Raw genomic sequence first — 53,512 nt, 5'->3', positions numbered from 1 at the left:
TCCAATCAACGTCCAAATTGTACAAGCCATAAAAATAGACAAACTCGATTTTCATCGAGTTTGTCTACAGTCTGAAACGAGCCTCTTGGAGGCTCGTTTCACTGATTAATAGTTTCTCTTTGTGCAAGTTTCTCTATTTCATCTGAATTATAAAAATGATATCCTTTTGCCGTCGTTTGGGCCGCAGCGTACATTGCAGCAGCCACTTTGTTTGCTTCTATTGCACGATATGGGCGTATAGGGCCCACAAAGACATATTTAGCAAAAGTACTTATCAGCCCAGAAATCTTTTCACCCTTCCTTACTTCCTGGCGTTCTCCAAGAAGTAAGGAAGGGCGGAATATATGTACAGTATTCAATTCCAGCTGTTGTAGTGTTCCTTCTACATCGCCCTTAACACGACTGTAGAAAAAGCTTGATTTGGAATTGGCTCCCATTGCCGTTATAACGAGTAATTTTTCAACATTGGCTGTCTTTGCCATTATAGCTGCTTCGATAACATAGTCATAATCAACTTTGCGAAATGCTTCCTTCGATTTAGCCTTTTTGATTGTAGTACCCAAACAAATGAAAACATCGCTGACTTTGAACAAATCGGCATACTTGGATAAATTATCGAAATCCACCACATGCCCTTTGCACTTGGTATCAGTGATTTTCATTTCGTTTCTTGTCAGTAAATGGATTTCACTATATATTTTGCTGTTGCTTAGCTCTTTAACCAACTGGGTGCCGACCAAACCTGTAGCCCCTAAAATCAATGCCGTCTTATTATTCATGATTCCCTTCTTTCTATGATTAGCACCTTACTATCAACCATATCCTTTTTAACTATAACCAAGCTTAATAGGACTAAGATAAATGATTTACTTGATTGAAATCATCAATTATCCAAGAGTCGACTTCAAATCTAATCGTACTCAAACATGCATTGAACAATCGCATTTCGTTGGATACGATTGACTCGTTTGACATCAAGCGTAAAATAAAATGAATGACGGCTCCATGTGCAACAAGTATGACTTTCTTCTTAGGATACTCCTTCTGAATTTCCTGTAGTCCATTCATCAGCCTGTTTCGTAAAGATTCCTGATTTTCTTGACCAGGATATTCTTTATTCACGAATGCTGACTCCCTTTCAGCTGCTGTCATTCCTTCAGCGACGCCAAAATTCTTTTCAATGAATTCCATTTTTTCAATAACCGGGACTTCAATATAATGCGAAATGATATCTGCCGTTTCCCTTGCCCTTTTTAGAGGGCTTGAAATAATTACATCCCAATCATCTTTTGACAAAAATTCACCACATTGCTGTGCCTGTATCTTTCCGAGTTCATTTAAAGGAATATCAGTCTGCCCTTGCAGTTTCCCTAGTGCATTCCAATCTGTTTGACCATGCCGCACTAAACAAATAGTAGTAATTGTCCTCAAACCCCTCTAAGTAAATTGTTATTTTTTCACTTCTTCAATGATGGAATGTCCTTCAGTCTGTTCGAGATCTGACCATTTCCATTTTTCATGCAAGCGTATCCTTCCATCAGGCAACATTTCAGGGGTGGAAAGACAGCTGCCTCCTCTAATTTCCCCTTTTTCATTGATATGATTATACCTGAATTCCAGAGTTCCATCCAGATTGACAAGCCCTATTAAAGTCCCTTTAACAATCTCTCCGCCCTGATAACTTGCTGAAAGAATTGAGCCTTCTTGTGAATAGTGGAAGGAAGTATTTCCTGACACTTCTCCATTTTCAGAATTGACTTTAGCTTTGAATATCCGACCATCATAATTAAACATCATCATTCCCCCATATGAATTAATAAGGATAATGATACCAAATTAATTAAAAAAAGAATATTGAAAAATCTTATGGAATTTTAATTCTGTGTCGATGGAAATGACATGAAAAATACATAATATTCCCCATTGAATTCCACTATTATATTGTGGTTAGATTATGAAAGATGTTACTTATGGAATGAACAATCCACAAGTTGAAACATCTAATTAAACTGGAAGATTTTGGTGAGGTGCTCAAGTGAAAGAAATACTTCTGATTCTACTATTACAACTTATTTATGTTCCGATTTACACGTTGCGAACCATTTTCTTAGTAAAAAATATTACCATACTTGCCTCGATACTTGGTATAGCAGAAATGTTAATATACGTTTTTGGTTTATCCCTAGTATTTGGCGGTGACCAAAGCATACTCGCCATGGTTGTATATGCAGTCGGTTTTGGAATCGGAATAATTTTTGGTACGAAAATTGAGCAAAAACTTGCCATCGGTTTTATTAATGTAACCGTTAATACTCAAACCAAAAATGAACATTTGGTAGATACACTGAGGAACAACGGATTTGGTGTAACTCTTTATACGGGCGAGGGCAGGGATAGCAACCGTTATCGTATGGAAATTTTGACAAAACGCAATCGGGAACAAGAATTGATAGCAACCGTTGAAAAGTTTGAACCTAAAGCTTTCATCATTTCATATGAACCACGTTATTTTAAAGGTGGGTTTTTATTGGACCGGTTGAAAAATAAAGCAAGCTGAATGAAATGCAAAAGCCCATCTTTTCAAGATGGGCTTTTGCATTATTTCGTTTTTGATTTTCTGATCTTCACTACCCTCGTTACCGGTTGTTTTTTAATCCACTTTAAGTATTTTTTTAATGCTTCATCATCTTTCATCAATAGCACAGTATACAGCCGGATGGCCAGCTCTCGGTTTGAATACAGGGCGTGAACCTGTTTATGACATGATTTACAGAGATAGGCAATCGGTAAAAGGCTGCCGCCTAATTCTCTAGGTGTTAAATGATGGATTGTCAGTTCTATCCCGTTCCTGTCACAAAGCTCACAAGTACCTTCCATTTCATTACTCGTCCATTATGGCTTTACGGATTTTCCTTCTTCAACAATATGAAACATCAAATGGGCTAGATGGTGGATAGGTCCATACTCTTCATTGTCATCATCTTCTTCATCTTCCACTTCCACTTCATCCATCCCTTGTAAATAAAGTGCCATGAACTCATAAAAATCATTTTTAGTAAAGGAGTAACAATCACTTGGATCCTGATTATCTTCTTCATACTGTAAAACTAGATGAGATAAATCACCCTCATCATCTTCAGCATCAAAAAAAACGAAATACCCGATATTTGTATCCAGTTCAAATAATCTGCGAAAGCCGCGTGATGTTGATTTTTCAAACTCAGCCGACGTCAATTTTTGCACTTGCATGCTGTCTACATTATCTTCCTGATGAAAGCCCACGATAAATGTGTTCATAATTTAACCTCCTGTTGAATATGGATAACCATTAGTATCCCCATTTAACCGGATTTATTCGATTTAGAGGTTTGTTTCCAAGACTACAGGGCAATGATCACTGCCCATGACGTCGCAGTGAATGTTAGCCTCTATTAAAGAATCCGCCATACGTTTTGAAACAATGAAATAATCGATTCTCCACCCGATATTCCGCTCTCTCACTTTAGCCATATATGACCACCAACTATAGGCACCTTCCCGGTCCGGATAAAAATGGCGAAAAGTATCGATAAACCCTGCATCAAGTAATTCAGTCATCTTTCCACGCTCTTCATAAGTAAAACCGGAATTCCCAATATTGGTTTTTGGGTTTTTTAAATCGAGTTCAGAATGCGCGACATTAAGGTCCCCACAAAAGATAACCGGCTTCAGCAAGTCCAGTTCCTTAAGATAATTTATCATCTCATCTTCCCATTCGAGACGGTAATTCAGCCTGGATAAATCCCTTTTTGCATTGGGTGTATAAACATTCACCATATAAAATTTCTCGAATTCCAGTGTTATGATCCTGCCTTCTGGCTCCTCGTCCAGCTCCCCTACACCATATTTCACGGAAAGTGGTTTTTCCTTCGTGAAAATGGCTGTACCGGAATATCCTTTTTTCAAAGCATAATTCCAATATTGATGGTACCCTTCCAACTCAAGTGAAATCTGCCCTTCTTGTAGCTTAGTTTCTTGAAGGCAAAAAATATCTGCATCCACATCTTTAAAGTAATCTAAAAATCCTTTTTTTACACAAGCCCTTATTCCATTCACATTCCAGGAAACCAATTTCATATTTTCTTTAATTCTCCTTATGGCCAATTAATTTCTTTACATTTCAACTATACTATTTATCTGCTTTTTTTCCCATTAGAGTACATTCGAAAACAATCTGGCAAATGATTCTTTTGAACGTTCCAGTAAACCACGCTTGTTATACCCGATAGGATCTAGTTTGTCACTATCCATCATATCCTCTTTGTAATGAATGATGAGATCTTCAATGGAACGGCTGCCCATAAGAAAGACATTGACTTCAAAATTCAGATGAAAACTTCTCATATCCATATTTGCCGTTCCTATGGAAGCCATATCACCATCAACGATAATAATTTTCTGATGTAGAAAACCCTTTTTATACAAGTATACCTCTACACCGAATTGTAGCAGCTCCCCGAAATAGGAGCGACTCCCATATTGGGTTAAAAACCCATCATTTACTGCCGGAACCATAAGCCTAACTTGTATCCCCTTAATTGCGGCATGTTTAATGGCTGCCTTAATCGCTTGATTGGGTACGAAGTATGGACTTGCAATCCAGATTGATTCAGTCGCGTTTGTGATAAGTGAATAGTAAAAATCACTCATGATTCCCTGTTGTGTATCAGGTCCGCTTGCTACCACCTGAACAGCTCCATCTCCTTGTTCCACTTTATTCTTGAATTCTGGACGTTCTTGCAGTACATCTTCCCCGCTGACATATTCCCAATCCAAAAGGAAAACAGTATGAAGCATAAATACCGCTTCACCTTTGAGTACCATATGTGTATCTCTCCAAAAACCAATGTTTTTATTTCGGCCTAAATATTCCTCTCCTACGTTTAAACCTCCAACAAAGCCAACTTCCCCATCTATGATGATGATTTTTCGGTGATTCCTAAAATTAAACTTTTGATTGAAAAATCCGTGTTTCAATGGCGAAAATGGATATGCTTTTATCCCCGCATTTTTCATCCGTTTAACTTCATTATTTGAAAGGCTTAAACTTCCGGCCGCATCAAAAATGAATAAAACTTCCACACCATTTTTTGCTTTTTCAATAAGGATATCTATAATTTCCGTACCAAGCCTGTCGGAACGAAAAATATAATATTCAATATGGATGAATTTCTCAGCTTTTTTTAACTGTTTTATGATTTCTGTAAACGTTTCGTTACCATTTTTCAATACTTCCGTTTGCGATGATGTACTAATGATGGTCTCAGAAGCATTTTTGGCAAAAGCTGCGAATGATTGCTGATGATTATTCAAGAACGTTAAATCTGGAGATGATACCTGTGTGACAAGACTCTTCCATTCTTCACGATCTTTTTTCCTTTTACTTCGAAATAAATACCCCTTTAAATAGAGTTGACCTGAGAATAGATAAAATACATATCCAAATACCGGGAAAAACAAAAGCACATACATCCACAAAAGAGTCTCGTGGGCAAATCTATTTTCAAGCATGAGTGAAAATATGGTAATAAACATGACCAAAATATATAATCCAATAAAAAATAGCTTCACGTCGAAGCTAACTTGAGTGAACAGGATCATATAGACTGAAGCAATTAAAATAAATAAAAATACAAATTCCATTCTTCTTCTTTTCATCTTTTCATTCTCCTACACAGCAATATTATATATATATCTAAACATATACCCATATTTGATGGTAAAAGAAACAAAACACTTACGAAAACAATATTCGCAAGTGCTTTGTGTATTACCTATCCAATTATCACTTCATGACAGGAATCAAACTTTCATACAGCTTAATATACTTTAAGGAAGATGATGTCCAACTGAAGTCTAACTTCATTGCACTTTCGGCCATTTTCCTCCATCTTTTCGGCTGGAATTTGTACAGACCAACAGATTGCTCAATTGTATGAAGCATATCGTGTGCATTATAATTCGTAAAACTGAAGCCATTACCTTCACCAGTAAATTGATTATACGGTATGACTGTATCCCGAAGTCCTCCAGTTTCCCTCACTAAAGGCAGAGTACCATAACGCAACGCCAAAAGCTGGCCGATACCACATGGTTCGAATTGTGACGGCATCAGGAATAAATCAGAACCTGCATATATCCGTCTTGCTAAACCCTCATCAAAATATGTATTGACTGAAACCTGATTTGGATATTGGTCAGCTAAATGGCTAAATGCCAATTCATATTGCTCATCACCCGTACCTAAAAGAATGAATTGAACTCCTTGGTTCATCATTTCATGAAAAACATGGAGAATAAGATCAATTCCTTTTTGATCAACAAGCCTGGTTACCATGGATATAACCGGAACCCGATCATTTACAGGAAGATCCAGCGATTCCTGTAGCTGACGTTTATTCTCCATCTTACCCTCATAGGAATCGAATGGAACAGCAAGATGTTCATCTGCCGCCGGATTATATTCCTCATAATCGATTCCATTGATAATCCCTTTAAGGTCACCATTTCTCTTGCGTAAAAACCCATCCAGATTTTCCCCGAAATAAGGACTTTGAATTTCTTCCGCATAACTTGGGCTTACAGTTGTGACAATGTTAGAAAAAGCTAGGCCGGCTTTCAAATAACTTACATTTCCATGAAATTCAAGACCATCGATATTAAAATATAACTCACTCAAATCGAGTAATTCAGCTAAAACAGCTTTAGGATAAACTCCTTGATAGCGTAAATTATGTATAGTAAATATCGTTTTAATATCCTGATAGAATGGATGGTTACTATAATGAGCTTTCAGCAATACGCTGACAAGGCCCGTTTGCCAATCATGACAGTGTATGACATCCGGCTTCTCTTCTAAATACGGTAAAGCCTCTAAAATTGCACGGGAAAAGAAGGCGAACCTTTCGCCATCATCAAAGAAACCATAACTACCATGTCTTTTGAAATAATATTCATTATCCAGAAAATAATATGTAATTCCATTAGCAACAAGTTTTTCGATGCCACAGAATTGCTGGCGCCAACCAACAGGAACTTCAATACTCGTCATATGTTCCAATTCCTGTTTGAATTGGTTAGGAAGATCCCCATATTTAGGAAGGATGACACTTACATGGACTCCCTGTTTTTTCAGCGCTTTCGGGAGCGCCCCTATAACGTCTCCGAGCCCTCCCGTTTTTATAAAAGGGGCGCATTCTGAAGCAGCAAATACAACATTCATTGCCGCACCTCCTCTATTAAATTACTTCCGCTTTTTTTATTACTGTAGGCTGTTTTAAACCAATAACTGATTTATCACTAGTAATTCTCACTTCTTTATCAGTTATGATATTTTCAACGATGGCTCCTTCTTCAATCACGCCTTTTTGCATGATGATGCTATTTTTTATAACCGCACCCTTTTTCACCTTTACTCCACGGAATAGGATACTGTTTTCGACAGTCCCTTCAATATCACAACCGTTGGCTATCAATGAATTGGTAACCTTCGAAGAACTTGAATATTTGGTCGGTGCCTCATGTTTGATTTTTGTATAAACATCCCAAGTGTCCCCGAAGAAAGAACGGATTACCGAAGGGTTCAGGAAATTCATATTACTGGAATGAAAGCTTTCTATGGAATGGATGAATGGCATATCTCCAGTAAAATTATAGCCTTTGACTGTAAAACGATGAAGATTTGCTTTCACAGCGTCTTTCAAAAAGTCATATTCCCCACTGGCAACACAGCTTTTGATCAAGTTCACCAATAGCGTTTTGCTTATGATGAAGGTTTCTAAACAAACATGGTCACCAGGTCTAGGGATGGTATAAAAGCTAATGTCAGTAATGTCTTCATCCGAATCTACCGAGCAAGTGTGATAGATTGGTTTTTCAATCAATTCCCCTTCATAATCCTTATATACGACCGTGATATCCGCTTTTTGTTTTTTGTGATAATCAAGCACTTCATTAAAGTCCAATTTGCATACATGACTTCCAGGGGAAATGATGACAGTATCTGCCTCTGCACGTTCGAAAAATCTGAGATGATCGTAAAATTGTTTCATATCACCCGTTACCGTTTCATCAGGATGGATAGGGGGCAAGATGTATAAGCCTCCTGAACGTCGGGCCAAGTTCCATTCTTTACCTGAGCCAAGATGATCCATAACTGAAAGATACTTTTCTTTTGGAAAAACGGCTACTTTTGATACATCTGCATTAATGAGATTCGACATCGTAAAGTCAATCAAACGGTAGCGTCCACCAAATGGCACAGATGCTACATTTCGGTGAGCAGTCAGATCTTTTAAATGTTGTCTTTCATTGATTAAGTTAATAATACCCAACACATTTTCCATAGCATCTTCCCCTTTTTCTAGTTAAGAGTGATCTTTTTTTTGTTTGGATTGATAATGGTCTGATTTTCACCAATTAAGGTAATATCGGATGTAATCGCTGAATTGCCAACTATGGCACCATCTTCTATAACACAATTGCTGGCTATGATGCTTCTTTCTATATGAACGTTTTTACCAATCGTGACATTAGGCATGATGACTGAATCTTTTATGGTTGACCCATAGCCAACCTGTACATTATAAGATAAAACCGAATGTTCAATGTTCCCATGTATCATGCACCCTTCATTGATAAGCGACTGACTGACCTCTGCATCCGGTGATATATATTGCGGCGGATGATTTGCATTGCGGGCAAAAATTTTCCATTGCTGATCATCCAACTGGAAATTTGGCGTATCCTCCAATAAGTCCATATGTGCCTGCCAAAGGCTTTCGACAGTTCCGACATCTTTCCAATAATCATTAAAACGATAGGCATATAGCTTTTTTCGGTCTTCAAGCATCTTTGGAATGATGTTGCTGCCGAAATCATTGGAAGAATTTTCATCCTTTTCATCATTTATTAAATACCTTCTTAGGGTTTTCCACTTGAAAAGGTAAACTCCCATTGAAGCGAGATTACTCTTTGGATACTTTGGTTTTTCATCGAACTGAGTGACTTTATCATCATCATTGGTATTCATGATCCCGAAACGACTTGCTTCCTGCCACGGCACTTGAATGACAGCTATGGTTGCCTCAGCATTTTTTTCGATGTGATAATCCAGCATCTTACTGTAATCCATCTTATAAATATGGTCACCCGAGAGAATCAGTACATGTTCCGGATCATAGTTATCAATATATTGGATATTTTGATAAACAGCGTTTGCCGTCCCTTTATACCATTCACCGCCTTCTTTCCCTTGATAAGGGGGAAGGACGGAAACTCCGCCAACATCCAGATCAAGGTCCCAAGCTTTGCCATTACCAACATAATCATTTAGAATCAATGGCTGGTATTGGGTCAGTACCCCAACCGTATCAATACCAGAATGAGTGCAGTTACTTAATGGAAAATCGATGATTCTATATTTACCGCCAAAGGGAACAGCTGGTTTTGCCAAACCGATTGTCAATTCACCTAACCTTGAACCCTGGCCTCCTGCCAATAACATTGCTATCCATTTTTTCGCTCCCATTATTCGTTCACTCTCCCCCGTCTTTTTTTTGTTTGCTTCATAAAAATAGAAATGCCTAATGGAGGTACTGTTATTTCCATGCTGAATGGTTGATTATGGTATGGTTCCTTTTTGACATTAATGGGTTCTTCATTGATCTGACCCGATCCTCCGAAAGCTGCTGAATCACTGCTGAAAACCTCTATATATTTACCCTGGGATGGAACGCCTATTTGATATCGAGCATGAGCCTGCGCAGAAAAGTTACAGACAACAATGCAATAATCGCCTTTGCGTTTACCTTTTCTTATAAAGGTAATGATACTCTGTTCACTATTGTTCGGATCTATCCACTCAAATCCCTCCTGGACATGATCCAGTCTCCAAAGGGAGGATGATTGCCTATAAAAATCCTGAAGGGTACGGAAGTAATAGGCCAGCTTTTCGTGTGATTCATATTCCAAAAGAAGCCAATCCAATTGTTCCTCATCTTTCCATTCTATGAACTGGCCAAATTCACCGCCCATAAATAGAAGCTTCTTTCCTGGATGTGTCATGAAATACCCAAAGAGTAACCGTAAATTAGCGAATTTCTGCCAATAGTCGCCTGGCATCTTATTCAATAAAGACTTCTTGCCATGAACCACTTCATCATGTGAAAAGGGCAAGACGAAATTTTCTGAAAAAGCATAGAAAAATGAAAATGTTAAGAGACTATGATGATTTGGCCTTTCCCCCGTTTCAAGTTTCATATAACGAAGGATATCGTTAGTCCATCCCATATTCCATTTGTAATTAAAGCCCAGGCCGCCTATATCGGTAGGAGAAGTTATAAGTGGCCGGTCTGTTGCTTCTTCAGCCATCATTAATGCATTGGGATATTTCTTGAAAACCACTTCGTTAAGTTTTTGCAAAAATTGTATGGCTTCCAAGTTTTCCTCACCGCCAAACTGGTTTTTCAGCTTGATCGGCAATGGATTATCATGATTTAAGTAAACCATTGACGATACCGCATCGACACGGATCCCATCAATATGGTATACATCCATCCAAAACATTACATTTGATATAAGGAAACTGATTACTTCCGGTTTGGTAAAATCAAAGTTGTATGTCCCCCATAACGGGCGATCTGCTCTAGTATAATCAATTGGTTCATAGAGAGGCGTACCATCGAAACGGGAAAGTCCATGCGCGTCTTTGCAAAAATGGGCGGGAACCCAGTCAAGAATTACACCAATGCCCTTTTGGTGGCAAAGGTTAATTAAATATTTAAAATCTTCCGGTGAGCCGTAACGACTGGTTACAGAATAATAGCCCGTGACCTGGTATCCCCACGATTTATCAAATGGGTGTTCCATTATGGCCATGATTTCAATATGTGTAAAACTATTATCAATCACATAATCAATCAATCTATCAGCCAATTCACGGTACGAATAAAATTCGCCATCTTCTTTCTGTTTCCATGTTCCTGGGTGCACTTCATAAATGGACATGGGTTTATGATAAATATTTTCCTTTTTCCTATCGGCTATCCACTTCGAATCTTGCCATTCAAAATTATCCAGCCTTTTAATGACCGAGGCTGTATTTGGTCTGACTTCCGAATAAAAGGCATATGGATCGGCTTTTAGGATTCGTTTATTTCCAGGTGTATGTATTTCGTATTTATAGATTTCCCCTTCTTGTAGTCCTGGTACGAACAACACCCAGATACCTGATCGCTCGATCCGTTTCATCGCATGTTCTTTTCCGTCCCAATTATTAAAATTACCGACTACTGAAACTTGCTTGGCATGGGGGGCCCAAACGGCGAAGCGTACTCCTTCTTTACCTAATGATGTTACAATGTGTGCCCCAAGCATTTTATAGCTTTCATAAAGGGTGCCTTCATGAAACAAAAACAAATCGAAATCGCTTGGATAAATCTCTTGCAGCTGGTCAATAATTGTACTCAATAAAACCCCTCCATCAGTATTAACTCGATAGTATTTTACCCATCCTTCCCCAGTTATTATATATATTCGATGAAAATGATATAAATCCTTCAAATGGAGGTGAAGTTATTGTTATAAATAGCCGTTTTTTTGCAAATTAAAACATTTTTTTAAGAAAATTATACATTTATTGTAAAAATATTATTATACCAATAAAAGCCCTCCCCATTTTTTGGAAAGAGCTTTAAGGTATCATGTAGGAATGCTTCATGTTATTTGTTCAGTTCGAATCACGGAAGTCTTCGTCAAAAATAAATAGGATAAGGAGACTGACCATGCCAGAGGAGTATTCTTGTTTGGAATATTACTGCCTCCTATATATAATTCGGGTACTTCCCAATTTTCCGGTATGATCATTTTCGTTTTATCTATATATTCCTTAACTTTGTTCATCATTCCAAGTTCAAGGTAGCATAAGCCCAACCACGGAAGCCCGAAACACCATTCGGCTTCTTGACCGTCATTATAATAAAGGTCCTTTTCATATCTTATACAACCATTTGTTCTTTCAAGGCGCTCTGTGACATTCTTCAATATTTTAAGTGCTATTTCACGGTCTACCAGCCGATAAGGATAAATTAAGGATAATAGGGCTAAATCTGTCTCTTTTGAATAACTTTCCCTTGGAAGCAAGAAACGAAGAGTTTCTTCTCCCTTTTTAATCAGTTCTTCCTTGACGTTGACCAGCATTTTGACTGAATTCAAACCAGCAATACATGCACCTATGCTTGAAGCGTGGATTTCTATATTTTCTTCCCACATCCCGTTATCTTCCGACTGCCAATATTGCAGGCATTCCAAGTAATTGACCAACTTTTGAACAATTTGTAAATCACGTTGATTTCTCATCACCTTTTTACCATGCCTATATCCTTCACCGACACCCCATAAAAAGGCACCTATCGCATCATTTTGGGCATGGCCCCACTCATCGGGCAGTTCTTTAAGCTCAGTGGAATATCTTGCATGGATATGTTCAAATAAAAACTGGGGTTTCTGTTCCGTATGAATATCTATCTTCCACTCATAGGATTGAAATAAGTCGAATAAAGCATGATATGCTTTCTCATAACGATTGGATGGATCATTTATAAAAGGCATTACTGTATAAACGACATCCCTTATCCAGACATAATTATAATCATCGGAAACGCTTGCAGTATATGCGCCATTAGGAAGCCGCATGCGATCAAGAACCTCTAGTGCACCATTCACATTCATTAATTGAGCACCTCCATAGTAATTTGCTTATTCCCATTGTTGACAGACTCCCATTTTCTATACGTTTGTTGTTTCATTTTCAATTAGAAGCGCTTTCAATTCAGCTAACCAAAACGAATTTTCAGAAGTACATTCACCTTAGTTTATGTAATCACTGCCCTTTTTGATAATCAAGCTTCCAATGTTCATTAAAAAGCGTCATTTGCCTAACTGAAACCAACTCAAAAAGCTGCCGGTCATGACATAGGTTATTTGGAAAATAAAAACCCAGTAATGGGAATCCATTACTGGTTATATCGGACTAACATTTAAATGTTTAGTACTTATTAAAAGAAAACTCGTAATATCATTAAGGAAAGCACGCCAATCATAACCGTACCCAATAGACTTCTCGTAAAAATGGCAACCAGGAAAGCTGGTAAAGCTGCGGCCAAATTCAACACATTATCCTTAATTGAAAAGACCTGTTCCGATAATAGAAGTACTTGAGCCAACAACGCCGCCATTACAGCCACTGGGACATGCTTTAGCCAATCGATGCCCCACTTTGGAATCTCCATTTTACTAAGCAGCATCAAAGGAACGACTCTAGGTATGAAAGTCACAATCGAAATCCCTACAATGACAGCAAGGATATATCCGCTTATTTCCACCTGCCAATCACCATCCCTATCGTTGAAGCTACAACAGTTGCCACTATGACGCCAGTACTGCCAGGAAAGAAGAAACTTACTGCAACAACGATTAATATGCTGCTTAAAGCGACTGCAAGATCTATAAAAAAGTCCTTTTTACTTAATATTTGCAAAACTAAAAGGCCGATAAACATCGCTGGCAGGGCGAAGTCCATCCCATATTTTTCGGGATCTGGAATCCATTGGCCAAAGAAACCGCCGGCCATTTTTGCAATGAACCAATTTAAATAGGCTGCAAGATTCAAGCCAAGCATCCATTGAAAATCAAGTTGTTTTCTCTTCTGTGCCGTTGAGACGGCCACCCCAAACGTTTCGTCAGTTAATAAGGCTCAGGTTATCAGGTTTTCTTTCAAACTTTGCTGCCTGAAATATGGTGCCAATGCAGCACTAAGTAATAGATGACGACTGTTAACAAAAAAAATCGTAAAAATTATGGCCGATACTGGATGAATTGCAGCTATCATCCCCGCAGCTATGAATTGACCAGAACCTGCATAGAGTAAAAGCGACATAAGTGCCACTTCAATCATACTTAATCCTGACGTTTTTTCGACGACCCCTGCAGCAAAACCGATACTTAAGTATCCCAATAATGTAGGAATGCAATCCTTTACTCCTTGCCAAAAGCCTTCCCCATCATTGACCTCGGAAAATCCATCGCTTTTCCATTCAGCACTATCCAGACTCATATAATTCCACCCTTGTTTTAATAAGTTCCTTCAATTGCTTTTCAGCTTGCCAAGCAGAATTGGCAACTCACTATATATTTCGATGATCTCTTCTATCGGCATTCTAACTAAACCGCTGGAAGAAGGGGCAACGAATTCAATGGTCTCATTCAATGAAGGGTCTTCTTGCAGCCCCCAAGAGATTTTTCGTAATTGACGATATTCCTGATAGACACCTTTGCCTACAAAACAAACGAGTTTAGGTTTATACTTTTCAATTTTCTTTTTTAATTGCTTCCTTCCTTGTATGTACTCTTCCTTAGTGATTTCGTCCGCACCTTTTGTAGGCCTGGAAACGATATTGGTAAAACCATAACCTAAATCCAGTAATGACGAGTCTTCAGTTGGTTCATATTTCCTTGGTGTCAACCCGGACTCGAAGAGGATTTTCCAAAAGCGATTGTTTGGATTCGCATAATGATGGCCAGTCTCGCCTGAACGAATGCTTGGATTGAAACCTACGAACAAAATATCCAAATCTTCCTTTAAATGATCAGAGATGCCTTCCATATTAAAACTCCTTTTAAAATTTGCTATTTAACCATTGTACAAAACTGAAAAATATTTAACTACCTTTTCCGCCATTTTCACAACTTATATTCAAAAACTTAAAACGTTTTGAAAAGAATGAACGATGATAGCTAAATAATATGGGTGAAAACCTGACAAATTGAATATTAAAAGACCTATTGCTCCTAAAAAATTCCGTTCATTACTCCTTACGGGACACACTTCCAGAAATTATTTATAAAAGTTTTTTTACAATTACAAATGCCGCGGTTGCAGTTAGTGAACCGGTAAAAAAACATATACAACCATTTTCCCCAAAGAATATTTCTGTAAATGCAATGGAATTGATAACCGCTCTCTCCCCATTCCCCTTCATTGGAATTATGAAGAAAATGAATCCACTGAATGCCAAAATCTATACTGCATCAGACAACCCGGCATAAAGCAAAAGCCTGCATGCCTTTAATCGCTTGCAGGGATTCAAAATTAAAGGATATCCGCAATCTTCATGTAATCACCGTCGGAAATGACAGCAAGCTAATGGACATTAAGCATGTAGCTGCTAGCATCCCAATTTTCATGTAAGAAAGAGTTCATTCATTTCACTGGGGAACAAGAGAATGTGAAAGTGCACTTGCAGACCAATTGTAGGTACGGACATGGTTACTTTGGAAGCAATGGCATGCGAAAGACCCGTTATTTTTTGTGGAAATCTCTGATATTTTGGGACGGTGAATAAACCTCCATAAACCAAATGCCGGTGTTCAAAAAGGCATGTATTTAAAATCGATAGTAAAAAAAATATAATACCGCTTATTATATTATATGAAAGTACAATTCAATCATTTGAACTTAAATCAGGCTATAAATCAATGGTTCTGCTGCTGTTCTATAATTATTCAAATCTCTCACGATGGCTGAAATTATTAAAGGGGATACTATTGATACTTTGTTAGGAGAATAGACTGAGGGCTTAAATCTCAAGATAATTAAGACAGTTAAAAAATGGTTCCAGAAAATAAATGATTCTATTAAATAGGATCAAGAACCTTTATTAAAACAGCAACAACTTTCAATTTGGCAAATGACTTTACTCGTAGGTATTCATGTACCTACGAGTTTTTAAGTTACGTTTCTGAATATGCTTTTGTGTATAAGCTCGGGAATCAGGAAACATTCCGCCGTTGTTCGATATGATCATGGTTTCTCGCATTGGACATCTTATTGATGGTAAGAAGAATTCCAGAAAGCCATATAATCACGATGCCTGAATAGATATATATATGGGCTTCAATCGGAATCCATGTAGCTAATAATGTTCTTACATTGATTAAGATAATGAAACCACCCACTAAAACACCCATTAATTGGGCAGGAAGCATCCTGACGAGCCATGCTGCAATTGGTGCCGCAACCACTCCACCAATTATCAACGCTACGACCCAAAGCCAATTGACAGCTTCCCATCCCAGTGAAATGATAAAACCAAGACTTCCGAAGAAAGCAATGGCAAATTCACTCGTATCTACAGTCCCTACGGCTTTTCTCGCCGTCATTCCTTTTTTTGACAACAAAACGGGCGTTGCAATCGGTCCCCAACCGCCTCCGCCTGTTGCATCACAAAAGCCTGCAAAAAGGCCTAACGGAATGGATTGTTTTGCGGTCAATGGCTTTACGGCTTCATTTTCCATTGACGGTTTAAAAATAAATAAAAAACGGAATAAAACGTATACGCCAAGGCCAAATAAAAATATGGCAATATACGGTTTAGCTAATTCGGCTGGCAGGTTGCTCAGGAAACATGCACCTACAAATGCACCAACTGAACCTGGAATGATCAAACGATAGACCATATTTTTATCCACGTTCCCAAACTTTATATGTGAAGCTCCGGATACTGCTGTGGTCACTACTTCCGATAAATGAACGGATGCTGATGCTACTGCAGGGGCAATCCCGAATGTCAGCAATAAGGACGTGGAACTCACTCCATACCCCATTCCAAGCGAACCATCGATTAATTGGGCTAAAAACCCGATAAAGGCCAAAACGATTAACTTTTTCATGACATTCCCCTTTTTTCATTAAAATAGAACCTATATAACATCGACCCGATGGAACCGATTGCTTGTATAAATCATTTAGATTTCCATTTAGACACAAAGAGGCACCTAACCAAAATGAAATGACATGTTGGTTAGGTGCCTTCAGTTTTTCTGATCAGCCCAATGATATATTTTCTTCGGTTTCTACTGGTAAAAGCCTAGCTAAAAAACGATATCTTTCTTTTAGGGAATATTTATAAATATCCTCTATTGAATCTTTCAGTAACTTAGATTTTTCCTCTTTTGAAAATGAACCATTTTTTATAATCATCCTTGCTTCAAAAAGGAATTCAAGATATTCTTCATATGATTCATCATATACTTTCCCTAGGTCATTCCGAATTTTTTTTGCGAGTGTTGGGCTTGCTCCATTGGTAGATACACTTATGGAAAGCATGCCTCTATTCAATGTAGCCGGAATATGAAAATTACCCAACTCATGATTACTAATAACGTTCACCAACTGACTTTTGGATGCATTCTCGTACACTCGTTCATTAACTTCAGTCGAATTTGTTGCAACGATGATTAAAAACGCATCTTTATAATCAGTTTCTTCCACTTCTTTAAGTAAAACTTGAATCTTACCTTCTTTCTCCAACAGTTGAAAACCTGTGCAAATCTCGGGGCTTACGACAGTCACTTCAGCACCAGCTTCCAATAAGGGACCCGCTTTAAAGTAACCTATTTTACCACCGCCGATGATGATACACTTTCTGTTCTCAATATTAAGCGTAATTGGATACATAAGCTCCCCCCCACTCACTTCATGAATTCGTTCCGATATCGCTTTTTCAATCTTTGGGTGATAACCTAGATATCGGCAAAGTATGAATTTCTGCTTCCCCTTTTTTTGAATCTTTTTTATACCATTTTCGATGGACTGCATTAAGAGACCGGTAAACAATAGGTAAGGAATGATAAATACTTGGTTTGTTCGAGATTCCTCTGCGAATTCCAATGCTTCTCCAAAGCTTGGTGTGGCAGCTGTCAAATAACACTCTTGCACACGGATTTTTGGAAGCCTGTTCCTTAGCAAATCGGCCAATCGAGACAAATCCCTTTTCACGTCGGGATCACTGCTGCCCCTTCCAACCAATAAAACCAAGGAATCCTCCGTAACCCTTACATTTGTTTCCTCCAACCGTTCCACTAAAATGTCAACCATTTTATCACTGACGCCAATCGGCCTTCCGTATTTCAAGTCAACGGCAGGATACCGTTCTTTCATTTTGTTCAATATGACTGGAATATCATGTTTTGCATGTACAGCTGTTAGCAATAGAACTGGAATGGCAATGATTCTCGTCGCACCTTTTTGTACGCATCGTTCGTAGGCCTCTTCAATCGTAGGAGTTTCCAATTCTAAGAAGCAATATTCCTGAATGGAATTTGGCTGTGCTTGCATACAAACTTTAATAAAATCAATGGCTTGGGCAGAAGCTTCTTTAACACGGCTGCCATGGCAAATATATAAAATGGCTTCCATTAAAATGCCTCATTCGCCAACAAATTTTCGGTTTGTTTTCCTTCAAACCATTTGATTTTTTCTCGTAAATTAACGACATCGCCCACGACTATCATGCAAGGATTCGAAATCTGTTCGTTATTGGCGGTTTCCACTACATTAGCCAAAGTACTGACAGCTGTTTTTTGCGTTTTTAATGTCCCCCAATGAATAAGGGCTACAGGAGTCTCTGGACTTTTCCCATGCTCCAAAAGTTTTCCTTGAATATATGGCAGATTTTTAACACCCATGTAAATGGCTAATGTATCGATTCCTTTTGCAAGGGATTCCCACTTGATATTATCCTCTTCATCCTTTTTCCGATGACCGGTAACAATTGCAAAAGATGAAGCATGGTCCCTATGTGTAACTGGAATTCCCGCATAAGCTGTAGCGGCGATTCCAGCCGTAATTCCTGGTACGATTTCAAAGCTCACGCCACTTTTGGCAAGGGCTTCCGCTTCCTCCCCGCCTCTCCCAAAGACGAATGGATCGCCGCCTTTCAAACGGGTGACTATTTTTCCCTTTTTTGCATATTTGACCAGGAACCGATTGATGGTATCCTGCTGCAATAAATGATAATCCGGCAGTTTACCGCAATTAATCAGCTCTACACCGTCTTTTGCATGATTCAATAGTTCTTTATTGACAAGTCGATCATATAAAATGACATCAGCTTCTTGAATGCATTTTAATCCTTTTAATGTAATTAAATCTGGATCTCCGGGACCGGCTCCTACTAGATATACTTTCCCCATTTATGCAACCTGCCTTCCCTTAGAGAATCGTTTCGAATTCCGATAAAACGAAACCTGCTCCATTTTTAATTTTCCTTTTTTCATATAATGAGATGTCATCCACTTCAGGCATTTTCAAATAATGCTTTTCCAGCTCGATATCAACAAGTTCAAACGCCTTTTCATCTGAATCGGCAACAATGATGACATGGATTGGTTTTTCCTTGATAGTGACTTCAAAACGGTATAGATTCATGGAATGCTTACCTTCCCCTATTAAACGGCCACTTCCGTTAATATATCATCAAGCTTACTTTGTAACTGCGATATCCCTACTCTTTCCACAAAATCTAGAAAGGTTTCTGATAGAAGTTTTGTTTCTTTGAAAAATAAGATCAGTTCTTTCAGAACATGATAGAGCTGTTCAGCTTCCACTTTTCCTTTTAGTTTTTCATTGAACTTACCGCCTTCATTCAGCGTTCCTCCGACGTATATCTCAAAAGCTTCGACCATCTTTTTGTCCTGGTTTTTCATTTTTATGCCTTGAAGCCCAATTTCGGCGATGGCTCTTTGACCGCAATTATTCGGACAACCGACCATATGCATCCTTACAGGTACATCGAGATCTATTTCCTTGTCCAATGATTCAGATATGGTCCTCATTCTTTTTTTTGTTTCAACGAGTGCCAGGTTGCAATACTCGATGCCTGTACAAGAAACGGAATAACCAATGAACTTTTTTGGTTGATATGGAAATCTTTCAAAGATTGATTCCTGTTTTAATTCCTCAAGTTTTGCATCCGGCACATTTGGAATGATAAGATTTTGAGAATTACAGTTTCGGATTTCACCATTTCCATATCTCTTTGCAAGTTCGGCAAACTCAATCACTTCGTCAGGATTTAGACGACCAACTGGTATATTGACTCCAACATAGTTCAGACCATCTTGTTTTTGTTTATGGATGCCGTAAAAATAGCCTGCATTCCATCCCTTCACCGCACTTTCACCCTTTTCAGGAAGCGGACCGGTGTACTCCAGCAATTTTTCCTTGAATTGTTCAGGACCCCAATCAGCGACAAGGAATTTCAAACGCGAGCGATGACGTTTTTCACGGTACCCAAAGTCACGGAATATCGTCGTGATTGCGGCCGCTACTTCGACTGTTTTTTCAGGTGAAATGAATAAGTCAAGTTCTTCTGCCAGCATCGGAACGGAGGATAGCCCACCGCCTACTTTCACGTGAAAACCAACTTCCGTTACTCCATCAATTACTTTAGTAGCTGGATTGAATGAAACACAGTTGATTTCAGCATTTGAAGCATTATGGATATTAGCACTTATGGACATTTTATATTTCCTAGGAAGGTTCGAATAGTCTTCGTTAAGGCGGAAATACTCAAATACATCATAAAGTACTTCGCGAGTATCAAAAAGTTCGTCAGGATCGATGCCTGCCAATGCATTACCGATGATATTACGTGTGATATCACCACATGCACCGGCCGTAGTCAGTCCAACCCTTTCCAAACGGTTTAAGATATCCGGGACTTGTTCGATGGTCAGCCAGTGGAATTGAATGGCTTGACGGGTTGTAATGTCATATACATCCCTCCCATAATCTTTAGCGATGTTAGCTAGAGTTATCTGTTGATCATAAGTCAGGATACCTCCGGGAATAACGACACGCATCATCCAGTAACCTGCTTCTTTTGGCCGTTGCAGGTATAGACCTGCCCACTTGAACATATCCCAATTCTCTTTAGGGATGGAATCAAAACCATTTGCAGCGTAATGTGGAATATCATCAAATATCTTCAATCCGTCTTTTTCCAATTTCCAGATCTCCGTTTTATTTTTAGCGATTAGTGGATTTTCCGACCAAAATTTCTCGTAAACCATTACATTTCCTCCTTGATTAGATCGCTTTCTTTGCTGTCAAATAGCCGATTACCTGTTCAACGCACTCTTCAATGCTGTATTGGTCGGATTCTAAAATGATTTCCGGTTGTTCAGGTTCTTCGTATGGAGAGTCGATTCCAGTAAAATCTTTAATGATTCCTTTACGCGCCTTGTCATAAAGACCTTTTGGATCACGCACTTCGCACTCTTCGATCGGACACTTTATGTATACTTCAATAAACTCCCCTTCATCGAGTAAATCACGTACAATCTGCCGATCTGCCCTGAAAGGTGATATGAAGGCGGTCAATACGAACTGCCCACTATCCACGAATAACTTGGAAACCTCACCGATTCGCCTAATATTCTCGGTTCGATCCTCTTCAGAAAAACCTAAATCTTTATTTAATCCATGGCGGATATTATCACCATCCAAAACATAACTTCGAATATTCCGATTATATAACTCTTTAGCGACCGCGTTCGCAATCGTAGATTTTCCGGAACCCGAGAGTCCTGTAAACCAAAGAACTGTGCTTTCATGCCCGTTCTGCTTCCGGCGGAGCTCCTTGGTCAATGACGTTTCATGCCAAGTGACATTCGTACTTTTACTCATATAATAATCCCCCTCTTCATGTGATCCTTCAATTTATGTCCAATCAGTTATAAACTTCATTCTTTTTTAGACCTTCGATCAACACCTCGATGACTTCTTTACGGCTAAAGGTAGCTGGAGGAATTTCTCCATTGCGCAACATTTCCCTTACCTTCGTTCCAGACAGGATGACATGGTCTTCCTTGCCATGCGGACAAGTTTTAGCGGAAGCCATATTGCCACATGCTTTACAGTAAAAACTATGTTCAAAGAATAATAGAGTGATCCCTAACTCATCTGCGTTAAAATTCCCAAATATTTTTTGGGCATCATATGTGCCATAATAATCGCCCACACCCGCATGATCACGTCCGACGATAAAATGGGTGCAACCATAATTTTTACGGACCATCGCATGGAAAATGGCTTCTCTTGGTCCTGCATAACGCATGGCAGCAGGGAAAACTGCAAGAGAGACGCGATCCTTAGGATAATATTTTTCAAGCAGCACTTTATAACTTTCCATTCTTACATCTGCCGGAATGTCATCGGATTTAGTGGCACCTACGAGAGGATTTAAGAATAAGCCGTCGACAATCTCCAATGCTGTCTTTTGAATGTATTCATGCGCACGGTGAACAGGGTTCCTCGTTTGGAATCCGACAACCGTTTCCCAGCCTTTTTCAGCAAAAGCTTTCCTTGTGTCGACCGGGTCCAAATAATGAGCTTGAAATAGCGGACGCTCTATTCTCTTGATTAACTTTATTTCCCCGCCGACATATACATCGCCGCGGTTATATAAATTTTTTACTCCAGGATGCTTCTCATCATCCGTTTGATATACTAATGTCGCTTCCAATTGCTTATCTGGAGTGTAAATATCGGAAACGGATAGAACCCCGTATGTTTCACCTTCATGAGTCAACGATACTTCTTCACCTATAGTAAGGGTTTTTGCAGTTTCTTCGGTCAAAGGCAGCGTAATCGGGATGCTCCATACATGCCCGCTGCTAAGCCTCATATCCTTGACCACTGTCTCATAGTCACTTTTTGTAAAGAATCCTTTAATCGGACTGTAGGCACCAGTGCCTATCAATTCAAGATCACTTAAAGCAATTTCATCGATTTCGATTGACTTTGTTATTTTACTAAAATCATATTTTGGTTCCCAAAGATCGATTAATGTTCCTCCGTGCGGTAGACTGATTGTCATGCTAATTTCCCCCTATGGTTTCTATTTATTTAAGATAAATGCAATCCGCATTCCGTTTTTTGAGCTCCTTGCCAACGGCCTGAGCGTAAATCATCTGCATTGAAGGCAGGTGCTGTACACGTTTTACATCCAATGCTCGGATATCCATTATCATGCAGGATATTATATGGAAGTCCATTTTTGTGGGCGTAGCGCCAAACATCTTTCCATGTCCAATGTATGAGTGGACATATTTTAACTGACTTGAACTTATTATCCTTATTGATATACTCGGTTTGAGCCCTTGTTTCGGATTGCTCCCTCCGCAGTCCCGAAAGCCAGGCTGTTGCCGTTGAAAGCACATCGGTAAGCGGAATGATTTTACGGATGTTACAGCACTTATTGGAATCACTAAGCCATAATTCATCCCCATATTCCGCTGCTTGTTCCTCAAGCGTCAAGGCAGGTTTCTTCATTTCGATCAAAAGCTTTGGATAGCGCTTTTTCACTTGCTCGATCAATTGGTAAGTCTCCTCAAAATGAACATCTGTATCAAGGAAAACAATTTTTGCCGAAGGGTTGACCTTCGCCAATAAATCCGTAAGCACGATGCCTTCAATACCAAAACTGCAAGCATAAATCAGTTTGTTTCCATAATGGTCATTCGCCCATTGCAGAACTTCCAAAGCACCTTTTGTTTCACTGTCTTCAGGAAATACAGGGAATTCCCCTGAATTGAAATTTTCATAGTTTATTAATCCAGCCAACTTTGTAGCCCCCTCTAAAAACTTGCTGTATCAGGTTAGAATAACTATTGATCAATACCCGTTTTAATCTTCCCCAGTTTATTTGATTCTAGGAAAAAGAGACGAATCCAACCAATACTCTCTTTATATCAGTTAAACCCGCCTCTAGTTTTTCTAGTCAGCAGATACCTTATTTAATTCTTAATTTTTCATTTCTTTCCATCTGAATGATTTTACCATCCTGGACAATAAGTGTAATGGATCCATATTTCATTGAATTAAGCATTTCTTGAAGTCTTTCAAATATTTCTTCAAGCTGATTCTCTTTTTCCAAACCAGTTCCTCCTTTAAGAAAATCCGCGAATATTTTATTTTCAACCTGATTAAAAAAATTTCTTAGATTTATATAATTCCATACAACCTTACATTGTTATGGTTGGCCTGAAATTTTTCCAAAAACAAAAATCTTCCCATGATGGAAAGATTCCAAGGTAAATATCATTACCTTATCTTCCAAAATGATCAACATTTTGTTGGAGGTAGCACCTTGCATCCATCATGCAGGTTGCTGGACTTCAAAGGGCCAATTCCCTCCGTCGCTCTGGATAAGTTTTATTATTTTAAATATTAACATATATTTAATCCTTGTCAATGGAGTTTTCTTATAAAATAACTTGGTTTAATATTATGGATGAACTGTTATTTTTATACACACTATTCAATTTATGATTTTATGTTCATATAAATACGAAAATAGACTCGTCTTTTTAGATAAAGTCTCCAAAAAAATGAGTCCATTTTCATTAATAAACCTATTATTGACGCCTGTAATTACTTGAAAAAATATTTAATTTCTTAACTGGATCGCTTCTACAAATTCTTGAACTTGACTCTGGACGCGATCAATTAAATGTGAATCATTAATCGGATTTTCTGAATTCTGTTTATCTATTTCCTTATCAACAAAATATATGCCCTGCAGCGGCTCGCCTTTTAATATTGAGATTAATGGTTTAAGCGCATAGTCAATCGCCAATAGATGCCTGTTACTTCCACCAATCATGATTGGCAGAACTGGCTTACCCTTAAAAGCACCTTCTGGCAGCAAATCAATCAAGGCTTTCAATACACCTGTATAAGAAGCCTTATAAACCGGTGAACCAATAATGATTCCTCTAGCTGCTTGAATTCTCTCTGAAAGTTTTAAGATATCTTCGCTATTATATTTCCCTTGAAATAAATCATCTGCTGAGAAATCCGTAATTGAGAAATAAGCTGTGGTAAATCCTTCTTGTTCGACTAATGATTGAATATGTTTTAGTGAAATGTCCGTTCTTGATGGAATAGCCGGACTTCCTGATAAAATTACGATATCGCTCATTTAATACCCCTCCAATGTTACATGATTTAAAGATGAAATCTTCGTAAAGCAATTCGTGCAGTATGCATTTATCGTAATAGTCTGAAAAATATAAGTCAAATCTTACACTCGGGTTTAATGAATCACCAGTTGACTTCATCGACTATGAATGAAATTAAAACGGTCATATTTACGGCTTGATGCTCATGCCCTTAAATATGACCGTTTCATTATGTATGAATTTGTTTACCATGAATACCATATACCAAAAGTTGTGCAATGCTCTTAATTCGTTCAGAAGTAAAATATGGCTCCTTTTTTTGTTGATGGATCTCATAATGTGTAGATAAAGCCAATGTGAAAGAAATGATCCCTACATTAAATAAAATAATATCAGAGATATATTGTATCTCTCCGCTATCTATTCTCTTCTGTATTTCAATATGCCTGGCATTTGGCTTGAAAATCTGATCTACATATTGCTTTGAAATATCTTGATCGAATTGTGTTTCCCTAAATAATATCGAAAACTGTTCTTTATTTTCAAGAATTTTTTTTATCATGGTAGTAACATGATTCTCCACTAGATCATCCGTGGATAGATGGCTAGTCCCATCTTCAGATTCCTCTTTTTCATTAGGGGTAATTGTAGCCAAAAGCAAATCTTTTTTGCTGTCAAAGTATTTGTAAATAGTAGCTTCGGAAACATTGCATGCAGAGGCAATTTCATTCGTTCTTGTCATGTCAAAACCTTTAGTGGCAAAAAGAGTCCGGGCTACATTTATGATTCGTTCTTTGGTTTGCTGCCCTTTTTTCAAAAATATCAACCTTCTTTTATAAAGATAAGACCGGTTTCACCCATCTATTTCCCATGATATATCCCTGGTATCAATCGGTCAATATTACCTTTGATCTATTAGAATTCAATATTCCCATATATCATAAATAGAAAACATCATCTGGTTGGGACGATGTTTTCTATTTATGAAAATCACTTAAAAGATGCATAGCCATCATCGACCATGACTACACTTCCATTGATCGCATCCGCTTCCTCTAACGATAATAGATAGACGGCATTTGCAATGGCTTCTGGCTTAATCAATTCACCGCGCATTTGACTTGCATTCAATTTATCGATGATTCCCATGTCTTTATAACCTTGTATGATTGGAGTGTCGACCCCGCCCGGCGCAATGCCCACAACGCGTATGCCATGAGCACCCAATTCCAAAGCTGCTGTCTGTGTCATCATTCTTACAGCACCTTTAGTCGCCTGATAGGCAAAAGTCCCATGGGAAGCTAAGTAGCCAAACACAGAAGCGGTATTTATAATGACTCCCTTGTTACCCAGCTCCTTCATTTTCCGTCCTGCTGCCATGATTCCAAATGCCACTCCGTGCTGGTTCACCCCAATCGTTTTGTAGTAACCCTCCATATCTTGTTCTAGGATCATACCGCCCGCACCAATGCCGGCATTATTAAACATGATATCGAGCCTTCCGTATGTTTCCACTGCTTTATTGATTAACGATTCAACATCTTCCTGCTTAGAAACATCCGATTTAACATAAATGGCCACTCCACCATTAGCTGTTATCTGATCAACGGTTTCCCGACCCATTTCTTCATTAAAATCCGCAACAACGACCTTGTCCCCTTTTGCTGCGAATTTCAAGCATGTGGCTCGGCCTATACCGCTTGCTCCCCCTGTGATAACTGCAACTCTTGCTGTCATATACATTCCCCTTCCAACTAAGTAAGTGATTACTTACTTTTTATTATAAAAGTAAAGAATAGTAAATTCAAGCAATATGTATTTTTATAGAGTTCTGAGCTTTCAAAAGTAAAGCTGTCCTATTAATAGGACAGCTTCATTTGTTTAGCAGGTTTTCAATTCGACCATACTTACGGAGGTCTTCACCATTTCAATGAAAAGTTGAAGGAAGCGATCATCACCTGTCAATTCTGGATGAAATGCACTTACGAGGACATGGTCTTGTCTCGCAGCCACTACATTCTCTTCATAAACAGCCAATACTTCTACACCTTCTCCAACTTCATCAGCAAATGGCGCCCGGATGAATACTGCCTTATAAGGGGCTTCCATTCCTTTGATGGATAGGTCAGCCTCGAAACTTTCCCGTTGACGTCCAAATCCGTTCCTTTTCACGGAAATGTCCATTAGTCCGAGATAGGCCACCTCATCGCCAGTCAATTCATTTGCCGCCAATACCATCCCAGCACATGTACCGAAAATTGGTTTTTTATCTTCGAAGAAAGTTTTGATCGGTTCCATAAATCCATAACGATCCATTAGCTTCCTCATCGTCGTGCTTTCTCCGCCTGGAATGATCAAGCCATCGATTTCCCGCAACTGTTCCGGTTTTTTTACTATAATCGCTTGTTCGCCGGCAGCTTTGATTTGGTTCAAGTGTTCTTCAACCGCTCCCTGTAATCCCAAAACACCGATCGTTATCATATTACCATCCACGTTCCTGCATCCGTTCTGCCGGAGCTAGTTTGGAAATATCAATGCCCTTCATTGCACTGCCCAATTCTTTTGACAACTTGCCAATCAATTCATAATCGGTGAAATATGTAGTCGCTTGAACGATTGCGGATGCGAATTTTTCTGGAGTTTCAGATTTAAAAATACCAGACCCAACGAAAACGCCATCTGCTCCCAATTCCATCATCAATGCAGCATCTGCTGGAGTGGCAATTCCGCCCGCTGCAAAGTTAACTACAGGCAATTTACCTGTGCGTTTGATTTCTCTTAAAATTTCAAAAGGGGCTCCAAGATTTTTTGCCTCTGTCATTAATTCATCATCACTCATGATGCTCACTTTGCGAATTTGTGACTGTACCTTTCTCATATGACGCACAGCTTCCACAATATTACCTGTTCCTGGTTCTCCTTTTGTACGAAGCATGGATGCTCCTTCACCAATACGGCGCGCAGCTTCGCCTAAATCACGGCAGCCACAAACGAAAGGTACTGTGAAATCACTTTTTAGAATATGGTATTCTTCATCCGCAGGAGTCAGCACTTCACTTTCATCGATATAATCCACTCCCATGGATTCCAGGACCCTTGATTCAACGATATGGCCAATCCTTGCTTTAGCCATGACCGGGATTGAGACTGCATTCATTACTTCCTCGACAATTCGCGGATCTGCCATTCTTGCTACGCCGCCAGCCGCACGGATGTCGGAAGGTACCCTTTCCAATGCCATGACAGCGACCGCACCGGATGCTTCTGCGATTTTTGCTTGTTCTGCGTTAATGACGTCCATAATTACGCCACCCTTTTGCATTTGTGCCATTCCTCTTTTTACTGTGTCAGTTCCTAATAATTTTTCCATTTTTTTCTTCCCCCTAATATTTTCATTTTTTAGATTTGTTAGGCTTAGTATAAAAAAGAGTTGACCACATTGAAAGTGTCAGTTTTAATAAATTTAATGGGGTCAGTAAAAATTTATCAAAAAGGTGGCAACAAAATGAATATGCTTACTTGTGATTTAAATCGGTTAAGTGAAATACCTTTGTACGAACAATTATATTCACATATAAAAAAAGAAATCATTGATGGCCGTCTTCTTTACGGCACAAAGTTGCCCTCCAAACGGAAATTGGCTGAGTTCCTTCAAATAAGTCAAAATACTGTCGAGACTGCATATGAACAATTGACTGCTGAAGGATACGTTGAAGTCATACCAAGAAAAGGGTACTATATTCAAACATTCGAGGATTTAGAGTATACACAAACTAACCAAGTATCCTTGGAAAAAAACAATCATAAAGAAGGGGAATTGCTGTATCATTTTCATCCCAGCCAAATTGATACGGAACACTTCCCATTTGAAAAATGGAGAAAATACACGAAAGGCAAGATCGATGAATCACATCAAGATCTTCTTTTACTGGGGGATTCTCAAGGGGAATATGAATTACGATGTGAAATTGCCCATTATTTGTATCATGCACGTGGTGTACAATGTGTTCCCGAACAAATCATCATTGGTGCAGGAATGGAAATTTTATTGCAGCAGCTTGTCCTTCTATTCGATAAAAATGCCATCTATGGTGTTGAAGATCCTGGGTATCACTTGATTCACCGGATTTTACGCAGCTACCCAAATGAAGTCCATCCCCTGCAAATTGATGAAGAAGGCGTAAAGGTTAACCAAATTGAAGATTCAAAAATCGACGTCGTGTATGTCACTCCCTCACATCACTTCCCCAATGGGACGATCCTATCCGTTAACAGGCGGACGCGATTGTTGAACTGGTCCCAAGGGGCAACAAACCGCTATATTATCGAAGACGATTATGATAGTGAATTTCGTTATAGTGGAAAAACAATTCCTTCCTTACAAAGTATGGATGCCGGTGATAAGGTGATTTATTTAGGGTCGTTTTCCAAATCATTGATGCCATCGATTCGGATCAGTTATATGGTTCTTCCCGCTCCATTGTTACAATTGCATCAACAGGAATTATCTTTTTACCATTCCACCGTTTCTCGGATTGATCAGCATGTGTTGACACAGTTCATGAAGGAAGGGGATTTCGAAAAGCATTTGAATCGAATGAGGAAAGTTTACCGTCGCAAGTTGGATAAAGTGATCGATCTGTTTAAACCACATCAGCAAATAAAGATCATTGGTGAACGGTCAGGATTGCATATCGTCCTCATCGTTAAGAACGGCATGGATGAAGAGACACTTATTCAAAAGGCAAATGAAAATCATATTAAAATTTATGGACTATCGACATATTCTATTGAAAAAATTGATGAAAACCCTCCTAAAATCATATTGGGCTTTGCAGGGATCCCTGAATCCGAATTGGAAAAGGCCATCCACCTCTTATTGACCTCATGGGGTTTATAAATAATAAAGAAGTTCACTGTCGTGAACTTCTTTAAGTTTGTCGAACAAAATGAGGTTAGGAATTGTCTCCTCCCGATTCCCTTTCATGATTTTAATACAAGACTTTTATTTTTGATGAAACCACATTAGGCTGAAGAAATTTGTGACACTCCTGGCGAATGTCTGGAGCTGAATATTATTCCAATACTCATTCCTAAATTGCCGGTTGAATCGACAGCAATCGAATATTTTTTTAAAAAAACTCCTTGTATTCATCACTCGCAAGCATTCCATAAACTGCAATAAAGATTTTTATTTTCACTTTTTACGAATAATCAGCTTAGAAAGTTAAATTCACTTTTAATTTCCCTCGAACGCTATTAATAAACCAAATTTCCTCAGCGTTATTTAGGTCATCCTTTGAAATGGGTTTTTCTTTGATTTCCTTCTTCCTGATCAAGTCTTGACGAAATGTTCCAGCAAGGAGACCTGCGTCCACAGGAGGGGTATAGAGGTCACCATTTATCTTCACCACTACATTTCCGTTCGTGAATTCGGTGATGAATCCTTCTTCATTCCAAAGCAGAACATCCTGGAAGTCGGGATTATTCATTTGAAAGCCTTCATATACATCACGATTGGTGGTCTTATGAAATAGAAATGGATTTGCACTTGATATTGGAGTTTCAGCCAAGATGGCCGTAAATTCTGAATCAAGGGGCTTGATTGCTTGTCCGGAGACTTCAATTTCACCATTTTCATTAAGTAGTACCCTTACCTTTTGCAACGTCCCTTGGTTTAATTCCGCATACTTTTGGAGTCGATCTCTTAAATACAATTCAGGGAATCGATAATCGAAGTAATCAGCGGATTGTTTCATCCGATCTATATGATCATTCAACAAATAATATTCGCCATCCTTGAGTTTCATCGATTCCAATAGTTTGTATGCAGGCTTTTCCACCGTCAATAATTTGGCTTTTAAAAAGGCTTCGTCATATTCTTCCGATAACTCGGAATCCCAAGTGATTCCCCCGCCTACCCCATACTCAGCTTTCCCTGTTGCCTTATCGATCACGACTGTACGAATCGGCACATTAAAAACGGCTTCGGATTCAGGGGTGATAAACCCGATTGCACCGCAATAAACTTCACGTGGTGAATTCTCGATATCAGCGATAATCTCCATCGTTTTTATTTTAGGTGCACCTGTTATCGATCCACATGGAAAAAGGGCCTTGAATATATCAATGATTGTTGTTTCGGGATTCGTATCGGCTGTAATCGTGGATGTCATTTGCCAAACGGTCGGATATTTTTCAATTGCCTTAAGCTGTGGAACCTTGACGCTTCCAGGTTCTGCAATCATTCCCAAATCATTTCTGAGCAAATCCACAATCATGTAATTTTCAGCTTGATTCTTTTCCGAGGCTGCTAACCAGTCTGCATTGAGCTGATCCATTTTCAGTGTCGTTCCCCGTTTTACCGTTCCTTTCATTGGGCGAGTAATCAGCTGACCATCTTCCCAACGGAAAAACAACTCGGGTGAAGCCGATAGGATTGAATGTGTCCCCACATTCAAATATGCACTATAGTTCGAGCGTTGGGCTCTCTTCAAGCGATCAAAGAAAGCGAAGTCATCTCCTTCGAACTGGGATTGCAAACGCATCGTATAATTAACTTGATACGTATTGCCATTCTCGATTTCGGATTTAATTCTTTGAAACCCGGAATGATAGGTATTTGAATCCGTTTCTGATTGCCATTCAGCTAAATTAAAAGCCCCGGTCATTTTTTCAGGTAATTCTTCTTCCGGTTTATCAAAAATCCCGAACCATAATAACGGCATTTTGGCTCCATCTTTTACTTTAAAAGATTTTTCAAAAGCAGGTGCCGCTTCATAGGAAACATATCCCGCTGCATAATGCCCCTGATGAATCGCTTCCTGGACTTTTTGGAATTGAGGAAGGACATCCCCAATTGAATGGGCGGTGAACACTTTTTTCGGGTTCGTAAAATAAAGAGGCCGGCTGTCACCTTGTTTATCTGTGAAGTGAAATATTAAGGATAAAGGATCTTCTCGTTTCATTCTTCTCTCCTAACTTTGTTTATGAAGACAATCGGTATGTATTTTATAAAAAAGCTTGCAGACACGTAATCTGCAAGCTCATTCTTTGACACTTATTTCATTCCAGTAACTTCTGCAATGATTTCATAAGAACGAAGGCGTGCATCCTGATCATAAATGGCAGAGTTTATAATCATTTCATCCGCCTGTGTTTCATTTAAAAATGCCTGCAACTGCTCTTTAACCTCTTTTGGATTTCCTATAACGGAAGCGTTCAACTGCTTCATGACGATGGCCTTTTCATATTCTGTCCAAAGGCCTTCCATCGTATCAACTGGAGGTGCAAGTTGACCAGGCGTGTTCCGTATCAAATTCAAGAACTGCTGTTGATAAGATGTAGCAATCCTTTGCGCTTCTTCCGTAGTATCAGCTGCAAATACATTGATACCAACCATGACATAAGGTTTATCGAGAACGTCGGATGGTTGGAAATTATTGCGGTAACGAGCTAAAGCTGGTTGAGTATTTTCAGGGGAAAAATGGCTTGCAAATGAAAATGGCAAGCCCAGCTGTGCTGATAATGCTGCACTGAAGCCGCTTGAACCAAGCAGCCAAATCGGGATATCCTGTCCTTCTCCAGGGATGGCGCGAACACGATTATGTTTAGAATCCGGATCTAAATAGCTACGGAGCTGTGCCAATTGTTCAGGAAAATCCTGACCGTTATTACGTACATCACCCCGGAGTGCCATGGCAGTAAATTGATCGCTTCCCGGCGCACGCCCCAGTCCTAAATCTATTCTACCGGGATACATTGCTTCCAATGTTCCAAATTGTTCTGCGATAACCAGCGGTGCATGATTCGGTAGCATTATGCCTCCAGAACCCACACGAATTCTTTCCGTCCTACCTGCAACATAGCCTATAAGCACTGACGTTGCAGAGCTTGCAATCCCAGGCATGCTATGGTGTTCTGCAACCCAGAAACGGTTGTAATTCCATTGCTCCGCATGTTTAGCTAATTCTACTGTATTTTTAAAAGCTCCCGAAACTGTACCACCCTCAACGATAGAAGCCAGATCCAGAACGGAAAAAGAAATGTCGCTAAGTTTTTTTGCATGTTGATCAGCATTCATATCTTCATCTTCTTTCTTTCAATTATGATAATTGGACGCAAAGCCATCATATAGAAAATGCACACAAAATGCACATAAAATGCTCGTAGGGATTAACTGTTAAGAATTTCCCTGGCAATCAAACGAAACGAATTAAGCCGATCCTCCAACTTATGAGTTATGGTTATCAGCATGATTTCATCTGCTTGATATTTCTCCTGAATCTCGAAAAGTCGATACTTCACTTGTGAAGGGGTACCAAAAATCAGTTTTTTATCCATGGTTTCCATCAGTGCTTTTTCTTTTTCAGTCCAAACATGGTTCCTTACCTCTTCTATACTTGGAACCTGCTTTCTTTCCCCTTGACCACTTTGAATTTTCCATAGAATGTTGCTAAGAGCGATTTCTTTCGCACGTTCCTCCGTTTCTGCGCATATGGCCGAAACCGTAACGATCGTTTTAGGTGCTTTAAGTATCCCTTTTGTTTGAAAGTTCTCACGGTACTTGTGAAAACACTGCACGCCATCACTTTCACTCATGAATTCACCAAACGCGTATGCAGTGCCATTCTCAGCGGCAAGTTTTGCACTTTTCCCGCTTGTTCCCAATATCCATGGTTCAGGCGGCACCATTGGGATAGGAGCAGCAGAGACATTTGAAAAAGTATGTTCTTTCGGAAATTCATCTCTTAGAAAATACAACAGTTCTTGAACAAGTTCTGGCATTTTGTAAACATTCTGAAGAAAATTATCGGATAATGCCATCGTTGCTTCGGCAGATCCACCAGGAGCACGCCCCAGTCCAATATCAATCCGTCCTGGAAAAAGTGTTGCAAGCATATTATAAGTCTCTGCTATCCTATATGGCTTATAATGCGGAAGCAGCACTGCCCCTGATCCAATCCGGATATTTTTTGTTTGTGCACCAATGTAGCTTATCAAAACCTCTGGAACAGAACAGGCCAATCCCGGCAGATCATGATGTTCAGTTAACCAGATTCTGCTATAACCAAGTCTATCCCCTTCTTGTGCTAGTTGTAGTGATGCCTGCAATGCTTCTTGTGCTGACTGCCCGGATGCAATTGGGGATTGATCCAAAATGCTCAGTTTCATTTTGTTACCGCCTTTCTTGGCTTTCGTAACTTAATGGTAAATCATAACTAGTCGAAAGTCGCATGAAACGCTTGCTTTGTTATTTTAGTTTGCAGCCTTTAACGGAAAATATAAGGAGTTGAACTAAATTGGAGAGTAGAAGTAAATAATATATTCTAGAGAGGTGTTTGGTTTAATACATTAATTGCACAGGTGACTTAAGGAGTCATCTCATTACTTATTCTAGCGAGGTTTTTTTTGGAATAAATGTAAATGAAGAAAAGCCCTTTTTAAGGGCCTTCCCGATGCTATTCACTCTTTTTAAATTGAGATAGTAATTCATCCGCCATTATTTGCGAATCCAAACGAGCCGCTATAAATGGAGGCTGGACCCGATTATTGGACTCTACGGGCAAACCTAGCCAGACAACTCTTTTATCGAAGATGATAAAGGAAAAGGAAACAGGTGAACAAATAAAATGATCAGAGTTGATATCAGGGTTTCTTTTTGCTGAAATGATCGTCAATTTCACTGCAGGGTTTCGTTTCATTAAATATTGCTGCCACTCTTCTGACAAACTATTCAAATCCGGAACAGCGATAACCATCTCTTGTTTTGTTGATTCAATATCCTCCTGAAAGTCCTCCAATTTACGGGCATGCATCCATTGCAATCTCGGGTGCTGGTGTTTAACCCATTTTCCAATGTCTTTCTTTGATACAATCTGATCATTTTGAATTTGATGATCGACAAGCTGACGAAGTGTTTTGCTGCGGTAAACGTGTTTGTTAACAAATGAAGTGTCACATACATGTACGAACTTACCCTTAGTCCTTGTTATGGCCACATTAATGAGCCTTTCACTTTCTCTTCCTGTCAATAACATTCCAGCCCTGTTTTGCGGATAACTATCAACTGTGTCAAAGATCATCATCTCACGTTCACTTCCCTGGAAACGATGTACAGTTGCAGCGATGATATCCGCCGTTTGCCGTTCTTTCTCATATAAGTCATCCAATAGTTTTTCCATCAAGTCTGCCTGAGCACGATAAGGGGCAACATAACCAATTGACCTTGATCCGCCCACATAAGCTTCATGAATCAGTTGAAAAGATAAAAGCAATTGCCATAAATTCATTCTCGAGTGGGATGTCCGTTCTGTGATGCAATATTCCCCTGCTAAGCTAGTATCGAGAAGTGCTGCTGCCTTATTGGCAAACGGTTCCGACAGCATTATGCCCTCTCTGCTAGTCGCTACACTTTTATGATCGCCTACAAAATTGTTATAGACGACACGATTAGTGAATGCTGAAATATCCGGATGCATGCGGCGCTGTTCCTTTAATAGGAATAAATGAGGATGGAGTTCTCCATCTTCAACAGACTGGGCGACACCGGCCCGATGAAATATGTCTTCCTTCAGCCAAAGTTTCACGAGGGAATCACGAGCCGAAGCTATAGGTGGCAATTGTTTGAAATCACCACAAACGATAATATGCTTGGCTAACGCTGCAGCAAAAGCTACCTGAGGTACGTAAGCCATACTCGCTTCGTCCAAAATAACCAGATCATACTCTTTTTGATAAACCGTTTCATCATTTGCGGCTTTAGCTAAGGTCGTCCCGATGACTTTTGCTTCTTTTACGAATTGAATCTCTTTTTGGCGGATTTTCTCCAAGACTTTGGCCAGCTTTTTTTCTATCTCAATTAATTGATCTGTATCCCTTTTACTGAATGACCCTGCCAGGTCATGCTTTAATAGACGTTTCTCTTCGCCAAGCTCTTCTTTTTCTTTAACTAATTTCGGTTCATGTTTACCTAATAATTGCCCTGTAACAATATCATCATGGATGGCTAGTGATTCACCGATTTGAGATCCATAGCGAAGCACATCGCCTTCTTTGAAACGATCTTTCTTTTTAATGAATGATGAAATTTCAGCCATCAAAACATCGACAGCCTGGTTGCTATGGGACAAAACCAGAACTTTTTTATCTTGTAAATAATGATTGGCTACTGTACGAGCCAATGTAAAGGTTTTTCCTGTACCAGGGGGTCCCCAAACAAAAGTGACAGGATTGAACTTCGAGCGTGCATATAATTCTTTCACACTGCTTTGTTTTTCATTTAAAGGATGTTTTTGCGGCATGGACGGATCCATCAGGCGTTTGATCCGAAGCCTTTTCCTTTTGCTTCTTTTGATTTCATCCAAGCGGACAATCAATTGTTCCAGCAATTCCCAAGGATCATGGTATAAAAAGGCTTCACCGATCATATCGCCTAACGAACGATCAAAAACAATGATTATACTTTTCCCCTCTGATGAAAGGATTCTTCCATCCTGTTTAATCCCTCCCCATTCCAGTCGAACGAGGGAGCCGACAGGGATTTTTATCGATGAACCTGTTTCAAAATAATAATTGAAAGATCCGTCACTTGTAAGCAGATGGCCGTTTGAAACCAGGTATTTTGTGCTGCCATACTTTTTCAAATGCAGGATCTCAAGTTGAATTGCCTGCTGCCATTCTTTTATATAATTTACTGTCGAATTCATTTTTCACTTTCCTCACAAAATATGCCATTGAAGTACAAAGAAACTGGCCCATTGGCTAGGCTCCGATGTTTAAAATAACGCTGTCACCATGACTTTTTTCGCGAATTACCTGTTTCTTCAGCATATAAAATAAGGCCCAATCTATTGATTGGGCCTTTCTTACGCCAATGTTTTAACTATAGCATTTTTTATAACATCATACCATGGGCTCTTTTGGAAGAAATGGTTTAGATTAGCCTTCAGTCAAATCAGTGAATTGGTCGACCAGATCGCTGAAAATCTTCATTGCATTTTCGATTGGATCAGGTTTAGTTAAATCTACCCCTGTTTTCTTAAGCAGCTCCAATGGGAAATCAGAACTCCCGCTTTTCAAGAAAGTCAAATAACTTTCAAGTGTTTTTTTGTCCCCAGAAAGGATCTTATCAGCGATAGTAATGGCTGATACGTAACCAGTAGCATATTTGTAGACATAAAACGGACGATAAAAGTGTGGGATGCGTGACCAGCCATACTTCACTTCTTCATCGAAAATTATTTCATCTCCATTATAAGCGCGAAATATCGATTCATAGGCTGTATTAAAAACCTCGGCATTTAGAGGTTCTTCATTTTCAGCTTTTTCATGTACGATCTTTTCGAACTCCGCAAACATCACCTGTGTGAAGAATGTTCCTTTAAAACTATCTATGAAATGGTTAAGTAAGTGTTTTTTCTTCTGTACATCTTTTGTAGTCTTAATTAAATGGCGAATCAAAAGGATTTCATTCACAGTGGAAGCAACTTCAGCGACAAAAATGGAATACCCAGCACTTATTTGCGGTTGGTATTTTGAGCTATAGTATGAATGCATGCCATGTCCAGATTCATGTGCAAGTGTAAATACACTGTCTAAATCATCACGGTGATTTAATAGGATGAATGGGTGAACACCATAAAGTCCTAAATTGTAAGCACCTGAACGTTTTCCAGGTGTTTCCCTGACGTCGATATATCTTTTTTCCTTAAAGGTTTTCAGGATTGTGATATACTCTTCGCCAAGCGGTTTCAGCGCCTCCACCATCAAAGAAAAACCATCATCGTAAGAAATCTCCTCTTTAGCGCCTTCGACTAATGGTACACTTAAATCATAGGCACGCAATTCTTCTACACCCAGCAATTTTTTTCTTAAATGAATGTATTTATGCATGGGTCCGATATTTTGCTTAGTAGACATAATTAAATTATCATAAACCTCTTTTGGAACTTGATCTCCAAATAATGATTTTTCCAAGGCAGATGGATAATTTCTTAGTTTTGACAGATTCACATTATTCTTGATTGCTGTGGAAAGAGTGGAAGCTATCGTATTCTTCAATTGTACATATGGCTGATAATAGGCGAAATAGGCCTCTTTTCTTTTATCGCGATCATCGTCCTCAATCAATTTGGAATACATTCCTCGCGTCAGCTCCACCCTCTCGCCGTCTTCATTCGTAACTTCCCCAAATTTAATATCAGCATTGTTGATCATCCCGAACGTTTTTTGAGGTGCTGAAAAGGCTTCGCCTATTTGGGAAAGCACCTCTTCTTGTTCTTTCGTTAACACATGGGCTTTATAGCGGAAGGAATCCAGTAGATCCTCCTCAAAATATTTTAAACCCTCGATTTCATTTATGTACCCTTTTAATGTGTGTTCTTCCAGACTCAAAAGAAACGGCATGAAAAATGCAGAAGCATTACTTATTTTCTGCCCTAACTTACCAGCCCGATCCAGCAATGCTTGTGATGAGGTTACCCGTGTATCCAAATCCGCTTGCAGCATGGCAAAAACATATAGCTTGTTATAAATGTACCCAAGTTCCTCACTTAATCGTAAATACTCGAACAAATTTTGAGCCGACTGAATATGTCCATCGTAAGTTTTTAATTTTTCTGTCATCTTCAGGACTTCTTGATAATCTTTTTCCCAATTAGACTGATCATCGTAAATATCCTTTAAGTTCCATGTTTCTTCTATTTTTATTTCGTCACGTGATTTAAACGTTTGCATTTGTCTGCACTTCCTTTCATGCTTATAGGCTTACCCTTTATTATAATCGACTTTCAGAAAAATCTGCATAGAAAAACCAGTATGCTAAAAAAACATACTGGTTTCCGCTTTTATAATTAGAATTTTGCTGCAGTTTCAGCAACTTTCGCCAATCCTTCTGCAACGATATCCTGTGAGCGATCTGGGTATTGATTATGTCCCTCGATTACGACTGTTTCTGGGTTTGTTATGCCCCATAGGTTTAAATTCATCTTTACGTATTTCTCTGCCATTTCGCCAGCATCCATTCCAGGCAATGCATAATCGGATCCGCGTGCATTAAGTAAAGCCACTTTTTTACCTCCAGCTAAGCCGACTGGGCCTTCAGCTGTATATTTGAATGTTGTTCCCGCTTGAGCAAGATAAGAAATATAAGTTACCAATGGTGCAGGAACCGTTGCGTTCCATAGCGGGAAGGCAAATACTACTTTATCGGCAGCAAGGAATTGATTCAAGTATTGTTGCACGATATCAGCAATCTCCACTTCTTCTTCAGTCAATTCCATGCCTTGGCTGCGTTTATATAGGGCAGTAATTGCTGTATTTCCGTAGTAAGGTAAGTTCAGTTTAAATAAATCCAATTCAGTTATTTCATCATTACTATTTGCTTCCTTATATGTGTTCAAAAACGTTTCATACATTTTGACACTAATAGCTTGATCCGCTGGGCGGTCATTTGATTTAACAAATAATACTTTAGACATTTTTATTCCCCCAATAGTTAATTTTGTATGTTATTAAAAAAATAGCATTTAATCCAAATATCTCGAATTAACTGCAATTTCTACTTTCACATTATAAAACTGAAAATCCAATAAGGCAAGAGATATGTTTTTTATTTTCAAATGTCCATTTCATGAGGTTTTCACGCCTTGATTTTATTATCCCCGATGCCTTCTAAGTAAGATGCGAAAAAACCGAGAGCAATTTGCCCTCGGTTAAGTTAACTCTTTATGATGGAAGGGACACTTACCTTTTATCGGTTCTATATCATCCCCAATGAAAAATTGTTTCCATTCATTATGATTTACATCTCCAAAGTGACTGATATCAGGATGTTTAGGAAGATTATCCCATTTCTCCACTCGTTCCCGAACCTTTTCACGCGACATGATTCCGCCTTTTTCCGTTCCTTCCAAGCCTTCAAAGATCATCCGGGGTTGAAATCCAAGTACAAGGCTATTTCCTAAATCGCGGGTTTTACGCTGTTTATAAGCAGGTGCATTACCAAAGACAAAGATTGGTTCCCCTGCAAAATGATAGTCCCATAAATAATGCTCGGGATCTTTCGGCTTTTCAATTGGCCAAGGTTTTTTATCCGCTTTATGCAGGTATTGCAGGATATCCCAAAACCTTTTACGGTAAAATTCTATATCACCCTCTATCGATTCAGGCTCCATAAAGACAAAAAGGCCATGCCTGATATATGGTGGTTCCTGAAATAAATCAAGAAAGCTTTCCACTGCTTTTGGGAGATTGGACCAATCCCCCTGTGTGATATAAGCATAGCGAAGTTCCCCTTTATTTTCAGCTTTCATACCAAAATAACATGGAAAGGTTTTATCGGTCACTGTATTATGGAATGTTTGATATTCCTTAATTAGCCATTGCGGCACTCGATCGGGATTTGTCATATCTTCTTTTGTTAACAAACTTGAATTAGCAGTCAGCATCATTTTTCTCCTTAAATCATTTTATTATATGTTACCCGCTTTAAATAAACTAAAACTTCTTCAGGCTGCAAATAAACTCAATCAATCGCATCCTATATAATTACTTCTTTATTTAAGAGATTATGACTGCCTCCCGATTCATCGGATTCCAATTAAAAAACTTTCGATCTGCATATTAATCATTTTCTTTACATTAGGATAACCTAAGAAAAAAATAGGAGTGATGCAAATTGGCAAGGAGAAGGAAAATTCTAGTATCTGAAGCGCGAAAAGGACTCGATGATTTAAAAGCCAAAGTTGCTGGTACAAAGAATCCCGAAGAAGCAAAGTTTGAAGTAGCAAAAGAAATGGGCGTACCCCTGAAAAAAGATTATAACGGTGAACTGACATCCAAGCAGAATGGAAAAATAGGCGGAAAGTTAGGCGGAGGCATGGTCAAGGAACTTATAAAGATGGCACAGGAGAATTTAGGAAAAAAACATTAACAAGCGTCGATTCCTGTTGGGGTTGCTCCTTCAAATATATCGAAACGAACTGACTGAACGAAAAATTTTGGGACTTAACATATGGCACCCAACGCAAATAAGCCAACCTTCATGGGCTGGCTTTTTTTTAGTTTAATTAATTCCCACGGGTGAAACTCTTGAAACTACTGACATTATTAATTCCTCTGACATCGGGTAATTAGTGGCAGCTGGATCCGTCATTACTGCTTTAAGAATTCTTTTCATATCTGACTGGTTAATTCCATAGGCGCTGAAATCGGAGGGCAGCCCAAGATCAGATAGGAAAACGCGGAGCTTTTCTACCACTTTCGCTAATATCCCTTTTGAATCTTCATCATGTATTTTCACACTAAAGGCTTCGGCTATCAAATGGGCCTTTGGAAGATATAAATCCGAGGTTGATTCCATGACGACCGGTAATAACACGGCATTGGCCAATCCGTGCGGAATACCGAATAACGCCCCATATGCATGGGCAAAGTTATGAACCGGAATCACATTCAGTGCACTACAAAATGCAGTGATTCCCATCATGCTTCCATGCAACATTTCCATTCTGGCCTCAATGTTCGTTCCGTCCTTTACGGCCCTCGGTAAGTTTCTTTCAATAACTCGAATGGCCTGATTTGCATATGCATCAGTTATTGATGTCGCTGCAGGTGAAACGATCGCTTCAATTGCATGTGTCAATGCATCGGCACCAGTAAACGCCGTAATGTCAGACGGCAGTCCGACTGTTAATTCGGGATCTAGAATGGCAACATCCGAACTTAAAAAAACATTGTATATATTCATTTTGACTTTTTTATGTTCATTATATATGACTGCGATCGGGGATACTTCAGAACCGGTTCCTGCTGTTGTGGCTACGGAAATATGCGGGATATTCATCGATTGGGCTTTTGGAAAACCCTCATAAAGATAACCGCTTGGTATCGAATCATTTATATCCGTAATCCCTTTATATAATCCGAATTTCAATGCTTTTGCTGTATCAATGACACTCCCTCCACCAATGGCAAGTATGGCATCGGCATTCACTTCGCGTGCATATTTCAATGCTTCGTTAACACATTCACTAGCTGCGTCTTGTGTAACACCCAGAAACTGTCCAACTACTTCAGCTCTGGCACCTAATTTCTGCTGCTCAAAAGTTTCGGCAACTTTTTTAACGACACCTGCATTTTCCAAGCCGGCATCACTCACGAGTAGAATCCTTTTGGCCCCGAGACCATTGAATAGGTCCGGAATGAGTGAACGAGTGTTAGTGCCACTGTAAATTGAAGACCTTAACCAAAAATTCGAATGAGCGTTTACCATCAAAAAATTTCACCTCAGATATATTAGTCTATATTCGCAATTAAGAATTGTTCATGCCCTGCTACCAAGTTTCTGATGGCCAGTCATTAGCAAATGTAAAATGGACACTAAGCTTGTCTCTTATCGGCTTTACAAAACCCCATATTCCTTTTCGTTACTTTGATAGATCTCTTCAATCCCCTTTCCTTTTGCCCTGGCTAAAATCTCCATCCGCACTGATAATTGTTTCATGGTAAAATTCAATATAGCTTGTTGGTCATTATCAAATGGATTTCCTAACCGATCATATCCCTCCGTATTTAACGCGATGGCCAGTGGCGAAAGTTCCTCCATTCTCTTTTCAACCTGTTTAAAGATATGTGGGTGTTCACTGATGATTCTCTGCAGCAGGAAGGTCCCATAAGCAATATGGCGTGATTCATCCTTCTTCAACAGACCCACGCCTTTTAATAAACCTGGCATCATTTTATTAGCTTCGAGAGTCTGATAAAACCCGAAATATCCAGTTTCTGCAAGTACACCCTCGGTAAACATATTATAAACAGTGGCTGCTTCCGCCAATGCTTCAGGGGATTGATCGGATAAAAGTCTCTCCATCGCTTCAGGCAATATTTCATAAAAAATCGATTTATAAATGTCTGAATGATAAACCGTCAAATCACCCGTTTCACCTATTTGATCTAACGTATAACGAAAGAACTCCATATGCTTCGCTTCCTCGAAAAGGAATGTCGTTAAGTACATTTCTTCTTCGATCCTTCCCTCCTTGGCTATCGTCATAATTAGCGGCAGCAAATCTAGAGTAACGGCTTCTTCTCCGCCCTGAAAAAGGGAAATGATCCGTAACAACACCTCCCTTTCAATATCAGTAAAAGACCTCCAATCTTCTTTATCCTGGCTGAAATCGATGTCGCGAGGGTTCCATATACCGAACTTCTTTGCTTTTTGATAAAGTTTAAAGGGGAGGGTATCTTCTCTAAAACTCCGGCTGGTTGTCGTTAAATTCTTTCTTTTCATTGTAATGCCTCCTTGAAATTATGAACTTTAAAGTTTTGAATCTCTAAGACTTTATTTAATTTGTAAGAGTTTTCATTATATTGTAAGATATTAGTAGCAGTTATCCTAGCACTGAAAATGTAGGGAGGAATAAAGTCGAATGCTTGAGGAAACCCTGATGAATCATGTAAAAAAGATTTCCCATCAAAAAGATATGGCAAATAAATCACATATGATCGTAAAGGGCTGTGTGGATTTTTTTTCATTTCAACGAGCATCTTTATTCAGTTACTCATATTTAACAGGAATGGGTGAAGGAATATGTGCATGTACAAGTGAAGATACCTTTTCATTACATAATGTAAAAGAAAATATTCATGATATATACCCCCTCCACCAAGCAGTCATCCATAATAAGCCCATATACTTAACCATCCAGCATGCGCAATCTTCCATACCTGCAAAATACGTTAAAAGATTTTCCATCTCTTCATTGGCGATCATTCCGATAATCGTGAATGACATGGCCATCGGTCTAGTGTTGGTTGACCCCATTCATGCCACCGAGCCTGTTACCAAGAATGATTTAATGAAGCTTTCCCATTATTTAAAATTGGCTGTCGGTTCAACATTGAATTCCGCCCCTCCCACTTACCTTCTAAGCAAACGTGAAGTTGAGGTCCTTCAATATTTAGCCAATGGAATGGGATTAAAGCAAATGGCACCAAAAATGAGCGTTAGTGAATTTACCGTCAGAGATCATATTTCTTCTGCAATCAGGAAATTGGGAGTGAATCATCGGACAGAGGCCGTCGCGGTTGCCATTAGACACAAAATGATTATGTGAAAACAAAAAAACCTTCAAAGAAGGTTTTTTTTGTTTAAGTATCATTGAGTCACTTTTTCTTCAACTTTCGTAGTCCAGTTCAACTCGTCTGCGACTTTACCTGTTTGGACACCTGTCAGTGTATCATAAAGCTTTCTAGAAAGTTCGCCAGTTTCCCCGCTTTGAACAATCATTTCTTCACCATTCCACAAAAATTCACCAATTGGTGATATGACCGCGGCTGTACCCGTTCCAAAGGCCTCTTCCAATTGACCTAATTTATAGGCTTCATGGACTTCCTCCATCGAAATGCGCCTTTCCGACACGGGAAGACCCCAATGTTTCAGCAATTCGATAATGGAATCACGAGTAATACCCGGAAGGATACTTCCATTTAAAGCAGGAGTGATGATTTCACCATTAATTTTGAAGAAAACATTCATGCTTCCAACTTCTTCGATATACTTTTTCTCCACCCCGTCTAACCAAAGAACTTGGGCATAACCCATCTTTTCGGATACTTCCTGGGCTTTTAGGCTCGATGCATAATTACCGCCCGTTTTGGCTTCACCCGTACCTCCATTAACCGCTCTTGTGAAAGCTGACTCCACCGCTATTTTAACTGGATGAATGCCTTCTTTATAATACGAACCTACAGGTGACATGATGATGATGAACTGATATTTATCCGATGGAGAAACTCCAAGATAAGGCTCAGTAGCTATAATGAATGGCCTGATATATAAGGATGTCCCTTCTGCTTGGGGAATCCAATCCTTATCAACGCTAATTAAAGTCTTTAAAGCCTTCAACGCAAAATCAACGTCGATATCCGGTATGCATAATCGGCTATTTGAACTATTTAAGCGTTGGAAATTCTTTTCCGGACGGAATAAGATAATTTCATCCTCTGATGTTGCATATGCCTTCAATCCTTCAAAAACGGATTGACCATAGTGAAAAATCATAGCTGACGGCTCTAATGAGAGCGGTTGATAAGGAACAATTCTTGGATCATGCCACCCTTGCCCTTGTGTGTAATCCATAATAAACATATGATCGGTAAACTGCTTACCGAACTCAAGCTGGTCCGCCTGTGGTTTTTCTTTCTTTGTTGTACTAAGCGTGATTTGCATGTCATGTTCCTTCATTACCAAAACCCCTTGTTGATTAAATTTACAAGATTTCACTTCCATAAAATCTATCTTTAATTAGTTTACTCCTATCAGGAATCATAGTTCAAGCCTTTAAGACGAAATTTTCGGAATTTTTTTAAAATAAATGGAATTTTTTTGATTTCCAGACTATGATTCCTGAAAAAAGAATGATTTATTCCTGAAACCTCTCAAAAAATATCAATTCCGATTGTTTGCTAAGGTAACTTGAACTCGTAAATATTAGTTTATTTTAACAAAATAATTACAATAAAGCCAATGAGAATATTTCTAGGTATTCCATCATGGCACCTTAAGTAAATTCAATCATTTCCCTTTTATAACCAAAAAATATTGATAAAAAGGATGTGCAGCAAGTTCTAGATTACAAGTGATCTAAAAACACTTAGAGCTGATACCTACAAACTTATATGTATATTATAAAACCTAAGAAAATATAACATTTTTTATTCTGATTCATAAAGTGGTTTTTTCATGCCATTCCCAATTTTAATCCAATGGAATAAAGAGGAAAATTTTTCATGAAATTCAATTTAGTAGTTTACTACTAAATAATAATCTTATATACTTATCCCACAAGATAGATAAAACGCATGCAAAACGAGTTATTATAGATAAAAGGCATGCAACTTTCTTATTTTTGACGAAAAGGGGTAACAACATGACAAAAAACAGATGGTTAATCGCTTTATCAGCTATCGCCATTCACCTTTCCATTGGTGGTGCATACGCCTATAGCGTATACAAAAAACCGTTAGTTGAGACTATGGGGTGGTCAGAAACTGAAGTAACGTTAGCATTCACAATAATGATGGCGCTTGCAGGAACTTCTGCAGCCTTCTTTGGTAAATTCGTGGAAAAAAATGGTCCAAGAAAGTCAGCTATGGTCGCAGCTGTATTATTCGGTTTAGGACAAGCCGGTTCCGGTTTAGCAGTAATGGTCGATTCACTTCCGCTTTACCTATTGACATATGGGGTTTTAAGTGGACTTGGCATGGGGATCGGGTACATTTCACCAGTATCCACTTTAGTCAAATGGTTCCCAGATCGCCGGGGATTGGCAACAGGAATGGCAGTATTAGGATTCGGTGCCGGAGCTCTCATTACAGCCCCAGTAGCTGCAAGCCTTATGGAATCCGTTGGCATTTATACTACATATTATATTTTAGGAGCAGGCTATTTCATACTGATGTTCTTAGGTGCATCCTATATTGCACCTCCAAAGGCCAACTGGCTACCTGAAGGAATGAAAAAAGATATTGAGTCCGGTAAGAAAGAACTGAAGAAAGACCTAAGGCAATTAACTGCAAAAGAAGCGGTTAAAACTAAACACTTCTGGATGCTATGGTCCATGAAATTGATAAATACAAGTGCAGGGATCATGATGATTTCGGTAGCTTCACCGATGGCTCAAGACGTTGTTGGTCTGTCTGTAGCAGGTGCAGCAACATTAGTCGGCATTATGGGAATCTTTAATGGCGGAGGAAGACTTGGCTGGGCAGCAGCATCTGATTATATTGGACGTCCAAATGTTTTCGTCATTTTCTTCATCATTCAAATCGGAGCGTTCCTTTTACTTCCAACTACTACAAATACTCTATTATTCCAAGGTCTCATCTTGCTGGTCGTAAGTTGTTATGGAGGAGGATTTTCAAATCTACCTGCATTTGCCGGGGATTTATTTGGAACTAAGGAAATTGGTGCCATCCACGGTTATCTTTTAACTACGTGGTCTCTAGGTGGGGTTTGCGGACCAATGTTGGTTACTGGAATCAGGGAAAGTACGAACAGCTACATCCCGGTATTCTACGTTTTCGCAGCATTAATTGCGATAGCATTCGCCATCTCCATCTGGTTGCGACTCGACATTAAAAAAATGCAAAGAGAACAGAACCAAGGAGTAACGAACACCATAAGTAAAATATCTTAAAACCTTTCAAAAAGGCATTATCCAAGTAAACTTCCCTAAACGGAATTCACCTTTGATGATGCCTTTTTTAGTTTGTTTATGGCCATAACGGTGTATCTTTTGGAACTGTGGCACATCCGAAGATTTTATGGATTACGTCATCCCCCCGGAATCTTTGCTCGTGCAGTTGTGCTCATATCTAATGCTTAATCGCAGTAGTCTTGGGAAATGCAGTTAGCCGTGCAATCCTTGTAGGCGGACTTTATTGTGGACTTATGCACGTAAAGGCAGGAAAACGTTATAGTGATCGATAATTTTTTTAAAAATTGACCATCATTTCACAGTGAAAGTCTTGTATTCGTTTCCCATGATAACAACTTCAATAAACAGATTGTATTCCCATTTCCTTGTTGCTGGTAAGCTAGCATTCCTTTTATCAAAATTGAAACAGCACAATCGAATTTAAGTTGAAAGATAAACGTTCATTATAACATGTTTTCACCAAACATTTTGAACAAGTTAAATAGTTTAACATTAAGCTAAATCAGGGAATCAAGTAAGAGATGGAATTGGGGGGGATTGTCTTGTGGATCAATAAACCGTTTTTCAAATATGCATGCGGAACCATTTTGATCATTTTAATTATTTTTTTACTAGGTAAGATCGATTATGTTCTGCAGCCGGTACAAAAAATCATTGCAGCCATGTTTTTCCCTATTATTGTGGCTGGGCTTTTATACTATATTTTACGGCCGGTCGTTAACTTTTTAACTGAGTTTATCCCGAGGTCAGCTAGCATCTTCACCGTTTTTTTGATTATATTTACTATGATTGGGATGGTAAGTTACTTTGGAAGTCCTGTAATCGTGGACCAATTTCAAAAATTATCTGAAAACCTCCCCAGCAAAGTGAAGGAATTCTCTAAAGAATCTGAAGTGATGATTGAAAAAAATGATTTTGGCATGGTTAATATGGAAGATCTGAAAGAAAAAGCGGTCACTCATTTGAAAGATTACTCGGAAAAACTAATAGTGAATGTCAATACCATTTTTTCCACGATCACGAGTGTATTAACAGTATTGGTCATTACACCATTCATTTTATTCTATTTCTTGAAGGATGGAGATAAATTAAGACCATTTCTATTAAAATATATACCGAACGATGTAGAATCAGAGGGGAACACGATTTTAAAAGACGTCGATAAAGCCCTTTCAACTTATATTATCGGTCAATTTATCATATCAATCGTCATTGGGACTTTGATGTATATCGGCTACCTGATTATCGGTCTCGATTATGCACTCGTATTAGCCTTATTCGCCATGATTTTTACCGTTGTACCATTCCTTGGTCCATTAATAAGCATCATCCCTGCCCTTTTCATTGCCTTACAGCAAGACATTGGGTTGGCGGTGAAAGTTCTCATTGTCCTTACCGTTGTTCAACAGGTCGAAGGGCATTTGGTTACACCGAATATTATGGGAAAACGGCTTAACATTCACCCACTTACCATTATCTTATTGCTGCTTGCTGCAGGATCAATATACGGTTTCGTTGGCATTTTAATCGCTATCCCAGCTTATTCCGTAGTAAAAACGATTATAGGGAATTTCAGGAAGTTTTACAGATTACGGAAAAGGGTTACATAAACAAGACTGGTTGTCTACGCATTTAATTAAGGCGTTGTATCCTTAGTAATCCAGAAGTATTTTTTTAAAAAAGGACATACTATCAACGGTTTAGATTGTAGACAACCTCTGGGTTTGCCTGCAGTTTTTCTTTTAAAAAAGTTCCAGTTGATTTCAGAAATCAGCTCCCTTTTTGCCGACTGTCTGCCAAGCCTCCTCGACGCAACCGTCCTTGGAGGCTTGGCTAGCCAGTTACTCGGGAGGGTTGTCACAAATCCCTTCAATTTAAGGAGGGTTTATCCTATAAAACAGTAAAAAATATGAAGGCTAACCTTTTCTCGTTATAAATTGAGGGTTCGGTGTGAGACCATTCCCCCCTTTTGTAGACAAACTAAAAACGTTGATAGAATTATCAACGTTTGTTTAATAATTTTTTAACAATGCGTTTAAAAAACGCTTTGAAGCTTTTCTTTTTGATAACTTGCTGGACATGATATTGCTTCTCGATATAAATTTCTTCTTTGTTTATGGCATTAATTTCTGCTAATACCAGACCCAATTCGGAGTTATGATCTTTGTTTAGGACAATTTTGTAAGGAATATTATGACTCATTGCCAATTTTATATATTTCCCTAAATATTGATAGTCCATCTGACCATTTAAAAACAAATTTGAACGGGGATGCTGCTTCATCATTTGCTCTATCTCCGGATATACATTCTTTTCAAAGACTTGGCTTTTTTTTAGGACGATGACGACGCGCTCCCGTAATGTGCCCAGAAATTCCCTACGTTCACCAGGCTTGATTTCTTTTGGACCATGGATGCCTTGTTCTAGATAGTCCTCCACCTTTAGGCGTGACAATTCTTTTCCCACCTCCGCTTTCACTTCAATAATGTATGTAATATGGCCAAAAATAGTGCCCATCATTTCTAGATATGCCAAAAAGCAGAAAGTTGCTCTTGGTTTAATATTACACATTTTTATAGTCTACCCCCATTTTAAAAAATTGTCACTCTAGCTTCACTTCATGCATAGGATAGTATATGTGTAAATGTAGGTTGCTTAAATGAGGGACGGGGAAAAATATGAAAAAATTAATTGTATTTATATTAATATTCGCCTTTAGTTTTGTTGGGTTCAGTAATACTTCAGATGCGTCAGCAAGACAACTGATTATCATCAATAAAGACAATAATCAGCTTGCCTATTACGAAAATGATAAATTGGTGAGGGTATTCATCGTGGCGACAGGAAAGAAAGCCTCCTACACTCCAGAGGGAAAGTTCAAGGTAGTGACAAAGATTGTGAATCGTCCCTATTATAAAGGCAACATTAGAGGCGGAGACCCAAAAAACCCTCTAGGTAAAAGATGGCTGGGGATCAATGCAAGGAATACACCAGGAAATACGTACGCAATACACGGCAATAATGATCCTACCACCATTGGGAAATATATAAGTGCCGGTTGTATTCGTATGTATAACAATGATGTTCAATGGCTGTACGATAGGGTGAACATGAACACTGTAGTGCTGATTGCCAGTTCGAATAAATCATTTGCCACCATAGCTGCCACGAATGGATATAAAGTGAGTGGATCTGTGAGCCTACCTGTAAATACCAACGCTTCCCTGAAGAAAGGTAGCAGTGGCCCCCAAGTAATCGAACTGCAAAAAAGATTAACTAAACTTGGATACAGCACTAAAGGAGTAGATGGGGCATTTGGAAAAAATACTGAAGCTGCTGTAATGAAATTTCAAAAATCCAAAAAACTCAATTCCGATGGGGTCGTCGGACCAAAAACGAAAAAAGCGCTTGGACTTAAATAATTTTCATTACCGATATCCACTGTTTAGAGGATATCTTTTTTTATGTTTTAATTGTACAACCTATACATAATTACCCATATCGTCTTTAATTTTCCACCATCAGTTATTGACTTTATGTTATAATTTATACATCAACAGCTAATCATAATCGCACTGTCATTACATACAAGGAGGTAATACAAATGTACGATGAAATTCTCTTAACATCCATTAAAGCAATTTTTGTAATTGGCACCATCGCGATGTTTGTGATTTTAGGATTCGTAAAAGGACGCCGTTTTTAACTTTATCTAAAATATCCTCACTTGCCTGATTACATGTATAATTTCATACCGGTAATCAGGTTATTTTTCACGCAGAAAAAAGCATATCCTCTCTAGGCATGCTTTTCCTTACCGATTCCAATAATCCGTTTTATCTAAAAGTTGATCGATGTCAAATGTATCAAGATGGAATGGAACTGACTCTTCTGCAATCGCTTCAGTGGCTAACAATAATTGGTCGATATCAATAATGGCCAAAACAGGTCCTCTCCCTTTTTTTAATGGTCTTTTACCCTCATTTTTTTAATACATTAAACACTTCGTTCAAAAGAAATTTTATTAGAGGGTATCCTTTGAATTTTACATTTGACATTCAATTTAGATGCAGTGAGTCTTTTTCAGATCCTTCCGGAGAAAGCGTATGTATCAATTTAACCAGCTTATAAAAGGTACCGCTGCAGATTGTAACCTCGGGCAGATTATGAAATATTGATTTTTTATTAATATGATAATTGTCTTTCTCAGGTGAATACACAATGATTTTCTTATTTAAAGATAAAGCATATCCAAGCTCATATAGATTACCTTTTCCTGCTGTTAGGAAGATCAGCATGAAACCGGCTTCCTCAATCCCCTTTTTTTCATATTCTCCAATGCCGTCCGTTATTTGGTTTTTCTCATCATTCGCAATTAAATTCAAATCATTCACACAAGTAAACCCTTTTGAAGTCAGTTTCTTGATCAATGATCTTACTTGCTTCAAATTTTTTTCGTCTGATGCTATATAATATTTCACACATACACCTCCAAAATATATAACTATTGATACTTTTTACCTATGTTACCTATACTATACATATTCGTTATAAAGAACGCAATATCCTTTCCCCAAAAATAAAAAAATAATTAAAGGGAAATTTTAAGCGAAACAAAAAAACCATCATTCCTTTTGCAGGGAATGATGGTTTTTCAAATATGCAGTGGTATCATTATCTCCGTCGACTTCAGCTTACTCAAGAAAATAATAAACGATGTACTAATTATGGTTTGACATTCCAGGGTACAAAATGTTCATTGAATTTCAAAAAATACAAAATAAAAACCTTGTCCCCTAATCGGCAAGGTTTATTTATTTTTCATATGTTATATTTTCTATTTCAATCCTGAAGGGTGCAGCTTCACAAATATTAATTCCCCTATCCAGTTTCACCTTTTCCATTTCACTTGCATCCGGGATAGTTTTTTTATCGTGAATAAAATGTTCGACCATGGCTTTCAACAGTTCTTGAGCACAAGCTAAGGCATCTAGCCGATTCCTACCGCTAACGGAAGAAATAATTCCTTCTCGCCTAAAATCCGGGAAACAAACTTGAACGGAAAAAGAGTCGATAATCAACGGGTGCTTTTCATAATAGAATACGGCTGGATACTCAAAAATTTGAATGGTCAAAATATCATCCCTTCATACAATATTTAGGTTTTTAAATTAATTATAACATAAAATCCCATTTTATATATGTTTATTTTACTTTTCTTAGTTTTTTAGGTTAATACTTAGATTTAAAAGGTTGTTATGTCCGTACTTACTGCGAAATAAAAAAACACCAGGAAAATCAGGATCACGATAACATTTAAGATTATTCCAATAATGCTGCACACTTTTCCAGCTGTCACTAATCCATTTCCAGATTCACCAGTAAGCTTAATTTCTTGTTTACTCTTCGATGCAAATATTAAACCCAGAATACCTAATATGATGCCTATGAATGGAATTAACAGGGATAATACCCCCATGATCAATGCTACAATCGCTTTGCTATTGCTTTGTTTGATTTCCGACATATATTTCACCTTCTTTCTTCCTTTATATATACGGTTAATAAATGCAAAAGATTCATTTTTTTGTGTACTCATTCATCACATTCCAGTTGATTTCAGTAATTCACTCCCTTTCCGCCGACTGTCTGCCAAGCCTCCTCGACGCAAGCGCCTCCGGGGTCTCGGCAAAACCAGGTATTCTGCAGGAGTGTCGCAAATTTCTTCAATCTTGTAAGGGTTTCATCTAAAGAATAAAAAATCATGGAGTATAACCAAGTCTTGTTTTATAAATTATGATAATTATTCCTTAAAATCGTGAAAGGGATTCAGGATAAGGCCATTCCTAACCTTATGATGTCGACAAATGTAGACAAACCTGAAGAAACTCCAGGTTTGCATACAGTCTATAAAAAGACAGTCCAGTTGATTGGAATGAAAGGTACGAGACACCTGCGGGAAAAGCGCGTCCAGGGGAGACCCCACAGGCGCAAAGAGCGCCGAGGAGGCTCCCGGACCGCCCGCGGAAAGCCATTGCCTGGAGTGGAAATCGACGCACAAATTTTACAAACCCTCAAAAAATGTTCCAGTTGGTTTCAGAAATCCGCTCTCTTTCCGCCGACTGTCTTCCAAGCCTCCTTGCGCAAGCGTCTTTGGTGTCTCGGCTAGCCAGGTATTCGGCAGGAGTGTCGCAAACTTCTTCAATCTAATAAGGTTTCATCCAATATAAAGTTAAAAAACATGAAGGATAAACAAGTCTTCTTTTAAAATCATGGTTTGGGGTAAGACCATTCCGACCTCCTTTTGAAATTCTCTTTGAATTTTCGCCTAAAGTTAAGAGATTGGGGCTCTACGAGCCCACTATTTTAGGCCATTTTTGGACCTCGCCATGTCCAATTGGCCATCTTCTTTAAATTAATGGCAGCGAAAGTAAGCATCGCCT

51 protein-coding genes, 1 pseudogene and 1 riboswitch are annotated in these 53,512 nt (G+C 38.7%); of the genes and pseudogenes, 8 read left to right on the top strand and 44 right to left on the bottom strand.

The annotated features are described in order from the left end of the window. Positions 1-98 precede the first annotated feature (98 nt). The 3 genes from ACFX4I_RS22370 to ACFX4I_RS22360 form a co-directional block, all read right to left on the bottom strand. On the bottom strand, positions 99-779 hold the full coding sequence (locus tag ACFX4I_RS22370) for an NAD(P)H-binding protein (RefSeq protein WP_230304293.1): 681 nt from the start codon (positions 777-779) through the stop codon (positions 99-101). A 73-nt stretch (positions 780-852) separates the two neighbouring features. Continuing rightward, the gene (locus ACFX4I_RS22365; protein ID WP_377423070.1) at positions 853-1,422 is read right to left on the bottom strand and encodes a histidine phosphatase family protein; all 570 of its coding nucleotides are present in this window, start codon (positions 1,420-1,422) and stop codon (positions 853-855) included. A 27-nt stretch (positions 1,423-1,449) separates the two neighbouring features. Continuing rightward, positions 1,450-1,794, bottom strand: a complete 345-nt coding sequence (locus ACFX4I_RS22360) for an avidin-fold protein (protein WP_141994412.1) — start codon at positions 1,792-1,794, stop codon at positions 1,450-1,452. Between the two features lie 241 nt (positions 1,795-2,035). On the opposite strand from ACFX4I_RS22360, the gene ACFX4I_RS22355 reads away from it, so the two are divergent. Further along, on the top strand, positions 2,036-2,557 hold the full coding sequence (locus ACFX4I_RS22355; RefSeq protein ID WP_034306915.1) for a DUF2179 domain-containing protein: 522 nt from the start codon (positions 2,036-2,038) through the stop codon (positions 2,555-2,557). Between the two features lie 41 nt (positions 2,558-2,598). On the opposite strand, the gene ACFX4I_RS22350 is transcribed toward ACFX4I_RS22355, so the two are convergent. The 12 genes and pseudogenes from ACFX4I_RS22350 to ACFX4I_RS22295 form a co-directional block, all read right to left on the bottom strand. Then, the gene (locus ACFX4I_RS22350; RefSeq protein ID WP_377423064.1) at positions 2,599-2,877 is read right to left on the bottom strand and encodes an HNH endonuclease; all 279 of its coding nucleotides are present in this window, start codon (positions 2,875-2,877) and stop codon (positions 2,599-2,601) included. A 15-nt stretch (positions 2,878-2,892) separates the two neighbouring features. Next, the gene (locus ACFX4I_RS22345; RefSeq protein ID WP_230302124.1) at positions 2,893-3,297 is read right to left on the bottom strand and encodes a cytosolic protein; all 405 of its coding nucleotides are present in this window, start codon (positions 3,295-3,297) and stop codon (positions 2,893-2,895) included. 63 nt (positions 3,298-3,360) lie between these two features. Further along, positions 3,361-4,116: an exodeoxyribonuclease III gene (locus ACFX4I_RS22340; protein ID WP_283931737.1), complete on the bottom strand. Its 756-nt coding sequence runs from the start codon at positions 4,114-4,116 to the stop codon at positions 3,361-3,363. A gap of 75 nt (positions 4,117-4,191) precedes the next feature. After that, entirely contained in the window at positions 4,192-5,697 is a 1,506-nt protein-coding gene (gene cls / locus ACFX4I_RS22335; RefSeq protein ID WP_230302122.1) for a cardiolipin synthase, read from the bottom strand. A gap of 127 nt (positions 5,698-5,824) precedes the next feature. Further along, complete coding sequence (gene glgA / locus ACFX4I_RS22330) at positions 5,825-7,261, bottom strand: glycogen synthase GlgA (protein ID WP_377423061.1); 1,437 nt, start codon at positions 7,259-7,261, stop codon at positions 5,825-5,827. A 16-nt stretch (positions 7,262-7,277) separates the two neighbouring features. Continuing rightward, positions 7,278-8,384: a glucose-1-phosphate adenylyltransferase subunit GlgD gene (gene glgD / locus ACFX4I_RS22325; RefSeq protein ID WP_230302120.1), complete on the bottom strand. Its 1,107-nt coding sequence runs from the start codon at positions 8,382-8,384 to the stop codon at positions 7,278-7,280. 17 nt (positions 8,385-8,401) lie between these two features. Then, positions 8,402-9,568 (bottom strand): glucose-1-phosphate adenylyltransferase, encoded by a 1,167-nt coding sequence (locus ACFX4I_RS22320; RefSeq protein ID WP_283931738.1) that lies wholly within the window; start codon positions 9,566-9,568, stop codon positions 8,402-8,404. Next, a complete protein-coding gene (gene glgB, locus ACFX4I_RS22315) occupies positions 9,568-11,508 on the bottom strand; it encodes a 1,4-alpha-glucan branching protein GlgB (RefSeq protein ID WP_377423059.1) in 1,941 nt (646 codons plus the stop codon). Before glgB ends, ACFX4I_RS22320 begins: the two co-directional genes overlap by 1 nt. Before the next feature lie 246 nt (positions 11,509-11,754). After that, a complete protein-coding gene (locus ACFX4I_RS22310; protein ID WP_230302118.1) occupies positions 11,755-12,768 on the bottom strand; it encodes a glycoside hydrolase family 15 protein in 1,014 nt (337 codons plus the stop codon). Between the two features lie 326 nt (positions 12,769-13,094). Beyond that, positions 13,095-13,421, bottom strand: coding sequence for an AzlD domain-containing protein (locus ACFX4I_RS22305; RefSeq protein ID WP_230302117.1), 327 nt, complete (start codon positions 13,419-13,421; stop codon positions 13,095-13,097). Further along, positions 13,412-14,152: pseudogene (locus ACFX4I_RS22300) on the bottom strand (AzlC family ABC transporter permease). Before ACFX4I_RS22300 ends, ACFX4I_RS22305 begins: the two are co-directional and overlap by 10 nt. A gap of 30 nt (positions 14,153-14,182) precedes the next feature. Continuing rightward, positions 14,183-14,701, bottom strand: a complete 519-nt coding sequence (locus tag ACFX4I_RS22295; RefSeq protein WP_230302116.1) for a mismatch-specific DNA-glycosylase — start codon at positions 14,699-14,701, stop codon at positions 14,183-14,185. Positions 14,702-15,106: 405 nt separating this feature from the next. Between ACFX4I_RS22295 and ACFX4I_RS22290 the strand changes: the two genes are divergently transcribed. Then, positions 15,107-15,286 carry a hypothetical protein gene (locus tag ACFX4I_RS22290; RefSeq protein ID WP_377423056.1) on the top strand — a complete coding sequence of 60 codons (180 nt, stop codon included), beginning with the start codon at positions 15,107-15,109 and terminating at the stop codon, positions 15,284-15,286. 581 nt (positions 15,287-15,867) lie between these two features. On the opposite strand, the gene ACFX4I_RS22285 is transcribed toward ACFX4I_RS22290, so the two are convergent. From ACFX4I_RS22285 to pdxS, 14 genes are all read right to left on the bottom strand, one after another. Continuing rightward, the gene (locus ACFX4I_RS22285; protein ID WP_377423054.1) at positions 15,868-16,767 is read right to left on the bottom strand and encodes a sulfite exporter TauE/SafE family protein; all 900 of its coding nucleotides are present in this window, start codon (positions 16,765-16,767) and stop codon (positions 15,868-15,870) included. 154 nt (positions 16,768-16,921) lie between these two features. Then, entirely contained in the window at positions 16,922-18,295 is a 1,374-nt protein-coding gene (locus tag ACFX4I_RS22280) for an NAD(P)-binding protein (protein ID WP_377423052.1), read from the bottom strand. After that, positions 18,295-19,071, bottom strand: coding sequence for a uroporphyrinogen-III C-methyltransferase (gene cobA, locus ACFX4I_RS22275; RefSeq protein ID WP_063233667.1), 777 nt, complete (start codon positions 19,069-19,071; stop codon positions 18,295-18,297). The genes ACFX4I_RS22280 and cobA overlap by 1 nt, the downstream gene beginning before the upstream one ends. 19 nt (positions 19,072-19,090) lie before the next feature. Beyond that, positions 19,091-19,306 (bottom strand): DUF3906 family protein, encoded by a 216-nt coding sequence (locus ACFX4I_RS22270; protein WP_034306935.1) that lies wholly within the window; start codon positions 19,304-19,306, stop codon positions 19,091-19,093. Positions 19,307-19,326: 20 nt separating this feature from the next. After that, positions 19,327-20,952, bottom strand: a complete 1,626-nt coding sequence (locus tag ACFX4I_RS22265) for a nitrite/sulfite reductase (protein ID WP_377423049.1) — start codon at positions 20,950-20,952, stop codon at positions 19,327-19,329. A gap of 16 nt (positions 20,953-20,968) precedes the next feature. Then, positions 20,969-21,568, bottom strand: a complete 600-nt coding sequence (gene cysC / locus ACFX4I_RS22260) for an adenylyl-sulfate kinase (RefSeq protein WP_230302110.1) — start codon at positions 21,566-21,568, stop codon at positions 20,969-20,971. A gap of 43 nt (positions 21,569-21,611) precedes the next feature. Further along, positions 21,612-22,760, bottom strand: coding sequence for a sulfate adenylyltransferase (sat, locus tag ACFX4I_RS22255; RefSeq protein WP_377423046.1), 1,149 nt, complete (start codon positions 22,758-22,760; stop codon positions 21,612-21,614). Between the two features lie 29 nt (positions 22,761-22,789). Beyond that, a complete protein-coding gene (locus ACFX4I_RS22250; RefSeq protein ID WP_377423068.1) occupies positions 22,790-23,494 on the bottom strand; it encodes a phosphoadenylyl-sulfate reductase in 705 nt (234 codons plus the stop codon). A gap of 181 nt (positions 23,495-23,675) precedes the next feature. After that, positions 23,676-23,819: a YezD family protein gene (locus ACFX4I_RS22245; RefSeq protein ID WP_141994426.1), complete on the bottom strand. Its 144-nt coding sequence runs from the start codon at positions 23,817-23,819 to the stop codon at positions 23,676-23,678. Between the two features lie 169 nt (positions 23,820-23,988). Beyond that, positions 23,989-24,097: riboswitch (SAM riboswitch) on the bottom strand. Positions 24,098-24,332: 235 nt separating this feature from the next. Continuing rightward, the gene (ssuE, locus tag ACFX4I_RS22240; RefSeq protein WP_230302108.1) at positions 24,333-24,866 is read right to left on the bottom strand and encodes an NADPH-dependent FMN reductase; all 534 of its coding nucleotides are present in this window, start codon (positions 24,864-24,866) and stop codon (positions 24,333-24,335) included. Between the two features lie 209 nt (positions 24,867-25,075). Further along, the gene (locus ACFX4I_RS22235) at positions 25,076-25,663 is read right to left on the bottom strand and encodes a TetR/AcrR family transcriptional regulator (RefSeq protein WP_230302107.1); all 588 of its coding nucleotides are present in this window, start codon (positions 25,661-25,663) and stop codon (positions 25,076-25,078) included. 173 nt (positions 25,664-25,836) lie between these two features. Beyond that, entirely contained in the window at positions 25,837-26,583 is a 747-nt protein-coding gene (locus tag ACFX4I_RS22230) for an SDR family NAD(P)-dependent oxidoreductase (RefSeq protein WP_377423042.1), read from the bottom strand. Positions 26,584-26,727: 144 nt separating this feature from the next. After that, entirely contained in the window at positions 26,728-27,327 is a 600-nt protein-coding gene (gene pdxT / locus ACFX4I_RS22225; RefSeq protein WP_377423066.1) for a pyridoxal 5'-phosphate synthase glutaminase subunit PdxT, read from the bottom strand. 1 nt (position 27,328) lies between these two features. Beyond that, positions 27,329-28,216: a pyridoxal 5'-phosphate synthase lyase subunit PdxS gene (pdxS, locus tag ACFX4I_RS22220; RefSeq protein ID WP_034306956.1), complete on the bottom strand. Its 888-nt coding sequence runs from the start codon at positions 28,214-28,216 to the stop codon at positions 27,329-27,331. Positions 28,217-28,351: 135 nt separating this feature from the next. Here pdxS and pdxR point away from each other — a divergent pair, with 135 nt between their 5' ends. Further along, entirely contained in the window at positions 28,352-29,746 is a 1,395-nt protein-coding gene (pdxR, locus tag ACFX4I_RS22215) for a MocR-like pyridoxine biosynthesis transcription factor PdxR (protein WP_230302106.1), read from the top strand. A 319-nt stretch (positions 29,747-30,065) separates the two neighbouring features. Here pdxR and pabB read toward each other — a convergent pair whose 3' ends face one another. From pabB to ACFX4I_RS22180, 7 genes are all read right to left on the bottom strand, one after another. After that, entirely contained in the window at positions 30,066-31,814 is a 1,749-nt protein-coding gene (gene pabB, locus ACFX4I_RS22210) for an aminodeoxychorismate synthase component I (protein ID WP_377423040.1), read from the bottom strand. A 92-nt stretch (positions 31,815-31,906) separates the two neighbouring features. Continuing rightward, positions 31,907-32,929 carry an LLM class flavin-dependent oxidoreductase gene (locus tag ACFX4I_RS22205; protein WP_230302104.1) on the bottom strand — a complete coding sequence of 341 codons (1,023 nt, stop codon included), beginning with the start codon at positions 32,927-32,929 and terminating at the stop codon, positions 31,907-31,909. Positions 32,930-33,021: 92 nt separating this feature from the next. Continuing rightward, the gene (locus ACFX4I_RS22200) at positions 33,022-34,020 is read right to left on the bottom strand and encodes an LLM class flavin-dependent oxidoreductase (protein ID WP_283931743.1); all 999 of its coding nucleotides are present in this window, start codon (positions 34,018-34,020) and stop codon (positions 33,022-33,024) included. A gap of 287 nt (positions 34,021-34,307) precedes the next feature. Beyond that, positions 34,308-36,554, bottom strand: coding sequence for an AAA domain-containing protein (locus ACFX4I_RS22195; protein WP_377423036.1), 2,247 nt, complete (start codon positions 36,552-36,554; stop codon positions 34,308-34,310). 232 nt (positions 36,555-36,786) lie between these two features. Then, complete coding sequence (gene pepF, locus ACFX4I_RS22190; RefSeq protein WP_230302100.1) at positions 36,787-38,583, bottom strand: oligoendopeptidase F; 1,797 nt, start codon at positions 38,581-38,583, stop codon at positions 36,787-36,789. Positions 38,584-38,699: 116 nt separating this feature from the next. Beyond that, on the bottom strand, positions 38,700-39,326 hold the full coding sequence (locus ACFX4I_RS22185; protein ID WP_230302099.1) for an FMN-dependent NADH-azoreductase: 627 nt from the start codon (positions 39,324-39,326) through the stop codon (positions 38,700-38,702). Between the two features lie 234 nt (positions 39,327-39,560). Next, positions 39,561-40,295, bottom strand: a complete 735-nt coding sequence (locus ACFX4I_RS22180) for a YqcI/YcgG family protein (protein WP_377423033.1) — start codon at positions 40,293-40,295, stop codon at positions 39,561-39,563. Positions 40,296-40,525: 230 nt separating this feature from the next. Between ACFX4I_RS22180 and ACFX4I_RS22175 the strand changes: the two genes are divergently transcribed. Then, positions 40,526-40,780 (top strand): alpha/beta-type small acid-soluble spore protein, encoded by a 255-nt coding sequence (locus ACFX4I_RS22175; protein WP_076369546.1) that lies wholly within the window; start codon positions 40,526-40,528, stop codon positions 40,778-40,780. Positions 40,781-40,912: 132 nt separating this feature from the next. Here the strand turns inward: ACFX4I_RS22175 and ACFX4I_RS22170 are convergent, their stop codons facing one another. Continuing rightward, entirely contained in the window at positions 40,913-42,121 is a 1,209-nt protein-coding gene (locus ACFX4I_RS22170; protein WP_230302098.1) for an iron-containing alcohol dehydrogenase, read from the bottom strand. Between the two features lie 129 nt (positions 42,122-42,250). After that, a complete protein-coding gene (locus tag ACFX4I_RS22165; RefSeq protein ID WP_230302097.1) occupies positions 42,251-43,138 on the bottom strand; it encodes a R2-like ligand-binding oxidase in 888 nt (295 codons plus the stop codon). Positions 43,139-43,277: 139 nt separating this feature from the next. Between ACFX4I_RS22165 and ACFX4I_RS22160 the strand changes: the two genes are divergently transcribed. Continuing rightward, a complete protein-coding gene (locus ACFX4I_RS22160) occupies positions 43,278-43,964 on the top strand; it encodes a response regulator transcription factor (RefSeq protein WP_283931746.1) in 687 nt (228 codons plus the stop codon). A gap of 41 nt (positions 43,965-44,005) precedes the next feature. Here the strand turns inward: ACFX4I_RS22160 and ACFX4I_RS22155 are convergent, their stop codons facing one another. Then, positions 44,006-45,094 (bottom strand): branched-chain amino acid aminotransferase, encoded by a 1,089-nt coding sequence (locus ACFX4I_RS22155; protein WP_283931747.1) that lies wholly within the window; start codon positions 45,092-45,094, stop codon positions 44,006-44,008. Positions 45,095-45,779: 685 nt separating this feature from the next. Here ACFX4I_RS22155 and ACFX4I_RS22150 point away from each other — a divergent pair. Continuing rightward, positions 45,780-47,048, top strand: coding sequence for an L-lactate MFS transporter (locus ACFX4I_RS22150; RefSeq protein ID WP_230302094.1), 1,269 nt, complete (start codon positions 45,780-45,782; stop codon positions 47,046-47,048). Between the two features lie 563 nt (positions 47,049-47,611). After that, complete coding sequence (locus ACFX4I_RS22145; protein WP_283931748.1) at positions 47,612-48,679, top strand: AI-2E family transporter; 1,068 nt, start codon at positions 47,612-47,614, stop codon at positions 48,677-48,679. A 391-nt stretch (positions 48,680-49,070) separates the two neighbouring features. On the opposite strand, the gene ACFX4I_RS22140 is transcribed toward ACFX4I_RS22145, so the two are convergent. Further along, a complete protein-coding gene (locus ACFX4I_RS22140; RefSeq protein ID WP_377423029.1) occupies positions 49,071-49,640 on the bottom strand; it encodes a YueI family protein in 570 nt (189 codons plus the stop codon). 107 nt (positions 49,641-49,747) lie between these two features. Between ACFX4I_RS22140 and ACFX4I_RS22135 the strand changes: the two genes are divergently transcribed. After that, positions 49,748-50,491 (top strand): L,D-transpeptidase family protein, encoded by a 744-nt coding sequence (locus tag ACFX4I_RS22135; RefSeq protein ID WP_230302091.1) that lies wholly within the window; start codon positions 49,748-49,750, stop codon positions 50,489-50,491. A 392-nt stretch (positions 50,492-50,883) separates the two neighbouring features. On the opposite strand, the gene ACFX4I_RS22130 is transcribed toward ACFX4I_RS22135, so the two are convergent. The 4 genes from ACFX4I_RS22130 to ACFX4I_RS22115 all read right to left on the bottom strand — a co-directional run bounded on the left by ACFX4I_RS22130 (position 50,884) and on the right by ACFX4I_RS22115 (position 52,668). Then, the gene (locus ACFX4I_RS22130) at positions 50,884-51,012 is read right to left on the bottom strand and encodes a hypothetical protein (protein WP_377423026.1); all 129 of its coding nucleotides are present in this window, start codon (positions 51,010-51,012) and stop codon (positions 50,884-50,886) included. Between the two features lie 115 nt (positions 51,013-51,127). Next, positions 51,128-51,550 (bottom strand): nucleoside 2-deoxyribosyltransferase, encoded by a 423-nt coding sequence (locus tag ACFX4I_RS22125; RefSeq protein WP_377423023.1) that lies wholly within the window; start codon positions 51,548-51,550, stop codon positions 51,128-51,130. 333 nt (positions 51,551-51,883) lie between these two features. Then, positions 51,884-52,204, bottom strand: a complete 321-nt coding sequence (locus ACFX4I_RS22120) for a hypothetical protein (RefSeq protein WP_230303537.1) — start codon at positions 52,202-52,204, stop codon at positions 51,884-51,886. A gap of 110 nt (positions 52,205-52,314) precedes the next feature. Further along, the gene (locus tag ACFX4I_RS22115) at positions 52,315-52,668 is read right to left on the bottom strand and encodes a DUF4190 domain-containing protein (RefSeq protein ID WP_283931749.1); all 354 of its coding nucleotides are present in this window, start codon (positions 52,666-52,668) and stop codon (positions 52,315-52,317) included. Positions 52,669-53,512 lie beyond the last annotated feature (844 nt).

Source organism: Peribacillus sp. YIM B13472 (genome assembly GCF_042788005.1).
Classification (GTDB): domain Bacteria; phylum Bacillota; class Bacilli; order Bacillales; family DSM-1321; genus Peribacillus; species Peribacillus simplex_E.
This window is presented reverse-complemented; position numbering and strand designations above follow the sequence as displayed.

What these genes read in the sequence shown, in the direction of transcription:
- ACFX4I_RS22370 (WP_230304293.1), bottom strand. Translation starts at nt 779, where the DNA reads ATGAATAATAAGACGGCATTGATTTTAGGGGCTACAGGTTTGGTCGGC.
- ACFX4I_RS22360 (WP_141994412.1), bottom strand. Translation starts at nt 1,794, where the DNA reads ATGTTTAATTATGATGGTCGGATATTCAAAGCTAAAGTCAATTCTGAA.
- ACFX4I_RS22350 (WP_377423064.1), bottom strand. Translation starts at nt 2,877, where the DNA reads ATGGAAGGTACTTGTGAGCTTTGTGACAGGAACGGGATAGAACTGACA.
- ACFX4I_RS22345 (WP_230302124.1), bottom strand. Translation starts at nt 3,297, where the DNA reads ATGAACACATTTATCGTGGGCTTTCATCAGGAAGATAATGTAGACAGC.
- ACFX4I_RS22340 (WP_283931737.1), bottom strand. Translation starts at nt 4,116, where the DNA reads ATGAAATTGGTTTCCTGGAATGTGAATGGAATAAGGGCTTGTGTAAAA.
- cls (WP_230302122.1), bottom strand. Translation starts at nt 5,697, where the DNA reads ATGAAAAGAAGAAGAATGGAATTTGTATTTTTATTTATTTTAATTGCT.
- glgA (WP_377423061.1), bottom strand. Translation starts at nt 7,261, where the DNA reads ATGAATGTTGTATTTGCTGCTTCAGAATGCGCCCCTTTTATAAAAACG.
- glgD (WP_230302120.1), bottom strand. Translation starts at nt 8,384, where the DNA reads ATGGAAAATGTGTTGGGTATTATTAACTTAATCAATGAAAGACAACAT.
- ACFX4I_RS22320 (WP_283931738.1), bottom strand. Translation starts at nt 9,568, where the DNA reads ATGGGAGCGAAAAAATGGATAGCAATGTTATTGGCAGGAGGCCAGGGT.
- ACFX4I_RS22310 (WP_230302118.1), bottom strand. Translation starts at nt 12,768, where the DNA reads ATGAATGTGAATGGTGCACTAGAGGTTCTTGATCGCATGCGGCTTCCT.
- ACFX4I_RS22295 (WP_230302116.1), bottom strand. Translation starts at nt 14,701, where the DNA reads ATGGAAGGCATCTCTGATCATTTAAAGGAAGATTTGGATATTTTGTTC.
- ACFX4I_RS22290 (WP_377423056.1), top strand. Translation starts at nt 15,107, where the DNA reads ATGCCAAAATCTATACTGCATCAGACAACCCGGCATAAAGCAAAAGCC.
- ACFX4I_RS22285 (WP_377423054.1), bottom strand. Translation starts at nt 16,767, where the DNA reads ATGAAAAAGTTAATCGTTTTGGCCTTTATCGGGTTTTTAGCCCAATTA.
- ACFX4I_RS22280 (WP_377423052.1), bottom strand. Translation starts at nt 18,295, where the DNA reads ATGGAAGCCATTTTATATATTTGCCATGGCAGCCGTGTTAAAGAAGCT.
- cobA (WP_063233667.1), bottom strand. Translation starts at nt 19,071, where the DNA reads ATGGGGAAAGTATATCTAGTAGGAGCCGGTCCCGGAGATCCAGATTTA.
- ACFX4I_RS22270 (WP_034306935.1), bottom strand. Translation starts at nt 19,306, where the DNA reads ATGAATCTATACCGTTTTGAAGTCACTATCAAGGAAAAACCAATCCAT.
- ACFX4I_RS22265 (WP_377423049.1), bottom strand. Translation starts at nt 20,952, where the DNA reads ATGGTTTACGAGAAATTTTGGTCGGAAAATCCACTAATCGCTAAAAAT.
- cysC (WP_230302110.1), bottom strand. Translation starts at nt 21,568, where the DNA reads ATGAGTAAAAGTACGAATGTCACTTGGCATGAAACGTCATTGACCAAG.
- sat (WP_377423046.1), bottom strand. Translation starts at nt 22,760, where the DNA reads ATGACAATCAGTCTACCGCACGGAGGAACATTAATCGATCTTTGGGAA.
- ssuE (WP_230302108.1), bottom strand. Translation starts at nt 24,866, where the DNA reads ATGAGCGATATCGTAATTTTATCAGGAAGTCCGGCTATTCCATCAAGA.
- ACFX4I_RS22230 (WP_377423042.1), bottom strand. Translation starts at nt 26,583, where the DNA reads ATGACAGCAAGAGTTGCAGTTATCACAGGGGGAGCAAGCGGTATAGGC.
- pdxT (WP_377423066.1), bottom strand. Translation starts at nt 27,327, where the DNA reads ATGATAACGATCGGTGTTTTGGGATTACAGGGAGCGGTTGAAGAACAC.
- pdxS (WP_034306956.1), bottom strand. Translation starts at nt 28,216, where the DNA reads ATGGAAAAATTATTAGGAACTGACACAGTAAAAAGAGGAATGGCACAA.
- pdxR (WP_230302106.1), top strand. Translation starts at nt 28,352, where the DNA reads ATGAATATGCTTACTTGTGATTTAAATCGGTTAAGTGAAATACCTTTG.
- pabB (WP_377423040.1), bottom strand. Translation starts at nt 31,814, where the DNA reads ATGAAACGAGAAGATCCTTTATCCTTAATATTTCACTTCACAGATAAA.
- ACFX4I_RS22205 (WP_230302104.1), bottom strand. Translation starts at nt 32,929, where the DNA reads ATGAATGCTGATCAACATGCAAAAAAACTTAGCGACATTTCTTTTTCC.
- ACFX4I_RS22200 (WP_283931743.1), bottom strand. Translation starts at nt 34,020, where the DNA reads ATGAAACTGAGCATTTTGGATCAATCCCCAATTGCATCCGGGCAGTCA.
- ACFX4I_RS22195 (WP_377423036.1), bottom strand. Translation starts at nt 36,554, where the DNA reads ATGAATTCGACAGTAAATTATATAAAAGAATGGCAGCAGGCAATTCAA.
- pepF (WP_230302100.1), bottom strand. Translation starts at nt 38,583, where the DNA reads ATGCAAACGTTTAAATCACGTGACGAAATAAAAATAGAAGAAACATGG.
- ACFX4I_RS22185 (WP_230302099.1), bottom strand. Translation starts at nt 39,326, where the DNA reads ATGTCTAAAGTATTATTTGTTAAATCAAATGACCGCCCAGCGGATCAA.
- ACFX4I_RS22180 (WP_377423033.1), bottom strand. Translation starts at nt 40,295, where the DNA reads ATGCTGACTGCTAATTCAAGTTTGTTAACAAAAGAAGATATGACAAAT.
- ACFX4I_RS22170 (WP_230302098.1), bottom strand. Translation starts at nt 42,121, where the DNA reads ATGGTAAACGCTCATTCGAATTTTTGGTTAAGGTCTTCAATTTACAGT.
- ACFX4I_RS22165 (WP_230302097.1), bottom strand. Translation starts at nt 43,138, where the DNA reads ATGAAAAGAAAGAATTTAACGACAACCAGCCGGAGTTTTAGAGAAGAT.
- ACFX4I_RS22160 (WP_283931746.1), top strand. Translation starts at nt 43,278, where the DNA reads ATGCTTGAGGAAACCCTGATGAATCATGTAAAAAAGATTTCCCATCAA.
- ACFX4I_RS22155 (WP_283931747.1), bottom strand. Translation starts at nt 45,094, where the DNA reads ATGAAGGAACATGACATGCAAATCACGCTTAGTACAACAAAGAAAGAA.
- ACFX4I_RS22150 (WP_230302094.1), top strand. Translation starts at nt 45,780, where the DNA reads ATGACAAAAAACAGATGGTTAATCGCTTTATCAGCTATCGCCATTCAC.
- ACFX4I_RS22140 (WP_377423029.1), bottom strand. Translation starts at nt 49,640, where the DNA reads ATGTGTAATATTAAACCAAGAGCAACTTTCTGCTTTTTGGCATATCTA.
- ACFX4I_RS22135 (WP_230302091.1), top strand. Translation starts at nt 49,748, where the DNA reads ATGAAAAAATTAATTGTATTTATATTAATATTCGCCTTTAGTTTTGTT.
- ACFX4I_RS22115 (WP_283931749.1), bottom strand. Translation starts at nt 52,668, where the DNA reads ATGAGTACACAAAAAAATGAATCTTTTGCATTTATTAACCGTATATAT.